This is a genomic window from Enterobacter sp. 3U4, assembly GCF_057224565.1.
In genome coordinates this window covers 1,496,424-1,553,879 of the sequence record NZ_CP136665.1, presented here as the reverse complement: position 1 = coordinate 1,553,879, position 57,456 = coordinate 1,496,424, and the positions used below count along the sequence as shown (strand labels likewise).

The window sequence follows — 57,456 nt, the reverse complement described above, 5'->3', positions numbered from 1 at the left end:
CCACGCGGTAGCGAACTCTGTGCCGGTCAGCTGGTCTCTGGCCGGAGAATGGCAGGTTCAGGATGCCAATGACAGCGCACATCCGGCCGCATCAGGCTGGCGCCCGCTTCAGGTTCCTGCAAACTGGTACAGCGCCGGGTACGATCGCCAGGGCGCGCTGTGGTATAAGCACGCGTTTTCCCTGCCCGTGCAGCCGCCTGACGTGATGAGCACCCTGGTGTTTGACGGCGTCGATTACCTTGCAGAGGTGACGCTGAACGGCCAGCCGCTGGGCAAGCACGAGGGCTATTTTCAGCGCTTTTCGCTGGATGCCAGCCCCGCGTTACAACGTCACAATAAGCTCGTGGTCAGGGTGGACAGCCCTTACGAAGATCCCACTAAGGTCTGGCCGCTGCATAAAACGCTCATGAAGGGGATCCTTAACCAGCATGACACGCGCCCCGGTGGGGCCTGGTCGCCCCAGGGACAGGACGCCAACTCTGGCGGCATCTGGGCTCCGGTCAGGCTGCATCTTAGCCGGGGCGCTACCCTTGATGAAACCATCCTGCGGCCCGACTGGACGCAGGGGCTGACTCGCCCGGCGTTAAAGGCGGAGATTCGCTATCGCGCGCTCGGTCAGGGCCCGGCGAACGTGCGGCTCACCGCCACGCCCGCCAATTTCAGCGGCAAGCGCTATCAGGCTGATTTTCCGGTCACCCTCGAAAGCGGCGCCCATTCCGTTCAGGTGACGCTGCCCATGCCGAAGGCAAAACTGTGGTGGCCCGTCGGCACGGGGAAACCGCACCTGTATACCATTCGCGTGGCATTACGCGATGAAAACGGCGTGATGGACACGGCGGTGACCCGCACCGGGCTGCGCAAGATCGTCGAGCAGCCCGACAATAAGGGCTGGCTCATTAACGACAGACGCCTTTTTATTAAGGGCAGCAATTACATCGGCTCCCCCTGGCTCAGCACCATGACGCGAGAAAAATACCGTCGCGATCTTCGTCTGGTGGAAACCATGAACGCCAACGCCATACGCGTGCACGGACACGTTGCCGGGCGCGCGCTGTATGACGTTGCCGATGAGATGGGGATGATGATCTGGCAGGACGTCCCGCTGCAGTGGGGCTACGACAGCCGCGACGCCTTTACGAAAAACGCGGTTCGCCAGACGCGGGAGATGATCGAACAGTTTGGCAATTCCCCCGCCATCATCGTCTGGGGCGGGCATAACGAACCGCCGTGGAATTCGCCGTGGATGGAAAAACGCTTCCCGGACTGGAATAAAGATCTGAATCGCGAGCTCACGCAGCGGGTAGCGGATACGCTTGCCGAAGATACCTCCCGCATCGTGCATCGCTTTTCCGCCGTTGAGGAGCATTACTGGGCGGGCTGGTACTTCGGTACCGTGCGCGATCTGCTGACGCCTGCCAAAACGGGGATCATTACCGAGTTCGGCGCGCAGGCGCTTCCCCGCCTGTCAACGCTAAAAACCATCATCCCGGCGGCGTCTCTCTGGCCAAAAACCACCGCCGCTGACGATCCCGGCTGGACCGTCTGGAAATACCATAATTTTCAGCCCTTCCAGACCTTTAAGTTTGCCGGTATTCCACGCGGGAAGAATATTCAGGAGATGATTCGCAATACCCAGGCGTATCAGGCGCGGCTGGTGGCCACGGCGGCCGAGAGCTATCGCCGACAGCGCTACCAGCCGGTGACGGCCCTGTTCCACTTCATGTTCGTGGAAACCTGGCCCTCCATCAACTGGGGCGTGGTGGACTACCTGCGTAAGCCTAAGGCCGGGTTTTACGCGCTCCAGCGCGCGTACCAGCCTGTTTTGCCGTCCATTGAACCGGTCACGGCGCAGTGGCAATCCGGGGCGGCGGCGACCGTGCGTCTGTGGGCCATCAACGACACCTGGAAACCGTGCCGCGATTGCCGTCTGACCTGGCGCATCACCCAGCGCGATAAGGTGCTGGCAAAAGGCGCGACGACGATGACGATCGCAGCAGACTCGGGAACGATGGTTAAAACGCTTACGGCCACGCCCGCGGGCCAGCATGACGTGTCGATTCGGTTTACGATTGAAAACAGTGCGGGAAAAATTGTCGGTGAAAATCAGCGCACGGAGTCCGTCATAAAGTGAGCGAGGGGAAAAGGAAAATTGCCGCTTCCCCTGCTTTCTTGTACCCTTTGAGCGTTTATCCCAATCCTCTAAAAATCGAGACATCCGGACGCCTATGACTGCACATATTTCCAAAGATCCTTTGCATGGCGTAACGCTGGAGATGATGGTCAACGCCCTGGTGGCGAAATATGGCTGGAGCGAGTTGGGCGACCGCATAAAAATTAACTGTTTCAGAAAAGACCCCAGCGTTAAATCGAGCCTGAAATTTCTGCGCCGCACCCCGTGGGCGCGCGCGGAAGTGGAAGCCCTGTATCTGGACTCTCTCAACGATGAGGGAAATACAGAGCAGGCGGCGCCCGCCTTTAATCCCTGGGCCAACAGTCGGATTATCAAGAGCTAATACGCAAATGACGCGACACGTAAAACGGATCGGCGCGCTGGCTGCCTGCGCGCTTTTACTTGTGAGCTGCTCCTCAAAACCACCGAAATCGCTGGTTACCCCTCTCCCCACCGTCAGTAAACCGACGCCGCAGGCAAACGAGCCGATGCGCGGCATCTGGCTGGCGACCGTCTCGCGTCTCGACTGGCCCCCGGTGGCCTCGGTGAATGGTCGCAGCGCGGACCAGCGCATCGCGATGCAAAAGCAGGCGCTGATCGCAAAGCTCGACAACCTTAAGCACCTCGGCATCAACACGGTCTTTTTCCAGGTGAAGCCGGACAGCACTGCCCTCTGGTCATCAAAGATTTTACCGTGGTCAGACATGCTGACGGGCAACATCGGGGAGTATCCGGGATACGACCCGCTGCAGTTTATGCTTGATGAAGCGCACAAGCGCGGCATGAAGGTTCACGCCTGGTTCAACCCCTATCGCGTGTCGACCAACACGAAGCCGTCCACCATCGCCGCGCTAAACCGGACCGCCTATCAGAGTCCGTCCAGCGTCTATGTCCAGCATCCGGAGTGGGTGCGCATCTCAGGCGACCGCTTTGTGCTCGACCCGGGCATTCCCGACGTGCGGGACTGGATAACCAAAGTAGTTACCGAAGTGGTGGCGAACTACCCGGTAGACGGCGTGCAGTTTGATGATTACTTCTATGCCGAATCGCCGGGATCCGCGCTTAATGATTCGCAGACCTGGAGGCAGTACGGCCAGGGATTTGCCTCAAAAGCCGACTGGCGAAGGCACAACACGCAGCAGCTGATCGTACAGGTCTCCCGCGCGATCAAGCAGACAAAGCCCAACGTGGAGTTTGGCGTCAGCCCGGCGGGCGTATGGCGTAACCGATCCTTTGACCCGGCTGGCTCCGACACCCGCGGCGCCGCGGCCTACGATGAATCCTTCGCCGATACGCGTCAGTGGGTGCAGCAGGGCCTGCTGGACTACATCGCTCCTCAGATTTACTGGCCTTTCTCCCGGGATGCCGCGCGCTACGACGTGCTGACCAAATGGTGGGCCGAGGTCGTGAAGCCGACCCACACTCGCCTGTATATCGGCATTGCGTTCTATAAGGTGGGCGAGCCGTCGAAAAACGAGCCGGACTGGACGGTTCAGGGCGGCGTGCCGGAGCTGAAAAAGCAGCTCGACCTCAACGATTCGCTGCCCAACGTCAACGGCACCATCCTGTTCCGGGAAGATTACCTGAACCAGCCGCAGACCCAGCAGGCGGTAAACTACCTCCGTGGACGCTGGGGTAGCTAAGTGACGACCAGGCAGAAACGCACCGTTTCTGCCTGTTTTTTACGGCTTCGGCCCGAACATCGCCTCAAGCTGCTGCGCATCCGGCATCCCCACCACCTGCTGCAGCTCGTTTTCCGCATTCAGATAGTAAATGGCCGGCGTGGCGTTAGCGCCCAGGCTGTCCATCAGCGCCTGGTGCTTCTGCAGTATCGCTACCGTTTCGCGGGACGCCTCGCCTTCAGGCTTGGGTAATTTTTTACCGCCGGAGAGCTCATATTCGCGCCAGGCCGAGACCGGATCTTTCGCATTCAGAATCGCTGAGGCGTTACGCCCGCTGTTGGGGTTGAGGAACGCCACCAGCAGCGTGTTGAGCTGAACCTTACTGGCCTTCACCCACGGCTGCGCTTCGGCCCAGAACTGCTTGCAGTACGGACAGAACGGATCGGCAAAAACAAAGACCTTACGCGGGGCGTTATCCGCTCCTTCCTTCAGGGGATGCGCCGCGCTGAGGTTCTTCCACATCTCGCGACCCATCGGGGCGTAGATCTCTTTCTGGAAATAGCCTTCGCTGAGGTTTTTTCCTTTGTCATCGTACAGATAGCCCGAAATGACATGTTTGCCGTCCGGTGTTAAAAAGAGCGTCACGCCCATATCCTGATACTGCCCCAGCCAGGCGGGCGCGCCGCCGGGTGCATCCAGCTTCTTGATGATTTTAATATTCTGCTGCTCGCTGAAGTGCTTCACCACATCCGGTATGGCTTCAGCCGCCTGTACCAGCCCTGACGTCGCCAGCGCTGAAAGTAACAGTAATTTTTTCATTTCCCTCTCCGGTTTGTCGGGGGCATTCCGCCCCCTTCAGGTTAGCGGTTTTTCAGTGCTTCAATGACCATTTCGTCGAACTGTTCGTAAGGCACCCAGCCGGGCAGCAATCCCTCGCCGATAAGCGTGGCGGGCGTGCCCTGGATCCCCATTTTTTCCGCGACGATGAGGCTGCGCCTGATCGTCAGAAAACTCTCCTCGTCCGGCGTCGGCACGCTCACGCCCGCCCGCTTTTGCGCCTCCTGAATGCTGGCGTCATCGTGGTACCCCTTTTTCGCCATCAGGGTGTGGTTCAGCTTCATAAACTGCTCAGGATGCGCACGCCAGACGGTTAACGCGTCTCGTGCGGCGGTCAGCGAACTTTCCGAGCGGAAAGGTAAAAACTTAAAGACCACCGCCACGTCAGGGTGTTTTTCGACAATTTTCTCCAGGTAGGGATCGAATTTTTTACAGTACGGGCAGTTATAGTCGGTAAACACCACCAGGGTGAGCTTTGGGTTTTTCGCGCCGATGCGCGGGGAGTTTGGATCGTTAAACAGGAAATCAGCAATCGTCTTCTGCGCGCGCTGCTCCTGTTCCGGCGTCAGCGGCTGGGCGGCAAACACCTGAAGCGGGGCCAGCAGGAGCAGAAGCGTAATAAGGAATTTTTTCATGACACTTAGCCTTTTGCGTTGTTCAGGGTGGTGACCAGGGTGCGCTTGTCCAGCAGCGGCGAGAGGATTTCGCCGTCAGGCAGACCGGGGCCATACACCGCGTTAAACGGAATGGCGTAGCGGTTTCGCTTCGCCATAAAATCCGCGATAAACGCGGACGGCTGGCTCCAGTCTCCGCACAGGGCCACAACGTCCGGCTGGCGCAGCGTGGCTATAACGTCCGGCTGGCTGAGCACCCGGTGTTCGTTGACTTTGCAGGTCACGCACCAGTCCGCCGAGATATCTACAAACACCCGTTTCCCCTGCGCCAGCGCGTTCTCGATAGCCTCTTCACTGAGCGGCTGCCACGGGACGGTCTGCGCAACGTTTTGTGCCGGAGCGTCAGGCGGCGCGTTAAGCAGACCGCGCGCCTGATACCCGCCAAACGCCGACAGCGCGATGACCACCAGCCAGAACAAGGGCGAGGATTTTTGCCCCTTCAGCGCGAACAGCACCAGCGCGGCGGCAGTCAGCGCCAGCATCACGATCTGGCTGGCCGCCTCGCCCAGATGCACGCTCAACAGCGTCGCCAGCCAGAGGCTGGAGGCCAGCATCATCAGGCCGAGGATGACCCTGAGCGTGTTCATCCAGCGGCCGGGTTTCGGCAGCAGCATGGCCGTTTTCGGCACCAGGGCAACGAACAGCCAGGGCAGGCTCATGCCCACGCCGAGCATCAGGAAGATAAGCCACAGGGCGTGCAGCGGCGCGCCAAGGGCAAAGGCGACCGCGGTACCCAGGAACGGCGCGGAGCACGGCGTCGCCAGCAGCGTGGCGAACATTCCTTCGCAGAAGCTGCCGCCGATCCCCGATCCCCCTGCCGTCGCCAGCCGTCCTGCGGCAGAAGAAGGCAGCAGCACTTCAAACGTCCCAAAAAGGTTCAGCGCAAACAGGAAGGTCACGGCGACCATCAGGCCGATAAACCACGGGTTCTGGAACTGAATGCCCCACCCCAGCGACGCTCCGGCCAGCTTCAGCGCGGTGACCATCCCGGCCAGCAGCATAAAGGAAGTCAGGATCCCGGCGCTGGTGGCCAGAAAGCGCAGCCTGATGGCGCGGCTGTCCGATCCCGCCTGCAGGATGCTGTTAAGCTTCATGCCCATCACCGGCAGCACGCACGGCATCAGGTTCAGGATCAGCCCGCCCAGCAGCGCAAAGAGCACCATTTTTCCCGTCCCGTCCGGCGCGGAGGTCTCTTCGGGCGTTGTCCCAACGGCCATGGAGGTTTGCTGCGCCCGATCGCCGTTGGTCAGCACAAACGACAGCCTTTTACCTGCCAGCGAGGCGGGCTTATCGCCCCATTCGTCGGTCACGGGAACCGTGACCCGAAGCGTAGTACCGTCATGCTTAATGACCGGATCGCCAGGCAGAATATCGCCCTCCAGCGGGTCAAAATAGATCCCCGGATTGTCCCATTTTCCGTCCGTCGTCCCCGTCACCACCAGGTTACCGTCAGATAGCCAGGCGGAAAGATCCGACGACACACCTGATGAGCCCGGCACGGCGCGCATCGCTTGTTCGAAGGCGCTGCGGAAGCCCTCATCCACCGGCTGGGTAAAATCGAGATGCAGCGGGTAGTCCGTCAGCAGGCAGACGTTGCTGCAGGTAGAGAGCGTCAGCGTCCCGTCGAGCGCGTCGCCCTTCGCGCCGTCGAGCGTAATCGGGATCGTCACCTTATCGTGATAGCCCTGCGTGGTCATGCCGGAGATATCGAAGCGCGACGGCACCGGCCAGGACCAGCTGTCCGTTACGCCTTCCGGCCAGCTGATTTTCGGCTCGACGCCGCCCTCGCCCGGCGATCGCCAGTAGGTTTTCCAGCCGGGCTTTAGCTCAACGGTGAGCAGGCCTTTTACGTGCGTTTGTTCCCTCTCCGCCTGAAAGCGGATGCGGGCGTGATCGTTTTGTGGGGAGACCAGCCAGCCGGTGTCCGCCGCATGGACAATGCCGATGCAGGACAGCCACAGGAAGACGAATCCCCTGAAGAGGTTAACCATGTTGTACTCCGTGAACAGTGAAAAATTATCGTGTGGTGACGATGTTTTTCATTCACGGAAAACGCAGTTTTTAAGGTGTATTCGGGGAGGCGGCGCCTGAACGGGCTGTTCCACGGGAGCCAATGCCCACCATTGCGTAAACAGGTGCAGCAGCGCGAAGAAGATAATAATGGCCGGCAGCGCGCCGTCGAAGAACAGCGGCTGTGCGCAAAGCAGCGAGTGCGCGCCGAGCTGACACGGCGACGGGCCGGATTGTTCAGTGGTGCTGGTTTGAGCAGGGGCATCTGCACTCAGCGAAATCTGCGGATCCAGTCCCTGTAAGAAATGGTTGAGCATCACCGCACGCTGCACGAGGCAAAGCGCCATCGCGAGACAGGTGATAATCAAAAGCCATTTTCCGAGGAGCTGACGGTTGCGCATAACATTCCAGAGTGACGAGACGCCCCGATCATAAACGATAGTGATGAATCTACAAGTGCCGGAAGTGTAAGGTTTTGTCTGTCGCCGCTATTCGCCCGTCAGCGCGTCATAGACGTCCCTCAGCCGCGTGCGGAGAAACAGCACCGCCTTGTGCTTGCGGGATAACAGCGCCTGTTCGCTGGCGCCGGTCTCCTCTGCCAGCATCTTAATGCTGTAGCCGTGGAGCTCGGTCTTTTCAAACGCCTCCCGCTGCGGCGGTGGAAGTTCAGACAGCGCCTGCCCCAGCTCTTCCCACAGCAGCGTTTTGAGGTACTCCTCCTCCGGCGTGTGCGGTACGCCGAACAGGGTTTCGGCCAGCTCGTCTTCCGGAAAACCGTCGTCGTCTTCGCCCGTAAAATAGCCGGAGAGCGACACCTCGCGCTTTTTACGCGCCCGGTCGGTCATCTCGTTACGCGCCGCGCGGAACAGCCAGGCGGCGACGTTTTCGACCGGCTGCTCCACTTTCATCAGCTGATACGTCACTTCCTGCAAAATGTCGTCGGCATCATCTCGAAAGGAGGTCCGCCCGCGAATGAAGGCTTTCAGCCGGGCGCGGCAGGCGTTGAGCGCCGACATCAGCATGGATCCGCCCGCCTCCCCGGCTTTCATCTCTCTCACTCTGCTTCCGGCGCTTTTGGCGTGGCTTCATCGCGCTTATCGTCACGATGACCGTGCCAGCCGCAGTGCCCGCGACCGTGGCGACCAAACCCTTCGCGGCGCTGCTGAATAAACGCCTCGCGCTGTTCGGGCGTCATGTTCATCCAGCGCTCGTGCATCCGGCGGTGCGCGCCAAACATTCCGGGGCGGAAACCTAAGCCGCCAAACAGAATGCGGCTCAGCACCAGAATGCCCAGCGCCTGCCAGAATCCGATGGCCTTTACGCCAAGGATCGCCGGGAGCAAGGCGTTCCACAGGGTCATCACCAGCAGGCCGAGCACGATGAAGATCACCGCGCCGATGACTAACCTCTTGCCCATACGGTGGCGACCAATTCCGCGCCCGTGACCTCTGCCGTGCAGTTCAAAATCTCTCATGGTGTTTACCTCGTTTACAGTAACTGATTATGGCTTGTGATGAGGTAGACGGATGAGGAAGGAAAATATTGCTGGGAATGTGAAATTTGTTTCTGAAAGCACTGGTGCGGTACCATAAGCACATACAGATGTTTAATGTTGGACAGACCTTGACACGATAAACGAATCAAGCTAATACATTGATTTTTATGTTTATGCTCTTGTGTTGGATTTTCCGTACCACGCAGCACCATTGATTGATGCATAGAACCCCACTAATATGGAAATCTTTAAGGAATTGCGATGTCAATACTAGATGAATTTGATAAAAATAAAAATTTATTTGAACAGTACGCTAATTCATTGAAATCTCTCCTAGCAAGTTTGATTGAAAACCAAGGTATTTCAGTTCATACCTTAGATGTTAGAGTAAAAGAAAGACGTAGTCTTGAGCAAAAGATAATAAGAAAAAACAAATATACCTTTTTATCCGAAATTACGGATATCGTTGGTATAAGAGTGATCACTCACTACTCAAATGACGTCGATAAAATCGCTGAAGTTATCGAACGAGAATTTTCAATTGATTGGGAAAACTCAATAGATAAACGAAAAACTATTGAGCACGATAGGTTTGGTTACCTTTCCCTGCATTACATTATTTCTCACAATGAGCAAAGATGCGCTCTTTCCGAATACTCAAAGCATGAGACATTAAAAGCTGAAATCCAAATAAGATCGATCCTGCAGCATGCATGGGCAGAAATTGAGCATGATATTGGTTATAAATCTAACATTGGATTGCCTCCGGAATTAAGAAGAAAATTTTCTCGTTTAGCAGGTCTTCTTGAGATTGCTGATAATGAATTTACACAGATAAAAAGTGATATTGAAAATCACAGAAAGGATGTGAATATAAACGTGATAGGTCAAGGGCCAAGCATACCGCTTGATGTATTTACCCTGAGAGAGTATTTAAACACAAACTTGACTTTTATAGGAATAGCTAAAGATTTATCAATGACTGATGGTATCAATATTGACATTAACACAGAATCCAATGAGGGTTTTGACTGGATTATCAATAGCCTAAATCTATTAAAGATTACATCAATTCAAAAATTAGACGAGTTTGTCCATGAAAATTCAAAATTGATAACGTTGAGAGTATATCAATTGTTCAATATTGAACATAACAAAGAATTTTGGATGAACTTAAAAAACCAATATCTACTTGGTTATTTATGCCAAGTTGTAATTGCCCAGTCAGATCACGAAATACAAGAGAAATACTTTAAAAGCTTCAACGTTGAACCCGACCCGGAAAATATGAGGCTCTATTTTGAAGACGTATTGAAATGTTTGGGTGACTGATTTGTGATGTATTACTGCACAAAATTTCAAATGATAAACTATAGATTTCCTTAACAAAAATAATTTTCTTTACTGAGGCTCCTTTCGGAGCCTCAGTAATTCAATCAAGCCTGCACCGGCAACCTAAAACTCGAAATACTCCGTGAAAGCTGCAGCGCCTGCTCTTCCAGTGAGGCCGCTGCCGCAGCGGACTGCTGCACCAGCGCGGCGTTCTGCTGGGTCACGCCGTCCATCTCGGTCACCGCCTGCCCGACCTGGCTAATCCCGCGGCTCTGCTCTTCAGAGGCGACGGAGATCTGCTCCATCAGCGTATTCACTTTGTTCACCGACGAAATGATCGCGTCAATCACCTCGCCCGAGCGGCTCACCAGCTCCGCACCGTTTTTCACGCTGGAGACCGACTGCGCGATCAGGCTTTCGATATCTTTCGCCGCCACGGCGCTTTTCTGCGCCAGGGTGCGCACTTCGCTGGCCACGACCGCAAAGCCGCGGCCCTGCGTACCGGCGCGCGCCGCTTCAACCGCCGCGTTCAGCGCCAGGATGTTGGTCTGGAAGGCGATGCTGTTAATCACGCTGGTAATGTCTTCAATGCGCTTCGAGTTCGCCGCGATGGTATTCATCGTGTCGATCACTTCACGGGTTACCGCTTCACCGGTGTGGGCATTTTTCACCGCGTCCTGCACCAGCTTCCCGGCCTGATACACGTTATCGGTATTGTTCGCCACCGTCGCGCTCAGCTCTTCCATGCTGGCCGCCGTCTGGGTTAACGCCGAAGCCTGCTGCTCGGTGCGTGACGCCAGGTCGATATTACCGGAGGCAATCTCCTGCGCTGCGTGCGTTACGGTATGGCTCGCATCGCGCACCTGGGCGATGGTCGCCAGCAGCGCCTGACGCATCTGCTCCATCGAGCCCATCAGATGATCGATTTCGTTGCCTGTACTCCCCTTCACCGGCACCGGAATGTCCAGCTTGCCTGCCGCAATCTGGCTGCAGTGCTCGCGCGCCAGGTTAACCGGCGCAAAGACAAAGCGCTTCATCAGCAGGCTAACGGCGACAATCACCACTACAAACAGGCTGGCGATAGCGGCAATGATCGCCAGGCCAGAGACGAAGTTACTGCTCGCATCTTCGTTCAGGCTTTTGGCGTATTTCTGGTGCACGGAAAGGACCTGGTCGAGAACGATCTCGTACTGGCGGTCGAGGCGGGAGACTTCCGGGATCAGCGCGTTGAATTTGGCAACATCGTGCGCCTCGGCGGCGTCGATCAGCGGCGCCAGCCCCTGGTTGCGGTAGTTCTGCCAGGCGTCCTGATACGCAGTGACCAGCGACGCCTCATCGCTCAGGCGCGGCGACGCCATAAAGGCAGCAAAGGCGTGGTCCGCTTTGGTCAGCGCCTCTTTCACGGCGGTAAGCTTCGCAGCGCCGTCCGCCGCGTTGCCCGCTTCCACCATCTTCACATACTCCATCACCCGAACGCGCAGCGTACGGCTGTGGTTGATGGGGTCAATAATGGACAGCACAACCTGGATCTCTTTGTTGACGTTATCCAGCGAATTATTACTTTTAATGATGAGGCCAACGCTGGTGACGGTGCTGACGACAAAGAAGAAAAGCAGCGAGAACAGGACAATCAGGGACGACTTTTTCAACGACATAAACCAATACCTCAAGGAGAATTATTCCTTATGGTTATCGGCCATTCCAAAACTTAAATTAATTAAAGTTATTGAAGTATCGAACCGGGCTATTTCGCTGACTTATAGCGTCGCTGCAGGGTGGCATTGAGCTTGCGCTGCAACGGCTGCGGCGTCTCCCCTTCGATTAATTTGCTAATCAAATCAAAGCAGTGCCACGCCAGCTGTCGGTTATCCTGGCGGATGGTATCCACCGGGATTGTCAGCGAATCGTAGAGATAGTGATCGTCAAAACTGGCTAACCTGATATTGCTTTGCAGCAGGTTATGCTGGCCCATATAGCGCAGCACCCCTTCCAGCAGCCCGCAGGCGGCGGCGAAGAGCGCCTTCGGCGGACGCCCCAGACGGGCGCAGAGTTCAGCAAACATCTCGTATCCGGAGCTCGGGTGATAGTTGCCGTGAATGATCCACTCGGGACGCAGCTCCACGCCGGCATCACGCAGCCCTTGCTTAAACCCTTCCAGACGGTCGCGCGTCGGGGATAGGCGGGGCTGGCCGCCGAGGAAGTAGAACTCATCCGGATGCTGGCGCGCAATGTCCGCCACCAGTTCCGTCGTCGGGGTAATAGAATCAGTGATGACCAGCGGCAGCGCGCTGTCGTTGATGTGGCGGTCAAACAGGACCACCGGAAGCTGCTCGCTCAGCTTATGGTAGTCCGCGTCGTTGAGCATGCTGGAGGCCACAATCAGACCGTCCACCTGACGCGCCACCATGTTGTTCACCACCACCGTTTCCTGCCCCGGGTTTTCATCGCTGCAGGAGATCAGCAGCTGAACGCCCGCCTCCCGGCACAGCGTTTCCAGCTCGTGAGAAAAGACGGCAAAACCGTAGTTGGTGATCTCCGGGACCACCAGACCAATGGTGTGGCTGCGGTTATCGCGCAGCGAGCGGGCGTGAATGCTGGGCTGATAGTGGTGCTCTTTTGCAATCGCCAGCACGCGCTCGCGCGTCTCTTCCGCCACGCGTAGCTCTTTGCTGCGACCGTTCAGAACCAAGCTGGCGGTGGCTTTTGACACACCCGCCAGCTCCGCGATGTCTTTAATGGTGACGCGTTTTGTTTTTCTCACAACGACTTAGATCCGGCTGCCAAAACCCTCATTCTATCATGCAGGCACGCAGCGACCAGTAGCGTAATGTGATATCGGACGCACCTTCGAATCGCACCTGGGCCGGATGGTCAGGAAAATAGCGGCTGCTCATCACCCCTTCGCCATGGTTAATGAAGATTTCGACGCTGGAGCGGTCGCACAGGACGCGCAAATGACGGACGTCGCCCTGCCAGTAGCGGGTCAGCGTTTCCCCGGTTTTCAGGCTCGCGCGTTCCAGACGCACGCCCTGCTCATCAACCCTGAGACGCAGCGCACCGGCAAAATCGACGCTCACGTGCGCGGCGTCCAGCTCAAACTCCAGGCGCGTCGCGTCCAGTTCGGGCGCGTCGCTGGCGCGCCCCTGCCAGTGCTGCTCATCTTCACGCAGCGCCGCGAGCTCGCGCGCCGGGGTTTGCCAGAGCCTGCCGTCGCGATAGCGTAGTTCGCGCGGGCAGGTCATCTGGTGCATCCAGCCGTGCGCCCGGGTGGGCTGAAGCATCTCTTCCCCGTCCGGTACGCCCATCCAGCCGATCAGAATGCGTCGCCCGTCTTCTGCCAGCGTGGTTTGCGGGGCGTAGAACTCAAACCCCGCGTCCAGCTCGTGCAGCTCGCCGTGATCGAATGCGGCGCTGGCGTAATCAAACGCCCCGCTCATCCAGGTGGCCGGATAGGTATTGAGATAGCGATGCGGCTCGCGCGCCAGCCCCTGCGGGCAGCAGATCAGGACGTGCGTCCCGTCGAGAGCGAACAGGTCCGGACACTCCCACATATAACCCGCGTCCGTCAGGCCGTTAACCCCGTGACCGGCGATCTCCCCGCAGGATGTCCAGGCGTGCAAATCAGCTGATTTAAACAGCAGCACCTTGCCGCGCTTCTGTAAATCCTGCGCGCCCAGCACCATGTACCACTGCCCGCCGTGCTGCCACACCTTCGGGTCGCGCACGTGTCCGGTGTAGCCTTCCGGCAGCGCCAGCACCGGCCCCAGCTTTTTAAAGGTTCCGTCCGGCTGCTCCACGGCCAGGCACTGCCAGGCGGTGCGGCTGCCGTCATCAAACTTGACGTTGCCGGTGTAGCACAGGGTCAAAACGCCCTCGTTATCCACGGCGCTGCCGGAGTAGCAGCCGTTGCGGTCATACTCTTCGTCAGGCATCAGCGCCAGCGGCTCATGCCGCCAGTGCACGAGGTCCGCAGAGCTCCAGTGCCCCCAGCACTTAAAGCGATGCTCGCAGTCCAGCGGGTTCCACTGATAGAACAGGTGATAGCGGCCGGCAAACCAGATAAAGCCGTTCGGGTCGTTCATCAGCCCCGTCACCGGCGCGGGGTGCCACTGCGGATAGTGGCTATCCGCCAGCGCCCGCGGCTGGCCTGTCATAACGGCCTGCAGGATCGCAGGCCAGCGGGAAGGTAACGTCATTATTCAGAGTCCGTTTTATATTTCAGCAGCAGTGAGACGGTAAACGCCACGCCGAAGGCAATCACCATGCCGATAATATAGTTGAGCAGCGAGCTGGCCTGCACGATGGCCATGCCCGGAATGGCGGTCAGCCCGACGGCGGTCATATACACATGCACGGAGACCACCCAGGCCCCGCCCACCGCGCCGCCAATCAGCGCGGCGATAAACGGCTTAACGAAGCGCAGGTTGATACCAAAAATGGCCGCCTCGGTGATGCCCAGCATCGCAGAAAACGCCGACGGTAAGGTAATGGCTTTGATTTTGGCATCTTTGGTTTTGAACCACACCGCCAGACAGGCGCCGCCCTGCGCCACGTTCGCCATGGCCCAGATCGGCAACAGGAAGTTAACGCCAATCGACGGGTTACCCAGCAGCCCGGCTTCAATCGCGTGGAAGCTGTGGTGAATACCGGTGATCACAATCACCGAATACAGTCCGCCGAACAGCAGCCCGGCTAGCCAGCCCGCGTGGGCAATCAGCGTGCTCAGAATAAAGGAGATACCGTCACCCAGGGCGCGCCCCGCCGGGCCGATAATCAGCAAGGCGATAAATCCGGAGATAACGACGGTGAGGAACGGCGTCAGGATCAGGTCTAACGCGTCCGGGATCGCGCGGCGCAGGTTTTTCTCCACGATGCTCATAAACCAGACGGCCAGCAGCACCGGGAATACCGTGCCCTGATAGCCAATCATCGCGATCTCAAGACCGAAGAAGTTCATGGTGTGGAAGCCCGACGCCACGCCCCAGGCGTTGGTCAGCGCCGGGTGGGTCAGAATGCCGCCCAGCGTCGCGCCGAGATACGGGTTACCCCCAAATTCGCGCGCGGCGGTAAAGCCGATCAGAATAGGCAGAATGATAAACGCCGCCGAGCTGCACATGTCCAGCATGATGTAGATGGCGTTATCCGCATTGACCCAGCCGTAGGTTTTCACCATGCCGAGCAGGCCCATCAGCAGGCCGGATGCCACAATCGCGGGAATGATCGGCACAAAGATGTTGGAGAGCAGACGGGCAATGCGCTGGAACGGGTTCAGCTTGCGCGCCGCCAGGTCCGCGGCCTCAGATTTACTGGATTCGCTAATCCCCGCCGCCTGAATAAACGCGGCGTAAACCTTGTTGACCACGCCCGTGCCAAAAATCACCTGCATCTGCCCGGCGTTACGGAAGCAGCCTTTCACGCCGTCAACCTTGCCGATAGCCTGCTGATCCGCCAGCGCGTCATCGACCAGCACCAGACGAAGACGCGTTGCGCAGTGCGCCGCGCTGGCGATATTTTCCTTGCCACCGAGCAGCGGAATAAGCTCGCGGGCGATTTGATTAAAATCCATAGATACCTCTGCCTGACTTCTTTTTTATGATGTGCGAAACGCTCCCGCCAGGCGGGAGCGTGATGGGTTAAAACCAGGTTTCCATCTGGACCCCAAAGTTCCATTCCCCGCCGGCGTTGAAGCCGCTGCTGCCAAAGGCATCATCGCTGGCGTAATGATCCAGTTTGCTGCTCCAGTCCATCCAGGTGGCAAACAGGCGCAGTTCAGGACGGCTGAAGAAATCGCCGATTTTGCTCGCTTTTAAGGTCGGCGCAAAGGTCAGCTTGTAGAAACTGCCGTTGACGGCGTTGCGGTCCTTATAGCCTTCCGGATTTAAATCCATGTACTGATAGCTTCCCTCAAACGCCAGGGCGAAATTCTGGGTGACCTCTTTGATCAGGCGGGTGTTGAGCGTCACCCACTCATAGCTATCGCCCTTGACGTAGCGATCTTTACTGCTTTGTGCCAGAACGGCGGGCGCAACGCTCCAGCCACCGCCGATCGGCGTGACACCGTAACTTGCGAAGCGCCAGGTATCCGCCTCAGACAGCAAGGCGCCGTCGGAGCCGATGCTTTTCACCTCCGCACCCAGCCCGTGACCATACAGCAGCGCCGTTTTGGCGGTCCCTTCGCGCAGGCCGTAGAAGCTGTCATTATGCAAGCCCACCAGGGCATGAACGCCGGTATTGGCGGCATCCGTTTTGATGAGATCGCCGTTAGTGTCTTTACGGTCGTCGTTATCCTTCGCCCGCAGGCCGCTCACCATCAGCTGGAACGGGCCGGCGAAGTGGTTCATGCTGAGGATATAGTTCTGAACGTTGTTGTCGGTCTGCTCCACGCTGCCGAAGTTGCGGCCATAAATGGAGAAGTTGCTGCGCAGCGAATCGTTCCATTTCACGTCATACACGCCGCCGCCGGTACCGGCCAGGAACACCACGTCTGAATCCAGCCAGTGGATGTCAAAGTTGTCGCGGTCGAAGCGTTTACCCGCCCAGAAGGTACTGCCCTTCAGCGCGCCGGTAAAATCAGGCAGATTGCCCAGCTCCGCAAAGGCCTGGCGAATATTGAGATCGCTGGTATCGGCTGACCAGTCGTTATAGGTTCTCTGCCCGTCGGCCAGCATCGCCTTGAAGCGCGTGGTCGCCCCGTTATCCAGGGTTTGCTTGTGCTCCAGGTTCAGCTCGACGTAGGTATCGGCTTCGTTACCCAGACGCCCCACCGCACCGCCGGTTTCACCGGCCGGGGTCAGATAAGGGCCGCTTTTGCTGCTGGAGGCCGCATCGTTCATCAGCAGGCCAGAGCGGGCATAGCCGTGGAATTCAAACCCGCCGGTCTGATCCGCCTTCTTCTCCAGCGCGGTGGTGCGCTGTGCCACCTCCTGGGTCGTCGTTTGCGCCTGCTGCTGCGCGGCAACCAGCTGCTGCGTTTTTTGTTCTGCATCGGTGGCGCGCTTCTCGGCCACCTGCGCACGCGTTTCCGCAGCCTGGAGTCGCTGCTCCATCGCGGCGAGACGCGCTTCGATACTGGACATATCCGTTTGGGCAAATACAGAGGTACTTCCGGCCAGCATGCCTATCATCACGGCAAGTCTGCGTTTTTTATACATTTTGTCGCATCCCTAAAAGAAGTCATTAAACGTGCTAAATTGCTAAACCGGTTTAGGTTGCTGATACTAAACCTGTGAATTTTGGATCGGCAATCTTTTTTGCTAAACCGATTTAGTAAGTGTGATCGAGGCGACAATTCAGGCCGCCGGATGGCGGCCAGGAGAGGAATTACAGGTCGTGCTGCCAGGGCAACGCGGTCATCGCCCCTTTGGCCGTGGTGGCCAGCGCGCCGCAGCGCTGGGCGAGTGCGATAACCGGTGGCAGAGCCTGACCGTCAGCAAGGCCGTAGAGCAAACCCGCCACAAAGGCGTCGCCCGCGCCGGTCGTATCAACACACTGCACAGGCGTTGCCGGATAGTGCTTAACGGAGCCCTCATGCCAGGCGATCGCCCCCTCTTTACCCTGCGTGACCAGCACCAGGCGCGCCGGGCAGCGCTGCATCAGCGCCTCCAGACCGGCGTTGACCTCCGCGCTGCCGGTGAAAAAGGCCAACTCTTCTACCGAGAGTTTCACCACGTCTGCGCTTTGCAGGGCATGTTCGAGACAGCGGCGAAGTTCGTTCTCGTCCGGCCAGAGATCCGGGCGAATATTGGGGTCGAAACTGACGTAACCGCCCGCATCCCGGATGGCGGCCATCGCCTGAAATGTTGCAGAACGGCTCGGCTCGGCGCTTAAGGCGATGGAGCAGACGTGCAGCCACTCCCCGGCGCTGAACGTCGGTAGATCGGCAGGTTCCAGAAACAGATCTGCGCTCGGGCGCACCATAAAGGTAAACGAGCGTTCACCGTGGTCGTCGAGATCGACCACCACCGTTGAGGTGCGGTGCGCCGGGTCAAGGCGCATATACTTCACGTCAACCCGCTCGTCGGCGAGCGTTTTCGCCATAAAGCGCCCGAAAGGATCGTCGCCAACCCTGCCGATAAAGGCGCTCTGGCCGCCCAGCCGGGCAATACCGACCGCAACGTTCGCCGGCGCGCCGCCGGGACACTGCAGTAATCGACCTTCTCCATCGGGCAGCAAATCCACTACCGCATCGCCAAGTACCCAGATTTTCTTCATGTCATCCTCTTAGCTAAACTATGTTAAACCGGTTTAGCTATTTAAGCACAGGCCGGACAATGGGGAAATAACGGGAGGGAAATTTGACTCACCGCACCAGGTGCGGCCAGTGGATATCGCCGACGCCATTCAGCTGCGGCCGGGCAAAGAGGAACCCCTGAAAGCGGCGGATCCCGGCAGATTCGAGCCAGCACCACTCCTCTATTTTCTCGATGCCTTCCGCCACCAGGGTGATTTCAAGATCGGAGCAGCAGCTGATGATGGAGCGCACAATCGCCTGTTTCGGGCCGCTCAGGTGGATATTGCTGACAATTTCCCGGTCGATTTTAATTTTATCCGGCTGGAACCGGGTCAGCAGCGACAGACCGGCATAGCCCGAGCCAAAATCATCGATCGCCAGGCCAATCCCCGCCCCGCGAAGCTGCTTGATGGCGCTGTTAAACTGGTTGAACCCGGAGATCATCTCGTTTTCAGTGACTTCAATGACCACCTGCTCCGGCTGCAGGCCATGTTTCTTAATCTCATCGACCAGAAATTCCACGGCGCCGGGGACATTCACCAGCGACATGGGCAGCAGGTTTACCGCGATTTTATGGCTGCCAATGCCCAGCTTTTCCGCCAGCGCAAAGGCATAGGCTTTTGTCTGGAGATCGACTTCGTAGATTCTGTCCGGGTCGACAGTGCTGAAGAAATGCTCCGGGCTGCCGCCGTCGTTGCTACGGATAAGCGCCTCAAGGGAGCTGATCTTCCCTTCCGAGGGCTCGACAATAGGCTGCAGCGCAAACTGGCAGCTTTGCCCGGCAATCAGGCCCAGATGTTCGCCAAAGGGTAGCGTTTCGGTCGAGAGCGTCCATTTATCCGAGGTATAGCGTCCCCCCGACGGGACCGGACGTTTACCGGTTATAAAGGTCTGAATAAATTTGAATACCCGATCGTCGGAGGTGAGATAGCTGTCCAGCTTGCTGTAGCGCAGCACCGACTGCAGCACCTCTTTCGGAGACTGCGTTTGCAGATCGAACAGCAGCATACCGACGTTTTCGAAGCGTCTGCGCGGACCATAGTCCCGCAGCAGTTCAACCACCTCGCTGTGCCGCTTGTCCTCGCGGATAGTATGGAACAGTTTGACCACACTCTCTTCCGACCCTTCCAGGATCTGCAGAACGTCATTCCCTTTAGCCAGGAGGACGCCGGTGATATCCAGTTTTGTGTTGCGGCCCCTGGCGCGCTCCACCAGCTCCCGCAGTTCGGTGGACGGGCGAGATAAATTCAACTGGCTTCGGTAAATCAGAGTCGTCAGCACAAAAATGGGTTCCGATGAGAAAAAAAGGTGCCTTGAAGCTATTATTTAACATACTTAATCAATGCGACCTAACATATTCACGCCACAAAGGAACGTTACTTTTCCGCGCCCCCGATCCGGCTGTTAATCCTCTCCTGCATGTAGTCGTAAAACGGGTTCGAGGTGACCCGCATCAACGCCTCTTTTCCGACGCTCAATACGGACGTTTCGCCCCAGAGCGCAATCGTCCCCAGGCTGATACCGTAGCGGTTTTTCACGCCAGGCTCGCGGCCATAGAGATCGTCATCCGGCGGGAACGGCACCGCAACGTGCGACAGGGAATAGACGTCCTGCGGCCAGGCCTGCGCAAGCGGCACGACCGTCTCGCGGGTGCTGCCTGCCGGGGTTGTTTTCGCAACCGTCGAGAAACTGTGTTCGTCTGCATTGGTGATAACCGTGACACCGTAACGTCTCTGCGCAACCGGCAGCAGCGCCGAAATGGCCGTCCAGGACGACGGTTTGAAGAGCGGACGGAAGCTCGCCGCCTGGTTGATATCGAACATCACCAGCTCGCTGCCGTTTGCCGGAAGCTGGTCAAACAGGGCGCTGACCACCGCACGGGTGCTGACCGTGGAGTCCATTACCGACTGGAACGCAAGCACCGGCGGCAAATTCGCCAGCCTGTTTTCCCGCGCCGCGCGGCCAATCTGCTCCTGCAGGGCCTTCGTCAGCAGCCACGACTGGCGGGCGGCGTTCACCGGGAACGAATTGTATTTATACGGATTATATTCCGGGGCGATATTCAGCCATGCCGCTTTGGCAAACGGCGGCAGCAGCGCCGGTAGTCCGGCGAAGCCGGCGAACCGCGCAAAGGCCGTCACGCCGATCATCGGTGAAAGCAGGATCACCTGCTGCGGTTTACGCAGCGCGGGCGCGTCCAGCGCATCGAGGGCATATTTCATCGCCAGCGCCCCGCCGTTGGAGTAGCCCACCAGATGCAGAGGTACAGCCTCACCCGCCAGGCGCGTGGCTTCCCGTACGGCAAGACGCGTGGCCGCCAGCCACATCTCCCAGTCAACGTCCGTCAGCGCACCGGGCGCGGTGCCGTGTCCGGGAAGACGCGGGACCACGGCCACAAAGCCGTGCTGCTGATAGTTCACGGCAAGGCGCCTGACGCTGTAAGGCGAATCCGTCAGCCCGTGCAGCAGCACCACCGCGCCGCGCGGCTTTCCGGCTGGCATCAGCACAAAGGAGCGGTTGGCATCGGGGGCAAACTGACCGGGCCACACCAGGCTCTGGCGGTAGTAGCGGTTTAGCGGGGTTTGTTCCGAGCCCGCTGTTTTCGCCGTCACCGCGTTATCCAGATCGGTGAAAATCGCCTTTTCCCGTGCCTGATACCCGACAAAATCGGTTTTGTCGAGCTCGCGCACGGACATCTCATCCGCCCGCCAGGTGTGCCACAGGTGCAGTTCCGGCCCCTGCTGCGAGAGATACACCCGCACCGCCAGCAGGACGACCAGGACGATCCCCACGACCATTCCTGTTTTCTTTGCAAGCGCGATCAGGCGCGCGCTGACTCGCCAGGGCAAATTCGCCATGAGGGATCCCTTTTATGTTCTCAGTGCTTCTATCTTATCAAAAATGTGAACAGGCTGACGTATTCACCAAATTCATACCTGTCCGGTCAGCCGGTGCACCAAAAGTGAACTACGCTGCACAAATGTTGATCATTGGTTAACCAAATATTGCATGAAGTTTACTGCACAGCGGGTTTTCGCCCTCCTGTGAACATGGCACGCGTCATGCATTGTTAACCAGGTAACACAATTTCGGCCATTGACAGCCTGTTAACAGCGAGGCGGTATGACGACGAAACCTGAGATGTTGAGCCGTATCGAAGCGACCTTCAGCCAGCTGACCCCCAGCGAGAAGCGGGTCGGAAGCTGGCTGCTGGCGCACGCCGCGCAAATCCCGTTTGAAACGGCGGAGAGCGTCGGGCTGGCGAGCGGCACCAGCGGGATCACCGTCGGACGCTTTCTGCGCAAGCTGGGGTATCGCAACCTGGAAGATGCCAAAAAGAGCCTGCGGGATCCGTATCAGCCCTGGGGCATGAACGAGCGCCTCGACTCCTGGCAGCAGCAGCGCCCCCTGCCCAACCGCCTTCAGCACGCCCTTTCGCTGGAAGTGGACGCCATCACGCAGGTGTATCAGCTGGCGCAAACGGACGCCTTCCGCCAGGTGGTACACCATCTGGCCCACGCGGACGCGGTCTTTGTGCTGGGGATCCAGTCCACGCGCGGGATCGCCAACGCCTTCTTCAGCCACCTTGAATACCTCCGCCCGCGGGTGAGCTACTCCGAAGGGGCATCCGGCAGCTGGGTGGAATCCCTGAACTCGGGGTTCTCGCACCCTTATGTCGTGCTAACCGATACGCGTACCTACTCCACGATGGCCCGACAGTACTGCCGCGTCGCAAGCGAGAAAGGCATTCCGCTGGCCTTAATCACCGACATCTGGTGCCCGTGGGCGCGGGATTACCCGATTGATTTACTGCAGGTGAAAACCGATACCGGTCATTTCTGGGATTCACTTGCCCCCGTGAGCTGTCTGTTCAACCTGCTGCTGTCGGGCGTGGTGGAAGCGCTGGGTGATACGCTCCCGGCGCGCCTGGCGGTAAACCGACAATTACAGCAAGAGTTTGGTCAATTCGAACGCTAAAGGAGCGGAGCTATGCCCGTAGAGAGTGAACTGATTGATGTGGCGAAGACGTTCTCCACGCTGCATATCGATCTGAAGTACGCCACCGCCGACAATATTACCGGCCGCCCGATTTACCAGGAGGCGCAGTGCCTGCTGCATACCGACGCGGCCACCGCGCTGGCAAAAGCCATCAGCATTGCCACGCTGGCCGGACTGAAGCTGGTGGTCTACGACGCCTATCGGCCGCAGCAGGCGCAGGCCCAGCTCTGGGAGGCCTGTCCGAATCCGGAATACGTGGTCGACGTGGCGATAGGCTCCAACCACAGTCGCGGCACGGCCATCGACGTGACCCTGATGGACGAGCATAACGCCGTGCTGGATATGGGCGCCGGTTTTGACGAAATGCACGATCGCTCGCATCCGTATCACCCCTCCGTACCGCCGCACGCCCAGCGCAACCGTCTGCTGTTGAACGCCATCATGTTCGGCGGCGGTTTTGTCGGGATCGGCAGCGAATGGTGGCACTTCGAACTGCCGAACGCCGCCAGCTACCCGCTGCTTGATGACCGTTTTGCCTGTTTTCCCCTGACGCACACCCCTCTTTAAACCTGGAGCACTGCCATGAAAACATCGCTTCTCTCGACCGTCATTGCCGCCGCGCTGGCCCTGAGCGCACCGCTGGCGCTGGCTGCCGTCCCGAAAGACATGCTGGTCATTGGTAAAGCCGCCGACCCGCAAACGCTCGATCCGGCCATCACCATTGATAACAACGACTGGACCGTCACCTATCCGTCCTACCAGCGTCTGGTCAAGTACAAGCCAGGCTCTACCGAGGTAGAAGGCGACCTGTCGACGGGCTGGAAAGCCTCCGACGACCAGAAAGAGTGGACCTTTACCCTGGCAGATAACGCCAAATTCTCCGACGGTACGCCGGTCACCGCCGAAGCGGTCAAACTCTCCTTTGAGCGCCTGCTGAAGCTCAGCCAGGGGCCGTCAGAAGCCTTCCCCAAAGATCTCAAAATTGATGCCGTGGATGACCATACGGTGAAGTTCACCCTCAGCCAGCCGTTCGCGCCTTTCCTCTACACTCTGGCGAACGACGGCGCCTCCATCGTTAACCCGACGGTGCTGAAGGCCAATGCCGCGGACGACGCGCGCGGCTATCTGGCGCAAAACACCGCCGGCTCCGGGCCGTTTATGCTGAAGAGCTGGCAGAAAGGCCAGCAGCTGGTGCTGGTGCCAAACCCGCACTGGTCGGGCGACAAGCCGCACTTCAAGCGCGTCTCGGTGAAAATTATCGGTGAGAGCGCGTCGCGTCGTCTGCAGCTTTCCCGCGGTGACCTGGACATTGCCGACTCCCTGCCGGTCGATCAGCTGGCGGCCCTGAAGCAGGAAGGGAAAGTCGCCGTTGCCGAATACCCGTCCCTGCGCGTGACCTATCTCTACCTCAACAACAGCAAAGCGCCGCTCAATCAGGTCGATTTACGCCGCGCGGTCTCCTGGGCGACGGACTATCAGGGGATGGTGAAAGGCATTCTGAGCGGCAACGGCAAGCAGATGCGCGGCCCGATCCCGGAAGGCATGTGGGGCTTTGACGCCTCGGCAATGCAGTACAGCCTCGACGAGGCCAAAGCCAAAGCGGCGCTGGAAAATGTCAAAGACAAGCCCGCCAGCCTGACCTTCCTCTACTCGGACAACGATCCGAACTGGGAGCCTATCGCGCTCTCAACGCAGGCCAGCCTTGGCAAGATCGGCATTAACGTCAAGCTGGAAAAACTGGCCAACGCCACCATGCGCGACCGCGTCGGCAAAGGCGATTACGACATTGCCATCGGCAACTGGAGCCCGGACTTTGCCGACCCGTACATGTTCATGAACTACTGGTTCGAATCGGACAAAAAAGGGCTGCCGGGCAACCGATCGTTCTATGAGAACAAAGAGGTCGATTCCCTGCTGCAGGCCGCGCTGAAAACCACCGACCAGGCGGAACGTACCAAAGATTACCAGCAGGCGCAAAAGGTGGTTATCGACGAGGCGGCCTACGTTTATCTGTTCCAGAAGAACTACCAGCTGGCGATGAACAAAGAGGTCAAAGGCTTCACCTTTAATCCAATGCTCGAGCAGGTGTTCAACATCGCCACCATGAGTAAATAACGGTTCTCGCCGGGGGAAAGGGTATGACGTTCTGGAGCATCGTGCGCCAGCGCTGCTGGGGGTTACTCCTGGTGGTGGCCGGTGTCTGTATTATCACTTTTATTATTTCGCACCTGATCCCCGGCGATCCGGCCCGTCTGCTGGCCGGGGACCGGGCCAGCGACGACATCGTGCAGAACATTCGCCAGCAGCTGGGGCTGGATCAGCCGCTGTACGTTCAGTTTGGCCGTTACGTGGATGCCCTGGCCCACGGTGATTTAGGCACCTCCATCCGGACCGGCCGTCCGGTCGCCGAAGACCTGAAGGCTTTTTTCCCCGCCACGCTGGAGCTGGCCTTTTGTTCCCTCCTGCTGGCGCTGGTCATCGGCGTGCCGCTGGGGATTTTGTCGGCGGTGTACCGCAACCGCTGGCTGGATCACCTGGTGCGTTTAATGGCGATGACCGGAATCTCCACCCCGGCCTTCTGGCTCGGTCTGGGCGTCATTGTGCTGTTCTACGGGCACCTGCAGATCCTGCCGGGCGGCGGCAGGCTGGACGACTGGCTCGACCCGCCGACGCACGTCACCGGCTTTTATCTGCTGGATGCCCTGCTGGAAGGCAACGGTGAGGTCTTTTTCAATGCGCTGCAGCACCTGATTTTGCCCTCGCTGACGCTGGCGTTTGTTCACCTGGGGATTGTGGCGCGCCAGGTCCGTTCAGCAATGCTGGAGCAGCTTAGCGAAGACTACATTCGCACGGCCCGCGCCAGCGGCCTGCCCGGCTGGTATATCGTCCTGCGCTACGCCCTGCCGAATGCGATGATCCCGTCGATTACCGTGCTCGGGCTGGCGCTGGGGGATCTGCTGTACGGCGCCGTGCTGACCGAAACCGTCTTTGCCTGGCCAGGCATGGGCGCCTGGGTGGTGACGTCCATTCAGGCGCTCGATTTCCCTGCCGTGATGGGCTTTGCCGTCGTTGTTTCGCTGGCCTACGTGCTGGTTAATCTGGTGGTCGATCTGCTTTACCTGTGGATTGACCCGCGAATCGGGCGCGGAGGTGCCGAATGATGTTAACGCAGGAAACGCCCGTCCCGGTTAAACCCGTCAGACAACGCATCAACTGGGCAAAGCTGTTCTGGATGCTGCGTCAAAGCCCGCTCACGATCGTCGGCGGCGTCATTATGCTCGTGATGCTTTTCATTATGGTGGCCGCACCGTGGATCGTGCCGCACGACCCGAACGCGCTGGATCTGACCGCGCGCCTGCAGGCGCCTTCCGGGCAGCACTGGTTTGGTACCGACGAGGTGGGCCGCGATCTTTTCAGCCGCGTGCTGGCGGGCAGCCAGCAGTCCATTACCGCCGGACTGGCGGTGGTGGTGATTGCGGGCGGCATCGGCTCGCTGCTGGGCTGTCTGTCCGGCGTGCTGGGCGGGCGCGGCGACGCCATTATCATGCGGGTGATGGACATTATGCTCTCCATTCCTTCCCTGGTGCTGACCATGGCGCTGGCCGCCGCGCTCGGGCCGAGCCTGTTTAACGCCATGCTGGCGATTGCGATTGTCCGCATTCCCTTCTACGTCCGCCTGGCGCGCGGGCAAACCCTGGTGGTGCGCCAGTTTACCTACGTGCAGGCCGCCCGGACGTTTGGCGCCTCCCGCTGGCATTTGATCCGCTGGCATATCCTGCGCAACGCTCTGCCACCGCTGATCGTGCAGGCGTCGCTGGACATCGGCAGCGCCATTCTGATGGCCGCCACGCTGGGGTTTATTGGCCTGGGGGCGCAGCAGCCGACCGCCGAATGGGGCGCAATGGTGGCGGTCGGACGTAACTACGTTCTGGACCAGTGGTGGTACTGCGCGTTTCCCGGTGCGGCGATTTTAATAACCGCCGTGGGCTTTAACCTGTTTGGGGACGGTATCCGCGATCTGCTGGACCCGAAATCGGGAGGTAAACAGTGATGACCGACTCGGTACTCAAGATTGAAGACCTACATCTGAGCTTCCCGATTTTTCGCGGCGAGGTCCACGCGCTGAACCACGTCTCGCTGGAGATCGGCAGGGGTGAAATTGTCGGCGTGGTGGGCGAATCTGGTTCAGGTAAATCGGTGACCGCCATGCTCGCCATGCGTCTGCTGCCGGAAGGCAGCTACCGCATTCATCACGGTCAGGTGAAATTACTCGGCGAGAACGTCCTGACGGCGTCCGAGAAACAGCTTCGCCAGTGGCGCGGCGCAAAGGTCGCGATGATTTTTCAGGAGCCCATGACCGCCCTCAACCCGACGCGGCGGATTGGCAAACAGATGGTGGAGGTGATCCGCCAGCATCAGCCTCTTTCCCGGCGAGAGGCACAGCAGAAGGCGATTACCCTGCTGGAAGAGATGCAAATCCCGGATGCGAAAGAGGTCATGGCGCGCTATCCGTTTGAACTGTCCGGCGGCATGCGCCAGCGGGTGATGATCGCCCTTGCCTTCTCCTGCGAGCCGGAGCTGATTATCGCCGACGAACCGACCACCGCGCTGGACGTTACCGTCCAGCTGCAGGTGCTGCGCCTGCTGAAGCACAAGGCGCGGGCCAGCGGCACCTCGGTGCTGTTTATCAGCCACGATATGGCCGTGGTGTCCCAGCTCTGCGACAGAATGTACGTGATGTATGCGGGCAGCGTGATCGAGAGCGGTGCCACGCAAACGCTGATCCACCAGCCTGTGCATCCCTATTCCATTGGCCTGCTGCAGTGTGCGCCGGAAAACGGCCAGCCGCGCGCCCCGCTTCCCGCCATCCCCGGCACGGTGCCCAACCTCAGCCAGCTACCGCAGGGGTGCGCGTTCCGCGAGCGCTGCTTTGCCGCCGGGGTGAAATGCAGCGAAACGCCGCGCCTGCAGCCCCATGGCGCAGAAGGCCAACAGGCTGCCTGCTGGTATCCACAACGGGAGAAAGCCCATGTCTGATGTACTGCTGGAACTGGATAGCGTTCACGTCAATTTTGCGGCACGTAAAAACTGGCTGGGCCGCGTGACGGAAAAAGTCCATGCGCTCAACGGGCTCGACCTTGAGATCCGTCGGGGAGAAACGCTGGGCATTGTCGGGGAATCCGGCTGCGGGAAAAGCACGCTGGCCCAGCTGCTGATGGGCATGCTTAAGCCCAGCACCGGCGCCTGCCAGCGGACGCACCGCGCGGGCGGCATGCAGATGGTGTTTCAGGATCCGCTCTCTTCGCTCGACCCGCGCCTGCCGGTCTGGCGCATCATCACCGAGCCGGTGTGGGTACAAAAGCGCAGCAGCGAGCGCGAACGCCGTCAGCTGGCGGAGGATCTGGCGCTGCAGGTGGGCATTCGCCCGGAATATCTCGACAGGCATCCGCACGCCTTCTCCGGCGGGCAGCGCCAGCGCATCGCCATCGCCCGGGCGCTCTCGTCCGATCCGGATATCATCGTGCTCGATGAACCCACCAGCGCGCTGGATATCTCCGTGCAGGCGCAGATCCTCAACCTGCTGGTGACCCTGCAACGGCAGCGTAATCTGACCTACGTATTAATCTCGCATAACGTCTCGGTGGTCAGACACATGAGCGACCGCGTGGCGGTGATGTACCTTGGGCAGATTGTAGAGCTGGGGAGCGCCGCGCAGGTGCTTGGGGAGCCTCGCCATCCTTACACCCGCCTGCTGCTCGATTCGGTTCCCCGCACCGGTGAACCGCTGGATGAAGCGCTGGCCTTACGCAAAACGGAGCTTCCCGGCAACCGCCGCCTGCCCGAAGGCTGTTTTTTCCGTGACCGATGCCCGTTGGCCGCGCAGGGGTGCGAACGTCCTCAGCCGTTACAGCCCTCTCGCGAGGGCCGTGACGTCCGCTGCTGGCGCAGTCTGGGTTAAATTTGCGCCATCCCGCCGTCCACGAACAGCTCGGTGGCGTTAATAAAGCTGGCCGCGTCGGAGGCCAGAAACGCCACCGCTTTACCCACCTCACCCGGCGCGCCTAAACGGCCGAGCGGCACCTGAGCGGCCAGCGCGTCGTACAGCCCCTGACGATGTTCTTCCGGCACCAGATCGCCGAGGCCAGGGGTTTTGATCGGGCCCGGGCTTACCACGTTGACGCGGATCCCACGGCCCTGCAAATCCAGCGCCCAGGAGCGGGCAAAGTTGCGCACGGCGGCTTTGCTGGCGCTGTAGACGCTAAAGTTTGCCGTACCCTTAATGGACACCGTCGAGCCGGTCAGAATAATCGACGATCCGGCGGACAGCAGCGGTAGCGCCTTCTGTACCGTGAACAGCACCCCGCGAACGTTGGTGCCGAAAATCCGGTCAAACTGCTCTTCGGTGATCGCGCCCAGCGGCAGCATATCGCCGCCACCCGCATTGGCGAACAGAATATCGAGGCGGCCTTCTTCTTTGGCTATCCGGGCATAGACCGCATCCAGATCGGAAAGCTTTGAGACATCCGCGCGAATGCCTACCGCGTTTGAAGCAATTTCAGCCACCGCCGCGTCCAGCTCGGCCTGACGACGTCCGGTGATGTAAACCTTAGCGCCCTGGGCCGCCAGCTCCTGCGCCGTGGCAAGACCAATACCGGTGCTGCCGCCGGTGACCAGTGCGATTTTTCCTGAGAGAGTCGTGTTCATGTCATTTACCTTTTGTTGGGTTTGCGTTGGACAAACTTTAGCCCTTGCGGGATTAGTGAAAAACCGGCAAAAATGAAAATGACTATTCACACACGGAAATAATCAGGGGAGCCTAATGGACCAGCTAATGGCGATGCGCGCTTTTACCCGGGTGGTGGAAACCGGCAGCTTTACCCGGGCGGCGGACTCGCTGAACATGCCCATCGCCACCCTGAGCAAGCTGGTGAAATCGCTTGAGGCGCATCTGGATATACGTCTCCTGCACCGGACGACGCGCCGGGTGGTCGCGACGCCTGAAGGGGCGGATTACTATGAAAAAGCGCTTAGGGTTTTGATAGATATCGAAGATATCGACACCGCGTTTCGCGTTTCCCGCGCGACGCCAAAGGGGCATTTGCGGATTGACGTGGGGGGCTCCACCGCCCGGGACGTGCTCATCCCCCTGCTGCCGGATTTTATGCAGCGTTATCCGGAAATCCGCATCGACCTTGGGGTAGCCGATCGTCCGGTGGATCTCATCAGCGGTAACGTAGACTGCGTGATTCGCGGCGGCCCGCTGAACGACTCGACCCTCATCGCCCGCCATATTGGCAACGCCGAGATGGTCACCTGCGCGACGCCGGGTTACCTGAAAAACCATGGCGTTCCGGCCTATCCCCAGGAGCTGTGCAACGGCCACAAGCTCATTAGCTACCTCTCACCCGTCACCGGGCGGGCGTTTCCGTTTCGCTTCAGACAGAACGGCGAGGCGCTGGAAATCAACATTCCGCATTATCTCGGGGTAAACGAAAGTAATGCCCATCTGGCGGCTGCCGCGGCGGGATTGGGGATCGTTCAGACGTTTGAGTATTCGGCAAACGCGTATTTACGGGCGGGGATGCTGACGGCGATCCTGGGCGAGTGGCGGCCTGCCGCCTATCCGTTTCATGTGGTTTACCCGCAGAACCGGCATTTGACGCACAGACTGAAGGTATTTATCGCCTGGCTGGCGGAAGTGTTTCCCGCCGCGCTGAAGGGATAGCCGGGCGCAAACCCGGCTGTGGCTTAGTTAAGCTTATAGTCCAGCGTAATCTCAGCCTTCAGGAGCTGCGATACCGGACAGCCCGCTTTGGCTTTCTGAATAATACCGTCGAACTGCTGAGGAGCGATGCCGGGAACGGTAACCTTGCTTTTCAGGGCAACCTTCGTGATGGCAAAGCCGCCGTCGGTTTTATCCAGCGAAACGTCCGCGGTGGTATCAATGGAATCGGCGGTATAGCCCGCTTCCCCAAGCATCAGCGACAGCGCCATCGAAAAACAGGCCGCATGTGCCGCGCCGATCAGCTCTTCCGGGTTGGTTCCCTTTTCGCCCTCAAAGCGGGTGTTAAAGCCATAAGGCTGCTGATTGAGAACGCCGCTCTCGGTGGAAACCGTCCCTTTACCGCGCTTAATGTCGCCAGACCAGTGTGCCGAACCGTGCTTATGAATAGTCATTCTTGCTCTCCTTTTGGCTTACAAAGGGTTAAGTATAGAAGGCTGTCCGGATTCTGCGGGGAAGACAGACGAGTCTTAGTCACCGAGTAAATGGTGCGCCAGCGCGTCGAGGAACACGCGCAGCGCGGCAGGCTGGTATTCCCGGGACTGATAAATACCATGGATGGCCAGCGGTTTCGGCTCCAGCGCCTCCAGTACCGGCACCAGCAATCCCTGCTCCAGCGCGGCACGCGCTTCGCGCTCCGGCAGCATGGCGATACCGCAGTGCTTAACCGCCGCGTCCATCAGCAGCGAAGAGATGCTGGCGCTCAGGTTGCCGCTGACGGCCACGCTCAGGCTTTCGCCTTCCGGCGTCAGGAAGTGCCAGGACTGCCCGGCAAAAAAGCTGTAGTGCAGGCAGTTGTGCTGGGCTAATTCTTCGGGACTGACGGGCGTGCCGTGCTGCGCCAGATAGTCCGGCGAGGCGCAAAGCACCGAGCGACACTCCCCCAGCCGGCGGGCGATCATGCCGGGTTCGGGGTTGTCGGTAATGCGCACGGCGACGTCAATGCGCTCTCCCACCAGGCTCACCGGGTGGTTGTTCACATCGAGCTCAATGCGCAGCTGCGGGTAACGCGAGAGCAGACCGGGCAGCACCGGCGCTATCAGGTGCATGGCGGTAAAATGCGCGCACGCCACCCGCAGGGTGCCGGACGGCAGATCTTTCTCCGACTGGCCTTCGATTTCCTGCGATATCTGCGTGAGCGTCCGCGTTTTTTGCAGCACCTTTTCCCCTGCCGCGGTCAGCGTCAGCTTGCGCGTGGAACGGTTTACCAGACGTGTACCGGCCCACTTCTCCATTTGTTCAAGGTAGCGGCTCACCATCGGTCTGGAAATGCCCAGCGCGCGGGCCGCCGCGCTCAAGCTTCCCAGCTCGCATATCCGGTTGTAAACCTGAGCGGCGATAACGCGATCCATATAAGCTCCATTTGCTCGATTTATGAAACTAAGCATGTCCTGTTTCAGGAATTCTGGCAAATGCGAATATCCGTACAATAGAGATATTCCTGAACAACAGAGACAACAGCATGAAACTCACTCACCTTGCCCTGCTTTCCACGCTTTTCACTCCGGCTGTTTTTGCCGCGCCGCTGAGCATTGATACCTATAACCCGCAGGAGAAAGGCATTTTCGCTGTCTCCTCCACGCTGGTTTCCGGCCCGAAAGAAGCGGTGCTGTTTGACGCGCAGTTCAGCGTGAAGGATGGCGAAGCGCTGGTAGAGAAAATTCGTCAAAGCGGTAAGACCCTGAACAAGATTGTGATCACCTCCGGCGATCCGGATTTCTATTTTGGCCTTCAGCCGCTGGTCAAAGCCTTCCCGAACGCCAAAGTGGTGGCCACGCAGCACGTGGTTGACCACATCAAGGCCACCAAAGACGCCAAGCTCGCCTTCTGGGGTCCGCAGATGAAAGACGGCGCGCCAACCGAGCTGGTCGTCCCGCAGGTGCTCGCCTCCACCACGTTTATGGTGGACGGAGAAAAGATCGATATCGAACAGCCTGACAGCTACGCGGCCTACGTGTGGATCCCGTCAGCGAAAACTATCCTCGGCGGCACCGGTGTAGCCTGGGGGATCCACGTCTGGACGGCTGACACCCAGACGGCAGCAAGCCGTAAGCAGTGGCAGGAAACGCTGGTGAATATGGCGGCGCACAAACCCGAGCGCGTGATCCCGGGTCACTATCTGGGTACCCCGCCAGCCGGGACGGGCGCGATTGATTTTACCCGTGACTATCTGCAGCGCTTTGAAAAGGCCTTATCCGATCATAAAGATTCCGCAGGTGTCATCAGTACCCTGAAAAAACAGTATCCGAACCTGGCCGAAGAGAGCTCGCTGGAATTAAGCGCTAAGGTGAATACCGGCGAAATGAAGTGGTAATTTAAAATCTGCTCCTGCTATATTTTCGTGATAGCAGGAGCACCGTCTTAATATCCTCTCAACTCCACTTCAATTTACCCCCACATTTCAAAAGCACACAAAAGCATACACTTATGTCATTTTTATTTCTAAGATGAATCTGAGCCACAACCGGGAAAATATTTGCCATTCTGTTTATGAATTAAATTTTTTGCGAGCCGTACCATTAAACAGACAACGACACGGAGGCAGCATGTTTACTTATTACCCGGCTAATACCGCAGCAGCACAACCTGAACTCGTTAACGCGATTGCACAGGGTCTTCACGCCGAGCACGGTGCTGTGACTGAAGATGACATTTTGATGGAACTGACCAGGTGGGTGGAATCCACAGATAATGACATCCTCAGTGACATTTACCAGCAGACCATTAACTACGTTGTCAGCGGGCAAAACGCACCCTTGTAAAAACCTGCTAAGCTGAATCTGCAACCTAAGGGGTTACATTTCGTTTGCATAAGCAAACTGGTCCTTAAAACTATCAACAGGATTGAGGAGTTAATATGAAATCGAACCGTCAGGCACGCCATATTCTGGGACTGAACTACAAGCTTTCTAATCAGCGCAAAGTGGTGATTGAAGGCGACCATGAAACGCAAGTCACTCACGCCACCGGCAGAAAACGCCACGCCGGCAAGTAAGTTCCAGCTGAGATCCAGAACACCATCGGTAATCCCGATGGTGTTTTTGTTTATGTGTTGCGGTAATTAATATTTAGCTCCTTTATAATACCGCCGGACCGCACCCCATCGCACAGGCCAGAAAGATGACAAACAGCAGTGTCAGGGACGGATCTTCATAAAAAGAGTGAGTGACATGGACAACAAACTGAAAAAACATCGTTCCTTATACATCCCATACGCCGGACCGGTTTTACTCGAATTCCCCCTGCTCAACAAAGGCAGCGCCTTCAGCATGGAAGAGCGCAGCAGCTTTAACCTGCTGGGTTTACTGCCCGAAGTGGTTGAAACCATTGAAGAACAGGCAGAGCGCGCGTGGATCCAGTATCAGGGTTTCAAAACTGAAATCGACAAACACATCTACCTGCGCAACATCCAGGACACCAACGAAACCCTCTTCTATCGCCTGGTGCAGAACCATCTCGAAGAGATGATGCCGGTGATCTACACCCCGACGGTGGGTGCGGCGTGCGAGCGTTTCTCAGAGATCTACCGTCGTTCACGCGGGGTATTCATCTCTTATCAGAACCGTCACAACATGGACGACATTCTGCAGAACGTGCCGAACCACAATATCAAAGTGATTGTGGTGACCGACGGCGAACGTATTCTCGGCCTCGGCGACCAGGGCATTGGCGGGATGGGGATCCCAATTGGTAAGCTCTCTCTCTACACCGCCTGCGGCGGCATCAGCCCGGCGTATACCCTACCGGTGGTGCTGGACGTCGGCACCAACAACCAGCAGTTGCTAAACGACCCGCTCTATATGGGCTGGCGCCATCCGCGTATTACCGACGACGAGTACTATCAGTTTGTCGACGACTTCATCCAGGCTGTGAAGCACCGCTGGCCGGACGTTCTGCTGCAGTTTGAAGACTTCGCGCAGAAAAACGCGATGCCGCTGCTGAACCGCTATCGCGATGAGATCTGCTCCTTTAACGACGACATCCAGGGCACCGCAGCCGTGACCGTGGGTACGCTTATCGCCGCCAGCCGCGCAGCCGGCAGCCAGCTGAGCTACCAGAAAATCGTCTTCCTGGGCGCAGGCTCTGCGGGCTGCGGTATCGCCGAGCAGATTATCGCCCAGACGCAGCGCGAAGGCTTAAGCGAAGAGCTGGCCCGCTCCCGCGTCTTTATGGTCGACCGTTTCGGCCTGCTGACCGACGCTATGCCAAACCTGCTGCCGTTCCAGAACAAGCTGGTGCAGAAGCGTGAGAACCTGAAAAACTGGGATACCGACAACGAAGTCCTTTCCCTGCTGGACGTGGTGCGCAACGTGAAGCCGGACATTCTTATCGGCGTTTCCGGGCAAACCGGTCTCTTTACCGAAGAGATTATTCGCGAGATGCACAAGCACTGCGAGCGCCCTATCGTGATGCCGCTTTCCAACCCGACCTCCCGCGTGGAAGCGACGCCGCAGGACATCATCGCCTGGACCGAAGGTAACGCGCTGGTCGCGACCGGCAGCCCGTTCGACCCGGTGGTGTGGAAGGATAAAACCTATCCGATTGCCCAGTGCAACAACTCTTACATCTTCCCCGGCATTGGTCTGGGCGTGATCGCCTCCGGCGCGTCCCGCATTACCGATGAGATGCTGATGTCGGCGAGCGAAACCCTTGCGGGCTACTCGCCGCTGGTCAACCACGGTGAAGGGCTGGTGCTGCCGGAGCTGAAAGACATTCACAAGGTGTCGCGCGCTATCGCGTTTGCGGTAGGTAAAATGGCGCAGCAGCAGGGCGTGGCGGTGAAAACCTCTGCCGACGCGCTGCAGCAGGCCATCGACGACAACTTCTGGAAGCCTGAATACCGCAGCTATCGCCGTACGTCGATTTAATCCGCTCCGCCCGGTGGCGCTTCGCTTACCGGGCCTACGGGCTGGGTATTTCCCCTCTCCCTGTGGGAGAGGGTTAGGGTGAGGGCAACAAACCGCACCATCGAATACCCACTAGCCAAACTCCTTTTCCCCCGCTACACTCCTTTCATCCATTAACCCACTGAATATATAAGGAGGCCAATTATGCTGTATCGTGAAATTTTCAATGTTTCACATACATTTGGTGATCGCACCAGCTCAAGCGTTATCGGTATCGTGCTGCGATAACTTCTGCTTGAGCGAAGACACCAACCCCTGAAATCCCTTCTCTCGGGCTTACTGAGTTATCGTCAGCGATGTTTGACGAGGCATAAACATGCCTGTAACTCTTGGGTAAGCAACAATGAGCACTTTACTTACTGCACAATCTTTACGCGTTGATACGGCGTTTGGCACGCTCTTCGACTCACTCTCCTTTACGCTAAAAAAAGGCGACCGCATTGGTCTGCTTGGCGACAACGGCTGCGGCAAAAGTACGCTGCTGAAGGTGCTGGACGGCACTGACTCCCCCGCCGCCGGAACGGTAGCGCTGGCCGGGCACTGCCTGATGGCGCGCGTGGAGCAACATCTTCCGGACGCTATTTTTCCGCTGACGATGCTGGATGCCGTACTCGCGCAGCTGCCTTTAGCTGAGCGCGATAGCCTGCGCTGGAAAGCCGAAACGCTGCTGGCAAGCATGGGCTTCACGCCGCAGGATATGGCACTGCAATCCGCCACGCTGAGCGGCGGGCAGCACACCCGCCTGCTGCTGGCGCGGGCGCTGATTCACGAGCCGGACCTGCTCCTGCTGGATGAACCCAGCAACCACCTGGACCTCCCAACCATGCTCTGGCTGGAACACTTTCTACAGAACTGGTCGGGCAGCTTCGTGCTGGTCTCGCATGACCGACAGCTGCTGGATGCCGTCACCAACGGCAGCTGGATCCTGCGCGATAAAACGCTGCACTACTTCGCCCTTCCCTGCACGGCCGCCCGCAAGGCGCTTGAAGCAAAGGATGAAAGCGATGCCCAGCGCCACAAGGCGGAGCAAAAGGAGATCGAACGCGTGACCGCGAGCGCGAAGCGGCTGGCGACCTGGGGCAAGGTTTACGACAACGAAGACCTTGCCCGTAAAGCCAAACAGATGGAAAAACAGGTCGAACGGCTGAAGGAGAGCCAGACGGCGCTCACGGCAGGCAGCCAGTGGACGTTAACCCTGCGCGGCGACGCGCTGCGGGCAGACCGTCTGCTGGAGATGGAAAACCTCAGCGTCCCGCCTGCGCCCGGGCTACCGCCGCTGTTTAACATCGAAATGGCGCGGCTGAAAAGCGGCGATCGTGTGGCGATTGTCGGTCGTAACGGCTGCGGTAAATCGTCGCTGATGAAGCTTATCTGGCGACAGTTTACCGATGAACTGACCCACGACGGGCTGAAGCTGCACCCGCGCGTGTCGCCAGGTTATTACGACCAGACGCTGAATCAGCTGCCGGACAACGCCACGCTGCTCGACGCGCTGGAGCCTTTCGCTCCGGATCCGCAGAACCGCAAAATGGCGCTGATAAGCGCGGGTTTCCCGTGGGCGCGTCACGGGCAAACGGTCAGCACGCTCAGCGGCGGCGAGCGCTCGCGCCTGCTGTTCGTTGGCCTGACGCTTGCCCGCTACAGCCTGCTGATGCTGGATGAGCCGACCAACCATCTCGACATGGAAGGCAAAGAGGCGCTGGCGCAAACCCTTCAGCAGTTTGAAGGCGGCGTCCTGCTGGTCAGCCATGACCGTCAGTTAATTAGCCAAAGCTGCAATCGTTTCTGGCTGATTGAAGAGGGAAAGCTGAGCGAGTGGCATGATGCAGAAGCGGTGTTTGAGCGCCTGCGTGAAAGCGCGGGACTGGTGACACCCACCGCGCCTGTCATCGATACTGCGGCGGTTCAATCCTCGCCATATGACGATCTGCTCGAACGACTGGTCGCCCTGGAAACGCTGCTGGAAGACGATCTGGCGCGTAAGCCAAAGCATCAAAAGCCGCAGCTGCAGGCACAATGGCGTAAAGAGATTGAGGAAATAGAAGCACTGCTGTAAGTCTGCGCCCGGCGAGCGCCTCGCCGGGCCAGAATTTTCCCCCTTAATAATTAGAGGAACGCCGTATTCTTATTCTGAAATCGAATCAAATGATGACATTATGTTGCTGCAGTCTTGCATTACCAGGCTAATGTATTAATCCTTAAGAGGTACTACACCTGCTATGCAGATTCTTATCATGAACAAGGAGATACACATGAAGGCTGCTGTTGTCACTCAGGATCATCAGGTTAATGTCACCGAAAAAACTTTACGCCCGCTTAAGCACGGGGAAGCCCTGCTGAAGATGGAGTGCTGCGGCGTATGCCACACCGACCTCCACGTGAAGAACGGTGATTTTGGGGATAAAACCGGGGTTATCCTGGGCCACGAAGGGATTGGTATCGTAAAAGAAGTCGGCCCAGGCGTGAAGTCGCTGAAAGTCGGCGACCGCGCAAGCGTGGCCTGGTTTTTTGAAGGTTGTGGCCACTGCGAATACTGTAATACCGGCAACGAAACTCTGTGCCGTGATGTGAAAAATGCCGGTTACTCCGTTGATGGCGGCATGGCGGAAGAGTGCATCGTCACCGCGGATTACGCGGTTAAAGTGCCGGACGGTCTGGAATCCGCTGCAGCCAGCAGCATTACCTGCGCCGGGGTCACCACCTACAAAGCGGTGAAGGTATCGGGTATTAAACCGGGCCAGTGGATTGCGATTTACGGTCTTGGCGGGCTGGGTAACCTCGCGCTGCAGTACGCCAAAAACGTCTTTAACGCCAAAGTCATCGCCCTTGACGTCAACGACGAACAGCTGAAGCTGGCGGCCAGCATGGGTGCAGATTTAACCATCAACTCCCGCAGCGAAGATGCCGCTAAAATTGTGCAGGAGAAAACCGGCGGCGCGCATGCCGCAGTCGTTACTGCCGTTGCAAAAGCAGCATTCAACTCGGCCGTTGATGCCGTGCGTGCCGGTGGCCGCGTGGTCGCGGTTGGCCTGCCGCCGGAAGCGATGAGCCTCGACATTCCGCGTCTGGTGCTGGACGGTATTCAGGTAGTGGGTTCGCTGGTTGGCACTCGTCAGGATCTGCAGGAAGCCTTCCAGTTTGCGGCTGAAGGTAAGGTGGTGCCGAAAGTCACTATGCGTCCAATCGAGGACATCAACGCCATCTTTAAAGAGATGGAACAGGGCCAGATCCGCGGCCGTATGGTCATTGATCTCCGCTCGTAAACACCTGTCGCCGGGTAGCGGCTTCGCCCTACCCGGTCTATTGTTACGACGAACGCCGGTCTGAAATCCACTCCTGAACCTCAATCTGGAACGTGTCCGGCGCTTTTCGGTACATTTTGCGCGCCAGATCGAGAATGGTATGCCGGGCTAGCTCCTCTTCCATTCGCTGCTGCGCGCTGTCCATCACCGAACGTACCCCGCACGGACCGTCACATACCCAGGCAGGAGGCGTTTCATCAAACACGGCCAGCCGCTGGCGTATCTCCCTACACTCAAACATATTTTTCTCGCCGTCGATGGCGTGTGCTACGTCCAGCACGGTGATCAGCTCCGCCGGGCGCGCCAGCTGAAAGCCCCCACCCTTGCCTTCCGTGCTGATGACCAGACCGGCACGCGACAAGCGGGTGAATATTTTACCGAGATAATCATACGGCACGCCCTGAAGGGCAGCCATCTCCCTTACGCTCATCTCCCGCTCATTACCCTTTGCATCCACCATACACATCAGGCTGTGAATGCCGTATTCCACACCGGAACTGTAAAACGCCATGGTTAACCCCAGTTTGCTATTCAGGCCATTATAACGATTTTTAACTCAGAAAGAAGTTGTCGCAGTCAACTCCGACAAGTATAGTGGCAGTTATGTCAGGTACAGAGCCTGGCGATCAAAAGGATCGAGTATGAAAAAGCAAATTTTAATTGTGGGTAGCGGCTTTTCCGGTATGTGGGCTGCGGTCAGCGCCGCTCGCCTGTCGGCGCTGGAAGGAAAAAACAATCTTAAGATTGCCGTGCTGGCGCCCGTTCCTGAGCTGCGCGTTCGCCCACGCTTCTATGAAGAAAAGGTATCAACGCTTGTCGCGCCGCTGACCGAACTGTTCGCTGAGCTGGATATTGAGTTTATTGCAGGAAGCGCAGAACATATTGATACTCATGAAAAAAAGGTGATATGGCGTGATAATCAGGGGATGACATCCTCGGTGACTTACGAACGTTTAGTGCTGGCAACGGGTAGCCAGACCAAACGCCCTTCCATTGCCGGGCTTGTCGAATACGCATTTGATATCGACCAGCTGGAATCGGCGCTGGTATTTGAGCAGCACCTGGATTCACTGGCTTCACTGCCTGCCACCCCAGAACGTAACACCGTTGTGGTCTGCGGCGGCGGTTTCACCGGCATTGAGCTGGCGACCGAGCTCCCTGCACGGCTTCGTTCTCGATTAGGCGAAGATACAAAGATTAAAGTAGTCGTAGTTGAACGTGGTGCAGTTATCGGTGGGCGTTACAGCGAAGCCTTACGCAAGACCATTGAAGACGCAAGCCGCGAGCTGGGGGTTGAATGGCGTCTTAACAGTGAAGTGGAAACCATCGACGCAAACGGCGTTATCTTAAAAAATGGCGAACGTATTACCGCCTCTACCGTGGTCTGGACGGCTGGCGTCGAGGCCAACCCTCTCAGCCAGCAGATTGACGGCGAACGTGACAACCAGGGGCGACTTATCGTTACCGAGTCGTTGCAGGTCCCAGCCCATCCGGACATCTATGCCACCGGCGACATGGCGCACGCCAAAACAGACGATTCGGGCAACACGGCGCTGATGACCTGCCAGCACGCGATCCAGCTTGGAAAATTTGCCGGACACAATGCGGCAGCCAGCCTGCTAAACATCGCGCCATATCCTTATCGTCAGGTGAACTATGTTACCTGCCTGGATTTAGGCGCGTGGGGCGCGGTTTATACCGAGGGCTGGGAACAGGCCGTCAAATCCGTCCGCGACGAGGCAAAGAAGATCAAAATTGCCATCACGAACGAGCTGATCTACCCCCCAGCAGCGGATAAAGCGGTCGCGTTTGCCGCCGCGGACCCGCTGGCGAAATTCGTTTAGCTCCCGCTCTCGCCCCGTTTACGGGGCGTTTATATTTTCAGTTTCCGGCAAACCTTATCTTAATTCCTTTGTTCCCTTGCTTTCCCCCGCGCCCGATGATGAATCCGACGCTAACAAGAAGATAACAAAGGAATTCACCATGCAAACCCCATTTCGTCTGCCGCTGCTGACGGCGCTGATTCTGGCGACAACCGTAGCCTGGGCAGCAGATGCGCCCGTCAAAGGCGGCACGCTGATTTATCTGGAGCAACAGGCGCACACTAACCTCTATCCGCCTGCCGGTGGCTTTTACCCGAACGGCGGTATTCTGAATCAAATCACCGACAAACTGACGTGGCAGAACCCAAAGACGCTGCAGGTGGAACCGTGGGTGGCAGAAAGCTGGACCACCAATGCAGATAAAACCGAATACACCTTTAAACTGCGTCCCGGCATAACCTTCTCCGACGGCACGCCGCTCGACGCCAACGCCGTGGCGAAAAACTTTGATACCTACGGCTTAGGCAACAAGGCGCAGCGCCTGCCGGTGTCAGAAGTGATCAATAACTACGATCGCAGCGAAGTTGTCGACCCGCTGACCGTGAAGTTCTACTTCAAAAAACCGTCGCCGGGATTCCTGCAGGGCACCGCCACCATAGGATCGGGTCTGGTCTCGCTCAGCACGCTGAAGCGCAACTTTGAAGAGCTGGGTGATGCCCGCCATATCATTGGCTCCGGCCCGTTTGTGGTGAAGGACGAGAAGCTGGGCCGTGAAGTGACGCTCGAAGCGCGCAAAGACTATCAGTGGGGACCCAAAAATCTGGCGCAACAGGGGCCAGCCAATCTTGACGGCATCAAGTTTATCGTGACCCAGGAAGACAGCGTGCGCGTCGGCGCCCTGCTGGCCGGTCAGGCCGACTTTATTCGTCAGGTGCAGGCGTATGACGAAAAGCAGGCGACCGATCAGGGCTATAAAATCTACGCCGCCCCAACGCGCGGGGTGAACGACAGCATCAGCTTCCGCCCGGATAACCCGCTGGTCTCCGATATTCGCGTCCGCCAGGCGCTGCTGCATGCCACCAATGCAAAACAGGTGGTCGAAACCCTCTTCTCGGTCAACTATCCGCAGGCGAAGTCGGTGATTGCCGATTCCGCCGCAGGCTTTGTCGACCTCAGCGACAAATTGACCTTTGACCCGGCAAAAGCCAATCAGCTGCTGGACGAGGCGGGCTGGAAAGCGGGGAGCGACGGGATCCGCGCCAAAGACGGACAACGTCTGGCACTGACGGTATATGAATCCCTTCCGCAGCCGCAAAACAAAGAGGTGCTGCAGCTGATTGCCCAGCAGTGGCGACAGGTGGGCGTGGCGCTCAGCGTTAAAGCCGGTGACGCAGGCAGCCGCACGCTGGATAACCTTGACCCGCAGAAAACCCCGTTAACCGTCTCCGAAGTGGGCCGCGCCGATCCTGACGTGGTGAAAAGCATGTTCTACCCGGCGAACCGCGACGCGCTGCTGCAAAAAGGCGGATCCAGCGACAAGGTCAAAAGCTTCCGTGACGACAAGCTGAATGAACTGCTGGTGAACATTTCCGCTGAGGTCGATCCGCAAAAACGCCTGCAGCTGACCGGCGATGCCCAGCGCTACCTGCTGGATAACGCCTACGTCATTCCGATTTTCGAAGAGCCGCAGGTCTTTGCCGGTGCGCCGTGGCTGAAAGGCGTCAATTTTGAAGCGGTAGGCCGCCCGTCATTCTACGGCGCGTGGATTGAGAAACACTGAGGAGCTGACGATGCGCCACGCACTTCTTCAACGTTTTGGGCACGGGCTGCTGGTCCTGTGGGCCGCCTTTACCCTCTCGTTCGTATTGCTCCAGGTGCTGCCGGGCGACGCGGTGCTGATTAAATTTCAGAACCCGGACCTGGGCTTAAGCCCGGCGCAAATCGAGGAGATGCGCGTGGCCTACGGCGCGAATAGCCCGCTGTGGCAGCAGTACGGCCACACGCTGCTGGCGATGCTGCGCGGGGATTTCGGCTATTCGTTACAGGCGGGCGTGCCGGTCAGCGAGCTGATTGCCAGCAATCTTCCGGATACCCTGAGTCTCGCCCTGCCCGCGTTTGTACTCGCGGTCCTGCTGGCGTTCGTGCTGGCCTTTGCATCGCGTCTGCCGGGGCTGCGCTGGCTGAGTAATACCCTCCAGTCTCTGCCGGTCCTGTTTATCTCCTTACCAACGTTCTGGTTGGGGATTGCCCTCATCCAGCTTTTTTCTTTTCAGCTGCGGCTGATTCCGGTGATTAACCCGACGCCGCTGCAGGGGCTGATCCTGCCGATCGTGACCGTCGCGATCCCGATCTCCGCCCCGCTGGCACAAATTCTGATGCGCAGTCTGGACCAGGTGGCGACGCAGCCGTTTGTCGCCGTGGCCCGCGCCAAAGGTCTGAGTGAAACCGCCGTCCTGTGGCGTCACGTTACCGGCAACGCCCTGCTGCCGGTGCTGAACATTGCCGGGCTGCTGCTGGGCGAACTGATTGCCGGGGCGCTGATCACCGAAACCGTTTTTGGCCGCAGCGGGCTCGGACAGCTGACCCAGCAGGCGGTGAATAACCAGGATATCGCCGTGCTTCAGGCGGTTGTGATGATCTCCGCCCTCGGTTTTGTCCTGATCAATCTGCTGGTGGATCTGCTGATGCCGCTGCTGGATCCCCGTCTGCAAACCGTTACCGGAGGTGCATCATGAGCCTGGTCGATTACGCTGCCGCCGCGCGAAAACGCGTTCCAGCCTGGCAGGGAGTGGAATGGCAACCAGGACTGTGGCTGGCATGGGGGGTGATTCTTCTCGCCGCTTTTGCCGCCGTAGCTCCCGGCCTGTTAACCCACTACAGCCCGATTGAGGGCATCGCTGGCGCACAGCGCCTGGCGCCGCAGGCGGGACACTGGCTCGGGACCGATCAGCTTGGTCGCGATGTTTATACCCGTATTGTCTACGGCGCATCACACTCACTGAGCGCGTCGCTCGCCGCCGTCACGATGGGGCTGGTGGTAGGCACCGGCCTGGGGGTCGTCGCCGGGGCGTTCGCCGGACGCGTCGAGTCTTTCCTGATGCGTTTTGTCGACGTGCTGTTGTCCATTCCGTCTCTGCTGCTCTCGCTGACGGTGATTATTCTGCTCGGGTTTGGCACCGTTAACGCCGCGATTGCCGTCGGCGTGGCCTCCATTGCCAGCTTCGCCCGCCTCGCGCGCGGTGAGGTCGTGCGCATCCGCCACACGGATTACGTCGAGGCGGCGTTTGGCAGCGGCGGGACGTTTTTCGCCGTGCTGTGGCGACACATCCTGCCCAACGCCTTAACCGCCGTGCTCGCCTTTGCCACGCTGCAGTTTGGACAGGCCATCCTGGCGCTCTCCACGCTGAGCTTTCTCGGCTACGGCACCCCGCCGCCCGTACCGGAATGGGGCTTATTGATTGCCGAAGGCCGTAACTATCTCTCTACCGCCTGGTGGTTAACCACCTTCCCCGGCGTGGTCGTCATCGCCGTCGTGCTGGCCACCAACCGTATCAGCCAGCAGTTCAGCGGAGGCCTGAAATGACCGTACTCTCGGTAGAAAACCTTACCATCAGCTACCGTACCGCTCGCCAGTGGCGCGAGGTGGTACATAACGTCAGCTTTACCCTCAGGCGAGGAGAAATGCTGGCCTTTGTCGGCGAATCCGGATCCGGCAAAACGACCACGGCACAGGCGATCATTGGCCTACTGGCGGATAACGCCCGGCGCGATGCGGGAAAAATCGTGCTTAACGGCGAGGAGATTAGCCGGTGGTCAGCGAAGCGTCTCGATACCCTTCGCGGAGCGCGAATCAGCCTGGTTCCGCAGGATCCGGGTAATTCGCTCAACCCGGTGAAAACGATCGGTGCGCAGGTCGGAGAAATTATTCAGCTACACCAGAAAGTGACCCGCGCCGAGCGCGACGAGCAGGTGCTCGCCCTGCTGAGAAAGGTCGGCCTGAGCCACCCCGAACAGCGCATGACGCAGTATCCGCATCAGCTCTCCGGCGGGATGAAGCAGCGCGTGTTGATAGCCATCGCCATTGCCCTGCGCCCGGACGTTATCGTTGCCGATGAACCCACCAGCGCGCTGGATGTGACGGTGCAAAAACGCATTCTCGATCTGCTGGATATCCTGCGGCGGGAATCGGGCACTGCCGTTCTGTTTGTCACCCACGATCTGGCGCTTGCCGCCCAGCGCGCGGACAGGCTGCTGGTTTTTCGCGATGGCGAAATTCAGGAGCAAGGCAGCACCGTCGATATTGTCCGTACGCCGCAGCACGCCTACACCCGTCAGTTGCTGAGCGATCTCCAGGGCCAGCGCCTGACCATTGCCCCGGTAGCCGGTCTCCCGCTCTCGTCACCGGCCATTCGCGCCCGGGCCATCAGCAAACGGTTCTCCCTGGGCAAAGGTCATCAGCTTCAGGCGCTGGATCGGGTGACGTTTGACGTCAGGCGCGGCAGCACGCATGCGCTGGTCGGTGAATCCGGCTCCGGGAAGACCACCCTCGCCCGTATTTTGCTGGGTTTTGAACAGGCGGACAGCGGACAGGTCATCATTGATGATATTGATGCCACCACGCTCAGCCGAGAAGCCCGTCGACAGCTGCGCCAGAAGATCCAGTTTGTCTACCAGAACCCGTTTGCCTCTCTCGACCCGCGTCAGACGCTGTTTGACATCATCGAAGAGCCTCTGAAGAACTTTTCCCGCCTGCGTAAAGCGGAGCGAAAGGTCCGGGTGGAGACCGTGGCGCAGCGGGTTGCCCTGCCCGTCGAACTCCTGACCCGCACCGCCCGGGAACTTTCAGGCGGCCAGCGTCAGCGCGTTGCCATCGCCCGGGCGCTGATCCTGGAGCCGACCATTCTGGTGCTGGACGAAGCCACCTCCGCGCTGGACGTCACCGTGCAGGCGCAGATTCTGGCTCTGCTTCAGCAGCTGCAGCAGCAGCTGGGATTAACCTACCTGTTCATCACGCACGATCTTTCTACCGTCCGTCGGATCGCCCACAGCGTCACGGTGCTGCGCAGCGGTCAGGTGGTCGAACACGGTGACGTCGGAACTTTATTCGCGTCTCCGCAGAACGATTATACCCGCGAGCTGATTGACGCCATTCCCCATTTTTCACCCGCTACGGAGGAGTTCGCATGACGCGAAAACGCCTGGGATTTTTCACCCGCCTGCTTGACGACACCACGCCGAAGGAGCGCTATCGTCTGGCAACTGAACAGATCCGCCACGCCGAACGCCATGGTTTTGACAGCGCCTGGATTGCCCAGCACCACTTCCACGAAAGTGAAGGCGGCCTGCCGTCGCCGCTGCTGTTTCTGGCGCACGTAGCGGCGCATACCGAAACCATTCGGCTGGGTACGGCCATCATTACCCTGCCGATGGAAAACCCGCTGCGCGTGGCGGAAGATGCCGCGGTTCTGGATTTACTCGCCGATGGACGTCTCGAAGTCGGCTTTGGTTCGGGCGGCACGCCGACCTCTTTCCTGCCGTTCGGACTGACGTTTGAACAGCGCGGCGCGGCCTTTGCCGACCATCTTCATGTGATCCAGAGCGCCTGGCGCGGGGATTCGCTCACCCATCCGGATAACCACCTTTACCCGCCTGCGCCACAGCTTGCTGACCGGATCTGGATTGCCACCTTTTCCGTCGACGGTGCCGTTCGCGCCGCGCGGGCCGGACACGGTTTAATGCTCTCCCGCACGCAGCCGCGCCCGGCAGACCAGTTGGATTTAACGCTCGACGCGATCCAGAACCCGATTGTGGATGCCTACCTGGAGGCACTGCCCGCCGGTATCGCTCCGCGCATTCTGGCCTCCCGTACGGCATTCGTCGCCGACAGCGATGACTATGCGCTGAAGGTCGCCACGCCGGGTCTCACCAGGCAGGCCCAGCAGCATCGCGCTGCCGGGCACATTGTTAAAGGTGACAGTGTCACCGATTATCGCCGTCAGTTCGACGCCCACATCGGATCGCCCGAGACGGTGCTGCATTCTCTGCAGGCTGATTCCGTTCTCCGGCACGCCACGGACATCTCATTCCAGGTCCATTCGGTCGAGCCTACCCATCGCGACACGCTGCGCTCCATCGAACTGATCGCCGAACGTATTGCCCCCCACATACTTTGAGGAGACACCTATGTCATTAAGTCAGGACATTCTCGCCGAGCTGGCGGAAATTCAACCCGGTTCCCCTCTGGCAGAGGCGCGCGCCACGCGTGATGCCGCCACGCGCCACGCGCAGGGCAGCTACGAAATCCTGTTTAGCCAGCAGGATAATGATTTTGCACTCGATGAGCGTTTCGCCGTGGCGGCAAAAGTCGCCCGGTGGCACGGCGCGGAGGCGCTGGCCGCGCACTATGCGGGGTTTGGCCTGGCCGACCCTACCTCAGACCGTCTGACCCCTGCGCTCAATTTCGCACGTCTGCTGACGTTCTCCCCCGTCGAAGCGACGCCTGCAGCGTTAAAGGCGCTAACCCAGGCGGGATGGAGCAAGGAAGGCATTGTTACCCTGGCGCAGCTTACTGCGTTTGTCAGCTTCCAGAGCCGACTCATCACCGGGCTGCGGCTGCTGAACGACAAACCCGTCGCCAAAAGCGATGCGCCGGTGGCGGCAGGCATTTGGCACACGACCGCAACAACGATCACCGGGAAGTCGGCCCCCGTCGCGTTTACCCAGCAGGAGCTGGGATGGGAACCATGGATAGCAGCAAAACCGCTTGCGGACTTCCGTGACGATGAGGTTGCCATCCTGGCGAAATTTGGCCATACCGATTCCGACTACTTCCGCCTGCTGGGGCGCAACCTGCCGGTGCTTGAACAGCGCACGCTAACGGATAAAGGGATTTTTTATACGCCGGGGGGCTTGCCGCGCGCCGAGCGCGAGCTGGCAGCAACGGTAGTCAGTAAAATCAACGGCTGCATTTACTGCGCATCTGTCCATGCGCGTAAAGCCAGCCAGCTGTCAAAGGATGACGCGGCGGTAGAGGCCCTGCTGGCCGTGAGGCCAGGGCGGTCCCTGAGCGAGGGGCAATCCGCACGCTGGCAGGCGGAAATCGATTTTGCGGCGGCGCTGTCGGTTACCCCGCCTGCCGCCACGCCGCTGCACCTTGCCGCGCTGGAAAAAGAGGGGTTGGATACCTTAGCGCAGCTTGATCTGGTGCAGTCCGCCGCGTTCTTCGCCTGGGCCAACCGCCTGATGCTGACCCTCGGCGAGCCCTGGCTTGCCTGAATTAAAATCAGGCTAGCGCGCGAGCGTTAGCCTGAGCCTGTCTGGCCCGCAGGTAACCGTATATCAACAGCGCGCTCATGGCCGAGAACGAGAGTATCGCCGCAGGCAGCGTGACGTAGCGCCAGCTAAACCCGAAGGTAATCATCATCCCGCCAAAATACGCCCCGATCGCACTCCCAAGATTAAACGCCATCTGCCCCCCGGCAGCCCCCAGCATCTCACCGCCCTTCGCATTTTGCAGAAGCAGGATCTGCAGCGGCGCAGAGAGCGCAAACAGCCCGGCACAGCAGATAAAGCCCATGACCAGCGAGGCCGTTTTCAGTTCGCCAAAGGCGAAAAGCAGCAGCAGCGAGGCGACAATCACCATGTCGGTGGTGGCCGCAATGCGCAGCGGGCTAAAACGCACCGAGAGTTTTCCGCTCAGCAGATTGCCCAACACCATGCCAAGGCCCATCAGCATCATAATGGCCGTCATCATCCCTTCGGAAAAGCCAGAAACGTTGACCATAAACGGCTTAACGAAGCTGAACCACGCGAACACCCCGGCGTTGCCAAACATGGTGGCGGCAAAAATCAGCCAGGGTTCTGGTTTTTTCAGAAAGTGGAACTGCTCGGTCAATTTGATTTCTGATTTGTCATGGATGTCCGGCACCCAGAGCAGAACCGAGAGGATCACCAGCGCGTCGAACACCGCAATCAGGAAAAAGGTATAACGCCAGCTGAACTGGTGCCCCAGCCAGGTGCCGAGCGGGACGCCCACCAAGTTGGCCACGGTCATCCCGGCGATCATCCCAGCCACCGCCACCGTAACCTTCCCCGGCGGCGCAATTTTAGACAGGATAATCGCCCCGACGCCGAAAATCGCGCCGTGCGGGAAGCCGGAAATTAAGCGTCCCGTCGCCAGCCAGAAATACGATGTTGAAAAGGTAAACAGGGCGTTCCCGACCGCGCACAGGGCAACCAGAAACAGCAGCGTCGTTTTTAACGAGAACTTGCCTGAGAAGAGCGCCACAATCGGGGCGCCAATAACCACACCGAAGGCATAAAAGGAGATCATACTCCCGGCGGAGGGAATCGAAATACCGGCGTCATGCGCCAGCTCGGTTAACACGCCCATAATGCCAAATTCGGCCATGCCCAGGCCAAATGTGCCAAGCGCCAACGAAAATATTGTCTTTTTCATACCTCAACCACGGTTTAATCACTCGCAACGGGCATTATTGAATAAACTTGTATGGTGAGCCAGTTCAAATCAGCTGGCTGACAGGTTCATCCATTGATTCAGGAATTTTCTCCAACTGCTACGCCGTGGGAATGGAAAACAAAAAGCCCCGGCATGTGTCAGGGCTTGAAAGGATTTGAGGTGTAGCTTTTACAGTGCGCTTTCTGCCGTTGCTTTAGCGCGTGTAATAGCACCAGCACTGAAAATAGGGTGCTCGTGATTGTTCGTTATGTCTCGGACGCGGTAGATTTTCCATGCATCATCTTCACGACGAAGAAAAACCTCAAGGTGGATGCTTCTCCCGTTACCCGCGCCCTCAATGACCTGGACTACTTCACCGTTTAAAAATGGCCTGGCGTTTTCAACTCGTAACGAAGGTATCCATTCGCGAGAGTAATCCTGGGTATACGTAAAATAGTCAGACTCTATTAGCTCTTGTTCTGAGATTTCCTGAATGACATTAATGCGAGCAATAGTATCAGCAGAAACATATTTACGCAGTTCGTCGACAGGATAAGGCCTGGCTTCATCGCTGCCGAATACGGAAAGATAGGATTTATAAAATGATTCGGTAGCGTCTTGCGCACTATGATCTTGGTTGGTAGCCGAACTGCACCCCACCAGCAATATAACGAATGATAGGAATATTCTTTTCATCAATGCATCCTGTAAATTTTAAAGGATGGTTGCATTTTGCGGTAACCTGGCCCCGGATACATGCTTTTTTGAACAAAATCAGAAATCCACTGCTTACCGTCATACATAGTCATGTGACCTATGCCATTTCCACCAGGGTATGGCTGTATCACAGCCACATCGCCAGAAATTAACGTTGAACTGGCGGCAGCTCACTGAATCCAGCACGTAATAATTCCGCCCCATAATCTTTTGCATAATCTGTGTTTGCTACCTTAACACCGCCAGCCAGAATGGCCAGGCGGGTAAACTTAGCACATTCACTATGAGAGCGCCCCAGAGCGTGTGAACGGAGATACGAAACCGCAGCTTCTTTATTCCAACTCATTCTTAATTCCTTTAAGTAAATAAGAATGAAATTATCACATTAACCACACATAAAATACGGGGTTAAACGTGCTGATTTTATTGCATCTGCATAGGGGAACGGGTGCTAAGCACCTTCGCGAATCCCTCAGTATCTGCTTAAAAAGTGTTGAGAAATTAATTACCTAAAAACACCACGTATCATTTCAGGTGGATTACACTTCATAGTGCGGTCTCGCTTTCTCCGCGCCGGACAACCTGAGGATGACAATCATGGGAAGCAAAAAGAAAACCCCTGTCGCTGTTGATGTCGTAACAAATGCACCGCTTAAGACCAAAGACTACGAAAAAGAGCTCCGCCGACTGCACGTTGAACTGGTTAAGCTCCAGCAGTGGGTCGTCGCCAAAGGGTTAAAAGTGTGTATTGTTTTTGAAGGACGCGATGGCGCCGGCAAAGGCGGCACCATCAAAGCGATCACCGAGCGCGTCAGCCCTCGCGTGTTTCGCGTTGTTGCGCTCCCTGCTCCGACTGAAAAGGAAAAAAGCCAGCTTTACTTCCAGCGCTATGTGCCCCACCTGCCCTCGGCCGGTGAAATCGTGATCTTCGATCGCAGCTGGTATAACCGCGCGGGTGTCGAACGGGTAATGGGGTTCTGCACGGAGGAACAGGCGGAGAAATTTTTAGACGGCGCGCCGGTCATGGAAAAAGCGATGGTCGATGCCGGGATTATCCTGCTGAAGTACTGGCTGGAGGTGACGCCGAAAGAGCAGGAGCGGCGCCTGCGCGACCGTATTAACGATGGGCGTAAGATCTGGAAGCTGTCGCCGATGGATATTAAATCCTTTAACCTGTGGGACGAGTACACCCGCGCCCGCGACGCCATGTTTGAAGCCACCGATACCGCATGGGCGCCGTGGTTTGTGGCGCGTTCAGAGGATAAAAAACGCGTTAGACTGAACATTATTTCGCATCTGCTTTCGCAAATCCCCTATAAAGAAATTCACGTAGACAAGGTGGATTTACCGAAACGCAAAATCGGCAAAGTCAAACCCACAAAATATCCGTTCCGCTATGTGGAGGAGCGATTCTAAAATTACTGGAATACGCCTCGCAGAATAGATATTACCAGGAGAAACGGTATTGTTTTTTGTTGGCTGCGGTTGATAATAACCGCTCCAACAGAGGAGATAAAAATGAAACCAAACCGCAGTAAAGACGCTGGTAAAAGGGAGAGCGTGGCGAGTGGCGTGTCCCGTGAGGCCCTGACATCAGAGGTGCGAAGAAGTCGGCATCAGCAAGATAAAGAGTTCATAAGAGCCATGAATGAATTTACGGCTAAAGCGGGACTATTATCAGACGATCCTTTCTTTGGAGGGATTTAATGTGTTTTCAATTTGACGTTTACCGTAACCCTTCAGAGAGAACACGGGATTACCAGCCTTATTTTATGATAATTCAACATGACTATTATGATGATTTATCAACGAGACTCATTATTCCATTAAGTTACCACAACTATTTACGTGGACATATCAACGCCGCAGCGCCGTTAGTTAATATTGATTTTGAGCGATATTTTCTAAATACATCTGGCATAACACACGTGGAGAAAAAGAAACTAAATAATAAAGATTTTGTATGCGATCTTCGCAGCGCGAGAAGTACCGTGATTGCGGCGATAGATGCGTTAGTGACCAATACATAACGTAGGCCCGCGCAAGCGCAGCGCCGCCGGACAAAGCCGACGGCGCAGGTCTTACTTAATCCCTTCCGTACTTTCCTGTTTTGCTTCCAGCCGTTCCACATCACGATACCAGCGCGGGTGATGTTTCTGCGCCCAGCGGCGGCTCACCTTCCCTTCAATCATCCCTTTAATCGATCCCTTTACCCAGAACGCCATATACATATGGATCAGGATGGCGTGGATCAGAACGATCGCCGACGTGGCGTGAATCAGCAGCGCGTAGCGAATCACCTGAATCGGGAAATAGTGCGCAAAATACGGACGCCAGATAATCACGCCGGTCACCAGCAGCACAAAAATCATGCTCATGATGGTCCAGAACATCATCTTCTGTCCGGCATTGTATTTCCCCACCTTCGCGACCTTATGCTCGTTACCCTTCAGGACTTCGACAATCCCTTTCACCCACGGGATGTCCTGCTTGTCCGGAATGTTGTGATGGACGAAGCGCACGAACATAAACATCAGCACCACGAAGATCAGCACGCCGAAGAACGGGTGGAGAATGCGCCCCATCTGCGGCGTGCCGAAGGTTTCGGTCAGCCACTGCAGCGTTGGGAAGAAGAACGAAATCCCCGACACCGCCACCAGGAAGAAGCAGATCACCACCGTCCAGTGACAGGCGCGGTCAACAAACTTCGTGCGCACTATCATTTTCGACTTACTCATGATGCTCCTCCTCGTCGTCATCCACCTCTTTATTCGGCCCGATACCGATATAGTGATAAATCAGCCCCGCAAAGGTAGCGATAAAGCCCGCCGCCGAGAGCGGTTTAAGCGCCCCTTTCCACAGGTTAATGGACGTATCGATGGCCGGATCCTTCGGCAGGTTGTGATACAGCTCCGGCTGGTCGCTATGGTGCAGCACATACATCACGTGCGTACCGCCCACGCCCTGCGGGTTGTAAATGCCCGCTTTGTCGTAGCCCCGTGCTTTGAGCTTATCGACGCGCTGCTGCGCCACGTCCAGCATCTCTTTTTTTGTGCCGAAGTGGATCGCCCCGGTTGGACAGGTCTTGACGCAGGCAGGCTCCTGCCCGACGCTGACGCGGTCCACGCACAGGGTGCATTTGTATACCCGGTTATCCTCTTTATTGAGGCGCGGAATATTAAACGGACAGCCCGCGATGCAATAGCCGCAGCCAATGCAGTTGTCCTGCTGGAAGTCGACGATACCGTTGGCGTACTGAATTATCGCGCCGGCAGACGGGCACGCCTTCAGGCATCCCGGATCTTCGCAGTGCATGCAGCCGTCTTTGCGGATCAGCCACTCCAGCCTGCCGTTCTGCTCGGTTTCGCTAAAACGCATCACCGTCCAGGATTTGGCGCTCAGATCCGCCGGATTGTCGTAGACCCCAACGCAGTGCCCTACTTCGTCGCGGATGTCGTTCCACTCTGAGCACGCCACCTGGCAGGCCTTACAGCCCACGCAGGAGGAGACGTCGATAAGCTTGGCGACTTCTGCCTTGTAGTCCCGCGCGCGGGGCGCGGGAGTTATCGGGTTAGTCGCGGAGCGTTTGATAACGTCTTGTGTTTCCATCGCCATTGAATCGCTCCTCACGCTTTCTCGATGTTGACCAGAAACGCCTTATACTCTGGCGTTTGCGAGTTGGAATCGCCGACGTTAGGCGTCAGGGTATTGGCGATGTAGCCTTTCTGCGCCACGCCTTCAAAGCCCCAGTGCAGCGGGATACCGACGGTTTCCACCTGCTGCCCGTGCACGTTCAGACTTTGCAAACGACGGGTCACCACCGCCACCGCGCGAATAAAGCCGCGCTTGCTGCTCACCTTCACGCGGTCGCCGTTGGCAATCCCTTTCGCTTTCGCCAGCGTTTCGCTGATTTCCACAAACTGCTCCGGCTGCGCGATAGCGTTAAGCCGCGCGTGCTTGGTCCAGGTGTGGAAATGCTCGGTCAGGCGGTAGGTTGTTCCCACGTACGGGAATTTGTCCTTTTTGCCCAGACGCAGCGCGTCGTCTTCGTAGAGACGCACCACCGGACTGGAAATCACGTTCGGGTGCAGCGGGTTGGTGCCCAGCGGCGTTTCCATCGGCTCGTAGTGTTCCGGGAATGGCCCTTCCGCCAGCTTGTTGAGAGCAAACAGGCGCCCCAGCCCTTCCGGCTGCATGATAAACGGCCCGGTATTGCTGCCCGGCGCGGCGGTGCCGTAGTCCGGGATATCGTTACCCGTCCATTTCGCCCCGTTCCACTGGATCAGCATGCGCTTCGGATCCCACGGCTTGCCGTTGATGTCCGCCGATGCGCGGTTGTACAGCACGCGACGGTTCAGCGGCCACGCCCATGCCCAGCCGAGGGTGTTGCCCAGCCCGGACGGATCGGCGTTGTCGCGGTTGGCCATCTGGTTACCCTGCTCCGTCCAGCTGCCGGTGTAGATCCAGCAGGACGAGGCCGTGGTGCCGTCGTCGCGCAGCAGCGCGAAGCTGTTCAGCAGCTGGCCTTTCTTCGCCAGCAGATTGCCGCTCGCGTCATACAGATCCGCCAGCGCCACGCCGTTGTTCTCTTTCGCGACTTCTTCAGACTCGGGACGGTCCGGCTGCTTGTAGCTCCAGCTCATCTTCAGAAGCGGCTCAGCGCCTTTGCCGCCTTCGGTGCGGTACATCTCGCGCAGGCGATGGTAAATTCCGGCCAGGATCTCGCCGTCGTTGCGCGCCTCACCCGGTGCGTCCTGACCTTTCCAGTGCCACTGCAGCCAGCGGCCGGAGTTGGCAATGGAGCCGTCCTCTTCGGCAAAACAGGTCGACGGCAGGCGGAACACTTCGGTCTGAATCGACGCCGGATCGACATCGTTTGATTCCCCGTGGTTCTGCCAGAAGGTAGAGGTCTCGGTCACCAGCGGATCGATAATGACCATGTACTTCAGCTTGCTCAGGCTGCGAACGACTTTGTTTTTGTCCGGGAATGACGCCACCGGGTTGAAGCCCTGACAGATATAGCCCGTGACATTGCCCTTATCCATCATGTTGAAATACTTGATGACGTCATAAGCCTGATCCCACTTCGGCAGCCACTCAAAGCCCCAGTCGTTCTCTTTCTGCGCCGCGTCGCCGTAGAAGGATTTCATCAGGCTGACGTAGAACTTCGGATAGTTGCTCCAGTAGTTCACCTGATCCGGCAGCGTCGCCTTCGGCGTATTTGCCGCCAGATAGGTTTGCAGATCGACCTGCTTTTCAGACGGCAGCGTCAGGTAGCCCGGCAGGCTGGTCGACAACAGACCGAGATCGGTCAGCCCCTGAATGTTAGAGTGACCGCGCAGCGCGTTCACGCCGCCTCCCGCCATGCCCATATTGCCGAGCAATAGCTGGATCATCGCCATGGTGCGGATGTTCTGCGCGCCAACGGTGTGCTGCGTCCAGCCCAGCGCGTACAGGAACGTGGTGGTTCTGTCGGCGGCGCTGGTGGAGGCTAGTACCTCACACACCTTCATGAAGTCCGCTTTCGGCGTGCCGCAGATGTTTTCCACCACCTCCGGCGTGTAGCGGGAAACGTGCTGCTTCAGCAGGTTCCACACGCAGCGCGGATGCGTCAGGGTTTCATCGCGCATCGCAAAGCCGTTTTCGTCAAACTGATAGTTCCAGGACGTTTTGTCGTACTGGCGCTTTTCTGCGTCATAGCCGCTAAACAGTCCGTCATCGAAGGCAAAATCATCCCGCACCAGCAGGTTCGCGTTGGTGTAGTGCTTAACGTATTCCGCGTTAATTTTGTTGTTTTCGATCAGGTACAGCAGCACGCCGGACAGGAAAGTAATGTCCGTACCGGAGCGGATTGGCGCATAAATATCGGCCACCGATGCCGTACGCGTAAAGCGCGGATCGACGACGATAAGCGTCGCATCGTTGTTGTTTTTCGCTTCCATCGCCCAGCGGAACCCCACCGGATGGGCCTCAGCGGCGTTACCGCCCATCACCACCACGACGTTAGCGTTTTTGATATCAACCCAGTGGTTGGTCATCGCACCGCGACCAAATGTTGGAGCAAGACTTGCTACCGTTGGTCCGTGTCAGACGCGCGCCTGGTTGTCTACCGCCAGCATGCCGAGAGAGCGCACAAATTTTTGCGTCAGCATGCCGGTTTCATTGCTCGCCGCAGAGGCGCATAGCATGCCGGTGGAAAGCCAGCGGTTGACCGTCACGCCCTGCGCGTTCTTTTCAATAAAGTTGGCGTCGCGGTCGGCTTTCATTAATTTGGCAATACGGGAGAAGGCCTCATCCCAGGAGATACGCTGCCATTTATCAGAACCCGGCGCGCGGTATTCCGGGTAGCGCAGGCGGTTTTCGCTGTGAACGTAGTCCAGCAGCCCCGCTCCTTTCGGGCAAAGCGCCCCGCGGCTCACCGGGTGATCCGGATCCCCTTCAATATGGTAAATCGCTTCTCTGGCGTTCTTCGCACCATCGCCCAGGCTATACATTAAAAGCCCACAACCTACGGAGCAGTATGTGCAGGTGTTACGGATCTCTTTTGCACGCAGTAGTTTATAGTTGCGTGCCTGAGCCAGCGCCATTTTGGGAGCAAATCCCAGCATGGCTGCCGTTGTTCCGGCCATACCGCCCGCGCAGATTTTAAAAAATTGTCTGCGGCTGACGTCCATTGTTGTCCTCGTTATCTGAAAAGACTTCGCGCCGCAAACTATCATCAAAGCCCCTGTTTTTTTTGCGTCAAATCAAGGTCATCTCCCTTCCCCCCCTTAATAGTCACCTCCGGTACGGTTAAATACCCCTTTTTGATTAACGGCTTAAGAGAATAATTCGCGACAGCGTCAGGATGAATGCGCTACATTTTCCCTCTGATTTTTATTGCAATGGCGAAGTAATGGACAGAAAAAGAGCAACGCTTATTGGGCTGGCGGCGATATTGTTATGGAGCACCATGGTCGGCCTTATTCGCAGCGTGAGTGAGGGACTGGGGCCGGTAGGCGGTGCGGCAATGATCTATACCCTCAGCGGATTGCTGTGCCTGGTGACGGTAGGATTTCCTGATATCAGACGGTTTTCCCCCCGCTATCTTATTGCCGGCAGCGTTTTATTTGTCAGTTACGAAATATGCCTGGCGCTGTCGCTGGGCTATGCCGCAACGCGCTCGCAGGCAATAGAAGTGGGCATGGTCAATTACCTTTGGCCAAGCCTGACCATTGTGTTTGCCATCTTGTTCAACGGACAGAAATCAACCCTGTGGGTGATCCCCGGCTTAGCCGTCTCATTGCTGGGCGTCTGCTGGGTATTGGGCGGTGAACAGGGTTTACATCTTGATGAAATAACCCGCAATATCGTTTCCAGCCCGCTGAGTTACGCGCTGGCGTTTGCCGGGGCATTTATCTGGGCCGCCTACTGCACGGTCACCAGCAAATTTGCTAAAGGACAAAACGGCATTACCCTGTTTGTTTTGCTCACCGCGCTGAGCCTGTGGGTGAAATATGCCCTGAGCGATCAGCCCGAGATGGTGTTCACGCTTCCGGTGGTGGTGAAGCTTGTTATGTGTGGGATCGCGCTTGGGTTCGGTTACGCCGCATGGAATATTGGCATTCTTCACGGTAACGTCACGGTACTGGCTGCCGTATCCTATTTTACCCCTGTCCTTTCAGCCGCGCTTGCCGCCGCGGTGCTGAGTTCCCCCCTCTCTTTCTCGTTCTGGCAAGGCGCGCTGATGGTCTGCGCCGGGTCGTTGCTCTGCTGGTACGCAACCAGAAAATAATATTGATTTCGCTGTCGGGTAATATTTATCCCGACAACGAAAAATTAACATAAATTTAATATGTGAGCGTGCACCAAAATATTTATCAGGCAAGTAGAGCACGCGTTTAGATTCTGTTTATATTACCGCCTTTTCGTAAACAACCGTCTTCTTTTATTGACATAAATTGACACCGTAGGGTGATTAGTCTCTTGCAAATACTCACAATGTTAATAGCACGAAGTGCAATAGTATGTTTCTGTGTATTTCCATGAAAACATCGAAAATCTCGCACGCTTGATAGGCATAAACAATATCTTACGGCTAAATACAGGGTTTAACTT

Annotated in this window: 53 protein-coding genes (1 of these 53 cut by a window edge); 29 read left to right on the top strand and 24 right to left on the bottom strand. The window is 57.7% G+C overall.

Features of this window, described 5'->3' with window-relative positions:
• The 3 genes from RVY89_RS07320 to RVY89_RS07310 form a co-directional block, all read left to right on the top strand.
• Positions 1-2,131 carry the 3' portion of a glycoside hydrolase family 2 protein gene (locus tag RVY89_RS07320; protein ID WP_484827356.1) on the top strand. The gene continues 44 nt to the left of window position 1, outside the view, so the window shows 2,131 of its 2,175 coding nt (coding positions 45-2,175); its start codon lies beyond the left edge, outside the window; it ends in the stop codon at positions 2,129-2,131.
• Positions 2,132-2,225: 94 nt separating this feature from the next.
• Entirely contained in the window at positions 2,226-2,513 is a 288-nt protein-coding gene (locus tag RVY89_RS07315) for a VF530 family protein (RefSeq protein ID WP_032647326.1), read from the top strand.
• A gap of 7 nt (positions 2,514-2,520) precedes the next feature.
• Entirely contained in the window at positions 2,521-3,813 is a 1,293-nt protein-coding gene (locus tag RVY89_RS07310) for a glycoside hydrolase family 10-like protein (RefSeq protein ID WP_484827355.1), read from the top strand.
• Positions 3,814-3,852: 39 nt separating this feature from the next.
• Here the strand turns inward: RVY89_RS07310 and dsbG are convergent, their stop codons facing one another.
• The 6 genes from dsbG to RVY89_RS07280 all read right to left on the bottom strand — a co-directional run bounded on the left by dsbG (position 3,853) and on the right by RVY89_RS07280 (position 8,787).
• Positions 3,853-4,611, bottom strand: a complete 759-nt coding sequence (dsbG, locus tag RVY89_RS07305; protein ID WP_484827354.1) for a thiol:disulfide interchange protein DsbG — start codon at positions 4,609-4,611, stop codon at positions 3,853-3,855.
• A 41-nt stretch (positions 4,612-4,652) separates the two neighbouring features.
• Positions 4,653-5,264, bottom strand: coding sequence for a DsbA family protein (locus RVY89_RS07300; protein ID WP_484827353.1), 612 nt, complete (start codon positions 5,262-5,264; stop codon positions 4,653-4,655).
• A gap of 5 nt (positions 5,265-5,269) precedes the next feature.
• A complete protein-coding gene (locus RVY89_RS07295) occupies positions 5,270-7,294 on the bottom strand; it encodes a protein-disulfide reductase DsbD family protein (protein WP_484827352.1) in 2,025 nt (674 codons plus the stop codon).
• Positions 7,295-7,342: 48 nt separating this feature from the next.
• Positions 7,343-7,714: a hypothetical protein gene (locus RVY89_RS07290; RefSeq protein WP_484827351.1), complete on the bottom strand. Its 372-nt coding sequence runs from the start codon at positions 7,712-7,714 to the stop codon at positions 7,343-7,345.
• A gap of 87 nt (positions 7,715-7,801) precedes the next feature.
• Complete coding sequence (locus tag RVY89_RS07285; RefSeq protein WP_484827906.1) at positions 7,802-8,362, bottom strand: RNA polymerase sigma factor; 561 nt, start codon at positions 8,360-8,362, stop codon at positions 7,802-7,804.
• A 5-nt stretch (positions 8,363-8,367) separates the two neighbouring features.
• Complete coding sequence (locus RVY89_RS07280) at positions 8,368-8,787, bottom strand: hypothetical protein (protein ID WP_484827350.1); 420 nt, start codon at positions 8,785-8,787, stop codon at positions 8,368-8,370.
• A gap of 282 nt (positions 8,788-9,069) precedes the next feature.
• Here RVY89_RS07280 and RVY89_RS07275 point away from each other — a divergent pair, with 282 nt between their 5' ends.
• Positions 9,070-10,140, top strand: coding sequence for a GTP pyrophosphokinase (locus tag RVY89_RS07275; RefSeq protein WP_484827349.1), 1,071 nt, complete (start codon positions 9,070-9,072; stop codon positions 10,138-10,140).
• Positions 10,141-10,244: 104 nt separating this feature from the next.
• On the opposite strand, the gene RVY89_RS07270 is transcribed toward RVY89_RS07275, so the two are convergent.
• From RVY89_RS07270 to RVY89_RS07235, 8 genes are all read right to left on the bottom strand, one after another.
• On the bottom strand, positions 10,245-11,795 hold the full coding sequence (locus RVY89_RS07270) for a methyl-accepting chemotaxis protein (protein WP_484827348.1): 1,551 nt from the start codon (positions 11,793-11,795) through the stop codon (positions 10,245-10,247).
• Between the two features lie 89 nt (positions 11,796-11,884).
• Positions 11,885-12,901 carry a LacI family DNA-binding transcriptional regulator gene (locus RVY89_RS07265; RefSeq protein WP_484827347.1) on the bottom strand — a complete coding sequence of 339 codons (1,017 nt, stop codon included), beginning with the start codon at positions 12,899-12,901 and terminating at the stop codon, positions 11,885-11,887.
• A 28-nt stretch (positions 12,902-12,929) separates the two neighbouring features.
• On the bottom strand, positions 12,930-14,336 hold the full coding sequence (locus tag RVY89_RS07260; protein WP_484827346.1) for a sucrose-6-phosphate hydrolase: 1,407 nt from the start codon (positions 14,334-14,336) through the stop codon (positions 12,930-12,932).
• Complete coding sequence (locus RVY89_RS07255) at positions 14,336-15,706, bottom strand: sucrose-specific PTS transporter subunit IIBC (RefSeq protein WP_023619263.1); 1,371 nt, start codon at positions 15,704-15,706, stop codon at positions 14,336-14,338. The genes RVY89_RS07260 and RVY89_RS07255 overlap by 1 nt, the downstream gene beginning before the upstream one ends.
• Positions 15,707-15,773: 67 nt before the next feature.
• Positions 15,774-17,291, bottom strand: coding sequence for a carbohydrate porin (locus RVY89_RS07250; protein ID WP_484827345.1), 1,518 nt, complete (start codon positions 17,289-17,291; stop codon positions 15,774-15,776).
• 169 nt (positions 17,292-17,460) lie between these two features.
• Positions 17,461-18,351: an aminoimidazole riboside kinase gene (locus RVY89_RS07245; protein WP_484827344.1), complete on the bottom strand. Its 891-nt coding sequence runs from the start codon at positions 18,349-18,351 to the stop codon at positions 17,461-17,463.
• Between the two features lie 88 nt (positions 18,352-18,439).
• Entirely contained in the window at positions 18,440-19,651 is a 1,212-nt protein-coding gene (locus RVY89_RS07240; protein ID WP_484827343.1) for a diguanylate phosphodiesterase, read from the bottom strand.
• Positions 19,652-19,746: 95 nt separating this feature from the next.
• Positions 19,747-21,228: an alpha/beta hydrolase gene (locus RVY89_RS07235; protein WP_484827342.1), complete on the bottom strand. Its 1,482-nt coding sequence runs from the start codon at positions 21,226-21,228 to the stop codon at positions 19,747-19,749.
• Positions 21,229-21,493: 265 nt separating this feature from the next.
• On the opposite strand from RVY89_RS07235, the gene RVY89_RS07230 reads away from it, so the two are divergent.
• Genes RVY89_RS07230 through RVY89_RS07200 form a run of 7 tightly spaced genes read left to right on the top strand, consistent with a single transcriptional unit; the run spans position 21,494 to position 28,328 of the window.
• Positions 21,494-22,348, top strand: coding sequence for a MurR/RpiR family transcriptional regulator (locus RVY89_RS07230; protein WP_484827341.1), 855 nt, complete (start codon positions 21,494-21,496; stop codon positions 22,346-22,348).
• A gap of 12 nt (positions 22,349-22,360) precedes the next feature.
• Positions 22,361-22,936, top strand: a complete 576-nt coding sequence (gene ddpX, locus RVY89_RS07225) for a D-alanyl-D-alanine dipeptidase (RefSeq protein WP_484827340.1) — start codon at positions 22,361-22,363, stop codon at positions 22,934-22,936.
• Between the two features lie 15 nt (positions 22,937-22,951).
• The gene (locus RVY89_RS07220; RefSeq protein WP_484827339.1) at positions 22,952-24,484 is read left to right on the top strand and encodes an ABC transporter substrate-binding protein; all 1,533 of its coding nucleotides are present in this window, start codon (positions 22,952-22,954) and stop codon (positions 24,482-24,484) included.
• A 23-nt stretch (positions 24,485-24,507) separates the two neighbouring features.
• On the top strand, positions 24,508-25,530 hold the full coding sequence (locus RVY89_RS07215; protein WP_008501701.1) for an ABC transporter permease: 1,023 nt from the start codon (positions 24,508-24,510) through the stop codon (positions 25,528-25,530).
• Positions 25,527-26,420, top strand: a complete 894-nt coding sequence (ddpC, locus tag RVY89_RS07210) for a D,D-dipeptide ABC transporter permease (protein ID WP_484827338.1) — start codon at positions 25,527-25,529, stop codon at positions 26,418-26,420. The genes RVY89_RS07215 and ddpC overlap by 4 nt, the downstream gene beginning before the upstream one ends.
• On the top strand, positions 26,420-27,406 hold the full coding sequence (locus tag RVY89_RS07205) for an ABC transporter ATP-binding protein (protein WP_484827337.1): 987 nt from the start codon (positions 26,420-26,422) through the stop codon (positions 27,404-27,406). Before ddpC ends, RVY89_RS07205 begins: the two co-directional genes overlap by 1 nt.
• On the top strand, positions 27,399-28,328 hold the full coding sequence (locus tag RVY89_RS07200; protein WP_484827336.1) for an ABC transporter ATP-binding protein: 930 nt from the start codon (positions 27,399-27,401) through the stop codon (positions 28,326-28,328). Before RVY89_RS07205 ends, RVY89_RS07200 begins: the two co-directional genes overlap by 8 nt.
• On the opposite strand, the gene RVY89_RS07195 is transcribed toward RVY89_RS07200, so the two are convergent.
• On the bottom strand, positions 28,325-29,074 hold the full coding sequence (locus tag RVY89_RS07195) for an SDR family NAD(P)-dependent oxidoreductase (RefSeq protein WP_484827335.1): 750 nt from the start codon (positions 29,072-29,074) through the stop codon (positions 28,325-28,327). The two genes, RVY89_RS07200 and RVY89_RS07195, sit on opposite strands and share 4 nt — an antisense overlap.
• Positions 29,075-29,189: 115 nt before the next feature.
• On the opposite strand from RVY89_RS07195, the gene RVY89_RS07190 reads away from it, so the two are divergent.
• Positions 29,190-30,095 (top strand): LysR family transcriptional regulator, encoded by a 906-nt coding sequence (locus RVY89_RS07190; RefSeq protein WP_484827334.1) that lies wholly within the window; start codon positions 29,190-29,192, stop codon positions 30,093-30,095.
• 23 nt (positions 30,096-30,118) lie between these two features.
• On the opposite strand, the gene RVY89_RS07185 is transcribed toward RVY89_RS07190, so the two are convergent.
• Positions 30,119-30,547 (bottom strand): OsmC family protein, encoded by a 429-nt coding sequence (locus RVY89_RS07185; RefSeq protein ID WP_023311893.1) that lies wholly within the window; start codon positions 30,545-30,547, stop codon positions 30,119-30,121.
• A 75-nt stretch (positions 30,548-30,622) separates the two neighbouring features.
• Positions 30,623-31,504, bottom strand: coding sequence for a LysR family transcriptional regulator (locus tag RVY89_RS07180; RefSeq protein WP_484827333.1), 882 nt, complete (start codon positions 31,502-31,504; stop codon positions 30,623-30,625).
• 110 nt (positions 31,505-31,614) lie between these two features.
• Here RVY89_RS07180 and RVY89_RS07175 point away from each other — a divergent pair, with 110 nt between their 5' ends.
• From RVY89_RS07175 to adhP, 6 genes are all read left to right on the top strand, one after another.
• On the top strand, positions 31,615-32,466 hold the full coding sequence (locus tag RVY89_RS07175) for a Vmh family MBL fold metallo-hydrolase (protein WP_484827332.1): 852 nt from the start codon (positions 31,615-31,617) through the stop codon (positions 32,464-32,466).
• A 232-nt stretch (positions 32,467-32,698) separates the two neighbouring features.
• On the top strand, positions 32,699-32,914 hold the full coding sequence (gene bdm / locus RVY89_RS07170) for a biofilm-dependent modulation protein (RefSeq protein ID WP_008501713.1): 216 nt from the start codon (positions 32,699-32,701) through the stop codon (positions 32,912-32,914).
• Positions 32,915-33,009: 95 nt separating this feature from the next.
• A complete protein-coding gene (sra, locus tag RVY89_RS07165; RefSeq protein WP_008501714.1) occupies positions 33,010-33,147 on the top strand; it encodes a stationary-phase-induced ribosome-associated protein in 138 nt (45 codons plus the stop codon).
• Between the two features lie 175 nt (positions 33,148-33,322).
• Positions 33,323-35,020, top strand: coding sequence for an NAD-dependent malic enzyme (locus tag RVY89_RS07160; RefSeq protein ID WP_484827331.1), 1,698 nt, complete (start codon positions 33,323-33,325; stop codon positions 35,018-35,020).
• Between the two features lie 382 nt (positions 35,021-35,402).
• On the top strand, positions 35,403-37,115 hold the full coding sequence (locus RVY89_RS07155) for an ABC-F family ATP-binding cassette domain-containing protein (RefSeq protein WP_484827330.1): 1,713 nt from the start codon (positions 35,403-35,405) through the stop codon (positions 37,113-37,115).
• A gap of 196 nt (positions 37,116-37,311) precedes the next feature.
• Positions 37,312-38,322 (top strand): alcohol dehydrogenase AdhP, encoded by a 1,011-nt coding sequence (adhP, locus tag RVY89_RS07150; protein WP_023311899.1) that lies wholly within the window; start codon positions 37,312-37,314, stop codon positions 38,320-38,322.
• A 43-nt stretch (positions 38,323-38,365) separates the two neighbouring features.
• Here adhP and RVY89_RS07145 read toward each other — a convergent pair whose 3' ends face one another.
• Positions 38,366-38,872, bottom strand: coding sequence for an RrF2 family transcriptional regulator (locus tag RVY89_RS07145; protein ID WP_484827329.1), 507 nt, complete (start codon positions 38,870-38,872; stop codon positions 38,366-38,368).
• A gap of 130 nt (positions 38,873-39,002) precedes the next feature.
• On the opposite strand from RVY89_RS07145, the gene RVY89_RS07140 reads away from it, so the two are divergent.
• From RVY89_RS07140 to RVY89_RS07110, 7 genes are all read left to right on the top strand, one after another.
• A complete protein-coding gene (locus tag RVY89_RS07140) occupies positions 39,003-40,205 on the top strand; it encodes an NAD(P)/FAD-dependent oxidoreductase (RefSeq protein WP_484827328.1) in 1,203 nt (400 codons plus the stop codon).
• A gap of 139 nt (positions 40,206-40,344) precedes the next feature.
• Complete coding sequence (locus RVY89_RS07135) at positions 40,345-41,964, top strand: TIGR04028 family ABC transporter substrate-binding protein (protein WP_484827327.1); 1,620 nt, start codon at positions 40,345-40,347, stop codon at positions 41,962-41,964.
• Positions 41,965-41,974: 10 nt separating this feature from the next.
• Entirely contained in the window at positions 41,975-42,919 is a 945-nt protein-coding gene (locus RVY89_RS07130; RefSeq protein WP_484827326.1) for an ABC transporter permease, read from the top strand.
• Positions 42,916-43,767: an ABC transporter permease gene (locus tag RVY89_RS07125; protein ID WP_484827325.1), complete on the top strand. Its 852-nt coding sequence runs from the start codon at positions 42,916-42,918 to the stop codon at positions 43,765-43,767. Before RVY89_RS07130 ends, RVY89_RS07125 begins: the two co-directional genes overlap by 4 nt.
• Positions 43,764-45,371: a dipeptide ABC transporter ATP-binding protein gene (locus RVY89_RS07120; protein ID WP_484827324.1), complete on the top strand. Its 1,608-nt coding sequence runs from the start codon at positions 43,764-43,766 to the stop codon at positions 45,369-45,371. Before RVY89_RS07125 ends, RVY89_RS07120 begins: the two co-directional genes overlap by 4 nt.
• A complete protein-coding gene (locus tag RVY89_RS07115) occupies positions 45,368-46,357 on the top strand; it encodes a putative FMN-dependent luciferase-like monooxygenase (protein ID WP_484827323.1) in 990 nt (329 codons plus the stop codon). Before RVY89_RS07120 ends, RVY89_RS07115 begins: the two co-directional genes overlap by 4 nt.
• A 10-nt stretch (positions 46,358-46,367) precedes the next feature.
• Positions 46,368-47,459, top strand: a complete 1,092-nt coding sequence (locus tag RVY89_RS07110; protein ID WP_484827322.1) for an alkylhydroperoxidase domain protein — start codon at positions 46,368-46,370, stop codon at positions 47,457-47,459.
• Between the two features lie 7 nt (positions 47,460-47,466).
• Here the strand turns inward: RVY89_RS07110 and araJ are convergent, their stop codons facing one another.
• From araJ to RVY89_RS07095, 3 genes are all read right to left on the bottom strand, one after another.
• A complete protein-coding gene (gene araJ, locus RVY89_RS07105) occupies positions 47,467-48,642 on the bottom strand; it encodes an MFS transporter AraJ (RefSeq protein WP_484827321.1) in 1,176 nt (391 codons plus the stop codon).
• A 189-nt stretch (positions 48,643-48,831) separates the two neighbouring features.
• Entirely contained in the window at positions 48,832-49,338 is a 507-nt protein-coding gene (locus RVY89_RS07100) for a YqhG/Tai3 family protein (RefSeq protein WP_484827320.1), read from the bottom strand.
• 169 nt (positions 49,339-49,507) lie between these two features.
• Entirely contained in the window at positions 49,508-49,705 is a 198-nt protein-coding gene (locus RVY89_RS07095) for a hypothetical protein (RefSeq protein WP_484827319.1), read from the bottom strand.
• A 251-nt stretch (positions 49,706-49,956) separates the two neighbouring features.
• Between RVY89_RS07095 and ppk2 the strand changes: the two genes are divergently transcribed.
• The 3 genes from ppk2 (at position 49,957) to RVY89_RS07080 (ending at position 51,389) form a co-directional block, all read left to right on the top strand.
• On the top strand, positions 49,957-50,775 hold the full coding sequence (ppk2, locus tag RVY89_RS07090) for a polyphosphate kinase 2 (RefSeq protein ID WP_371898177.1): 819 nt from the start codon (positions 49,957-49,959) through the stop codon (positions 50,773-50,775).
• A 102-nt stretch (positions 50,776-50,877) separates the two neighbouring features.
• A complete protein-coding gene (locus tag RVY89_RS07085; protein ID WP_484827318.1) occupies positions 50,878-51,066 on the top strand; it encodes a type II toxin-antitoxin system CcdA family antitoxin in 189 nt (62 codons plus the stop codon).
• Positions 51,066-51,389, top strand: a complete 324-nt coding sequence (locus RVY89_RS07080; protein WP_484827317.1) for a CcdB family protein — start codon at positions 51,066-51,068, stop codon at positions 51,387-51,389. The genes RVY89_RS07085 and RVY89_RS07080 overlap by 1 nt, the downstream gene beginning before the upstream one ends.
• A 51-nt stretch (positions 51,390-51,440) precedes the next feature.
• Here RVY89_RS07080 and fdnI read toward each other — a convergent pair whose 3' ends face one another.
• Genes fdnI through fdnG form a run of 3 tightly spaced genes read right to left on the bottom strand, consistent with a single transcriptional unit; the run spans position 51,441 to position 56,033 of the window.
• On the bottom strand, positions 51,441-52,097 hold the full coding sequence (fdnI, locus tag RVY89_RS07075) for a formate dehydrogenase-N subunit gamma (RefSeq protein ID WP_371898180.1): 657 nt from the start codon (positions 52,095-52,097) through the stop codon (positions 51,441-51,443).
• Positions 52,090-52,974 (bottom strand): formate dehydrogenase subunit beta, encoded by an 885-nt coding sequence (gene fdxH, locus RVY89_RS07070; protein WP_484827316.1) that lies wholly within the window; start codon positions 52,972-52,974, stop codon positions 52,090-52,092. Before fdxH ends, fdnI begins: the two co-directional genes overlap by 8 nt.
• An 11-nt stretch (positions 52,975-52,985) precedes the next feature.
• Entirely contained in the window at positions 52,986-56,033 is a 3,048-nt protein-coding gene (gene fdnG, locus RVY89_RS07065; protein ID WP_484827315.1) for a formate dehydrogenase-N subunit alpha, read from the bottom strand.
• A 221-nt stretch (positions 56,034-56,254) separates the two neighbouring features.
• Here fdnG and yddG point away from each other — a divergent pair, with 221 nt between their 5' ends.
• A complete protein-coding gene (yddG, locus tag RVY89_RS07060) occupies positions 56,255-57,133 on the top strand; it encodes an aromatic amino acid DMT transporter YddG (protein WP_337280019.1) in 879 nt (292 codons plus the stop codon).
• The last annotated feature ends 323 nt before the right edge of the window (positions 57,134-57,456 follow it).

Excerpts from the sequence above, each read along its gene's own strand:
- RVY89_RS07315 (WP_032647326.1), top strand. The coding sequence starts at position 2,226 with ATGACTGCACATATTTCCAAAGATCCTTTGCATGGCGTAACGCTGGAG.
- RVY89_RS07310 (WP_484827355.1), top strand. The coding sequence starts at position 2,521 with ATGACGCGACACGTAAAACGGATCGGCGCGCTGGCTGCCTGCGCGCTT.
- dsbG (WP_484827354.1), bottom strand. The coding sequence starts at position 4,611 with ATGAAAAAATTACTGTTACTTTCAGCGCTGGCGACGTCAGGGCTGGTA.
- RVY89_RS07300 (WP_484827353.1), bottom strand. The coding sequence starts at position 5,264 with ATGAAAAAATTCCTTATTACGCTTCTGCTCCTGCTGGCCCCGCTTCAG.
- RVY89_RS07295 (WP_484827352.1), bottom strand. The coding sequence starts at position 7,294 with ATGGTTAACCTCTTCAGGGGATTCGTCTTCCTGTGGCTGTCCTGCATC.
- RVY89_RS07290 (WP_484827351.1), bottom strand. The coding sequence starts at position 7,714 with ATGCGCAACCGTCAGCTCCTCGGAAAATGGCTTTTGATTATCACCTGT.
- RVY89_RS07285 (WP_484827906.1), bottom strand. The coding sequence starts at position 8,362 with ATGAAAGCCGGGGAGGCGGGCGGATCCATGCTGATGTCGGCGCTCAAC.
- RVY89_RS07280 (WP_484827350.1), bottom strand. The coding sequence starts at position 8,787 with ATGAGAGATTTTGAACTGCACGGCAGAGGTCACGGGCGCGGAATTGGT.
- RVY89_RS07275 (WP_484827349.1), top strand. The coding sequence starts at position 9,070 with ATGTCAATACTAGATGAATTTGATAAAAATAAAAATTTATTTGAACAG.
- RVY89_RS07270 (WP_484827348.1), bottom strand. The coding sequence starts at position 11,795 with ATGTCGTTGAAAAAGTCGTCCCTGATTGTCCTGTTCTCGCTGCTTTTC.
- RVY89_RS07260 (WP_484827346.1), bottom strand. The coding sequence starts at position 14,336 with ATGACGTTACCTTCCCGCTGGCCTGCGATCCTGCAGGCCGTTATGACA.
- RVY89_RS07255 (WP_023619263.1), bottom strand. The coding sequence starts at position 15,706 with ATGGATTTTAATCAAATCGCCCGCGAGCTTATTCCGCTGCTCGGTGGC.
- RVY89_RS07250 (WP_484827345.1), bottom strand. The coding sequence starts at position 17,291 with ATGTATAAAAAACGCAGACTTGCCGTGATGATAGGCATGCTGGCCGGA.
- RVY89_RS07245 (WP_484827344.1), bottom strand. The coding sequence starts at position 18,351 with ATGAAGAAAATCTGGGTACTTGGCGATGCGGTAGTGGATTTGCTGCCC.
- RVY89_RS07235 (WP_484827342.1), bottom strand. The coding sequence starts at position 21,228 with ATGGCGAATTTGCCCTGGCGAGTCAGCGCGCGCCTGATCGCGCTTGCA.
- RVY89_RS07230 (WP_484827341.1), top strand. The coding sequence starts at position 21,494 with ATGACGACGAAACCTGAGATGTTGAGCCGTATCGAAGCGACCTTCAGC.
- ddpX (WP_484827340.1), top strand. The coding sequence starts at position 22,361 with ATGCCCGTAGAGAGTGAACTGATTGATGTGGCGAAGACGTTCTCCACG.
- RVY89_RS07220 (WP_484827339.1), top strand. The coding sequence starts at position 22,952 with ATGAAAACATCGCTTCTCTCGACCGTCATTGCCGCCGCGCTGGCCCTG.
- RVY89_RS07215 (WP_008501701.1), top strand. The coding sequence starts at position 24,508 with ATGACGTTCTGGAGCATCGTGCGCCAGCGCTGCTGGGGGTTACTCCTG.
- ddpC (WP_484827338.1), top strand. The coding sequence starts at position 25,527 with ATGATGTTAACGCAGGAAACGCCCGTCCCGGTTAAACCCGTCAGACAA.
- RVY89_RS07205 (WP_484827337.1), top strand. The coding sequence starts at position 26,420 with ATGACCGACTCGGTACTCAAGATTGAAGACCTACATCTGAGCTTCCCG.
- RVY89_RS07200 (WP_484827336.1), top strand. The coding sequence starts at position 27,399 with ATGTCTGATGTACTGCTGGAACTGGATAGCGTTCACGTCAATTTTGCG.
- RVY89_RS07195 (WP_484827335.1), bottom strand. The coding sequence starts at position 29,074 with ATGAACACGACTCTCTCAGGAAAAATCGCACTGGTCACCGGCGGCAGC.
- RVY89_RS07190 (WP_484827334.1), top strand. The coding sequence starts at position 29,190 with ATGGACCAGCTAATGGCGATGCGCGCTTTTACCCGGGTGGTGGAAACC.
- RVY89_RS07185 (WP_023311893.1), bottom strand. The coding sequence starts at position 30,547 with ATGACTATTCATAAGCACGGTTCGGCACACTGGTCTGGCGACATTAAG.
- RVY89_RS07180 (WP_484827333.1), bottom strand. The coding sequence starts at position 31,504 with ATGGATCGCGTTATCGCCGCTCAGGTTTACAACCGGATATGCGAGCTG.
- RVY89_RS07175 (WP_484827332.1), top strand. The coding sequence starts at position 31,615 with ATGAAACTCACTCACCTTGCCCTGCTTTCCACGCTTTTCACTCCGGCT.
- bdm (WP_008501713.1), top strand. The coding sequence starts at position 32,699 with ATGTTTACTTATTACCCGGCTAATACCGCAGCAGCACAACCTGAACTC.
- sra (WP_008501714.1), top strand. The coding sequence starts at position 33,010 with ATGAAATCGAACCGTCAGGCACGCCATATTCTGGGACTGAACTACAAG.
- RVY89_RS07160 (WP_484827331.1), top strand. The coding sequence starts at position 33,323 with ATGGACAACAAACTGAAAAAACATCGTTCCTTATACATCCCATACGCC.
- RVY89_RS07155 (WP_484827330.1), top strand. The coding sequence starts at position 35,403 with ATGAGCACTTTACTTACTGCACAATCTTTACGCGTTGATACGGCGTTT.
- adhP (WP_023311899.1), top strand. The coding sequence starts at position 37,312 with ATGAAGGCTGCTGTTGTCACTCAGGATCATCAGGTTAATGTCACCGAA.
- RVY89_RS07145 (WP_484827329.1), bottom strand. The coding sequence starts at position 38,872 with ATGGCGTTTTACAGTTCCGGTGTGGAATACGGCATTCACAGCCTGATG.
- RVY89_RS07140 (WP_484827328.1), top strand. The coding sequence starts at position 39,003 with ATGAAAAAGCAAATTTTAATTGTGGGTAGCGGCTTTTCCGGTATGTGG.
- RVY89_RS07135 (WP_484827327.1), top strand. The coding sequence starts at position 40,345 with ATGCAAACCCCATTTCGTCTGCCGCTGCTGACGGCGCTGATTCTGGCG.
- RVY89_RS07130 (WP_484827326.1), top strand. The coding sequence starts at position 41,975 with ATGCGCCACGCACTTCTTCAACGTTTTGGGCACGGGCTGCTGGTCCTG.
- RVY89_RS07125 (WP_484827325.1), top strand. The coding sequence starts at position 42,916 with ATGAGCCTGGTCGATTACGCTGCCGCCGCGCGAAAACGCGTTCCAGCC.
- RVY89_RS07120 (WP_484827324.1), top strand. The coding sequence starts at position 43,764 with ATGACCGTACTCTCGGTAGAAAACCTTACCATCAGCTACCGTACCGCT.
- RVY89_RS07115 (WP_484827323.1), top strand. The coding sequence starts at position 45,368 with ATGACGCGAAAACGCCTGGGATTTTTCACCCGCCTGCTTGACGACACC.
- RVY89_RS07110 (WP_484827322.1), top strand. The coding sequence starts at position 46,368 with ATGTCATTAAGTCAGGACATTCTCGCCGAGCTGGCGGAAATTCAACCC.
- araJ (WP_484827321.1), bottom strand. The coding sequence starts at position 48,642 with ATGAAAAAGACAATATTTTCGTTGGCGCTTGGCACATTTGGCCTGGGC.
- RVY89_RS07100 (WP_484827320.1), bottom strand. The coding sequence starts at position 49,338 with ATGAAAAGAATATTCCTATCATTCGTTATATTGCTGGTGGGGTGCAGT.
- RVY89_RS07095 (WP_484827319.1), bottom strand. The coding sequence starts at position 49,705 with ATGAGTTGGAATAAAGAAGCTGCGGTTTCGTATCTCCGTTCACACGCT.
- ppk2 (WP_371898177.1), top strand. The coding sequence starts at position 49,957 with ATGGGAAGCAAAAAGAAAACCCCTGTCGCTGTTGATGTCGTAACAAAT.
- RVY89_RS07085 (WP_484827318.1), top strand. The coding sequence starts at position 50,878 with ATGAAACCAAACCGCAGTAAAGACGCTGGTAAAAGGGAGAGCGTGGCG.
- RVY89_RS07080 (WP_484827317.1), top strand. The coding sequence starts at position 51,066 with ATGTGTTTTCAATTTGACGTTTACCGTAACCCTTCAGAGAGAACACGG.
- fdnI (WP_371898180.1), bottom strand. The coding sequence starts at position 52,097 with ATGAGTAAGTCGAAAATGATAGTGCGCACGAAGTTTGTTGACCGCGCC.
- fdxH (WP_484827316.1), bottom strand. The coding sequence starts at position 52,974 with ATGGCGATGGAAACACAAGACGTTATCAAACGCTCCGCGACTAACCCG.
- yddG (WP_337280019.1), top strand. The coding sequence starts at position 56,255 with ATGGACAGAAAAAGAGCAACGCTTATTGGGCTGGCGGCGATATTGTTA.